The 57,671-nt window shown below is 63.6% G+C and carries 46 protein-coding genes and 1 pseudogene (1 of these 47 running past the window's edge); 28 read left to right on the top strand and 19 right to left on the bottom strand.

The annotated features are described in order from the left end of the window. Positions 1-226: 226 nt before the first annotated feature. On the top strand, positions 227-1,801 hold the full coding sequence (locus AC0L25_RS20925) for an alkaline phosphatase D family protein (RefSeq protein WP_473597261.1): 1,575 nt from the start codon (positions 227-229) through the stop codon (positions 1,799-1,801). Positions 1,802-1,958: 157 nt separating this feature from the next. Here the strand turns inward: AC0L25_RS20925 and AC0L25_RS20930 are convergent, their stop codons facing one another. After that, complete coding sequence (locus AC0L25_RS20930) at positions 1,959-2,240, bottom strand: hypothetical protein (RefSeq protein ID WP_473597262.1); 282 nt, start codon at positions 2,238-2,240, stop codon at positions 1,959-1,961. Positions 2,241-2,440: 200 nt separating this feature from the next. Here AC0L25_RS20930 and typA point away from each other — a divergent pair, with 200 nt between their 5' ends. Next, complete coding sequence (gene typA, locus AC0L25_RS20935) at positions 2,441-4,270, top strand: translational GTPase TypA (RefSeq protein ID WP_473597263.1); 1,830 nt, start codon at positions 2,441-2,443, stop codon at positions 4,268-4,270. 59 nt (positions 4,271-4,329) lie between these two features. Here typA and AC0L25_RS20940 read toward each other — a convergent pair whose 3' ends face one another. Continuing rightward, entirely contained in the window at positions 4,330-4,956 is a 627-nt protein-coding gene (locus AC0L25_RS20940) for a DUF1062 domain-containing protein (RefSeq protein WP_473597264.1), read from the bottom strand. 397 nt (positions 4,957-5,353) lie between these two features. On the opposite strand from AC0L25_RS20940, the gene AC0L25_RS20945 reads away from it, so the two are divergent. Beyond that, positions 5,354-5,968 (top strand): LysE family translocator, encoded by a 615-nt coding sequence (locus AC0L25_RS20945; protein ID WP_473597265.1) that lies wholly within the window; start codon positions 5,354-5,356, stop codon positions 5,966-5,968. Positions 5,969-5,971: 3 nt separating this feature from the next. Here AC0L25_RS20945 and AC0L25_RS20950 read toward each other — a convergent pair whose 3' ends face one another. Both AC0L25_RS20950 and AC0L25_RS20955 read right to left on the bottom strand, forming a co-directional pair. Continuing rightward, complete coding sequence (locus AC0L25_RS20950) at positions 5,972-6,295, bottom strand: YciI family protein (RefSeq protein ID WP_473597266.1); 324 nt, start codon at positions 6,293-6,295, stop codon at positions 5,972-5,974. A 128-nt stretch (positions 6,296-6,423) separates the two neighbouring features. Beyond that, a complete protein-coding gene (locus AC0L25_RS20955) occupies positions 6,424-6,987 on the bottom strand; it encodes a peroxidase-related enzyme (protein ID WP_473597267.1) in 564 nt (187 codons plus the stop codon). A 134-nt stretch (positions 6,988-7,121) separates the two neighbouring features. Here AC0L25_RS20955 and AC0L25_RS20960 point away from each other — a divergent pair, with 134 nt between their 5' ends. Next, positions 7,122-11,930, top strand: coding sequence for an NAD-glutamate dehydrogenase (locus AC0L25_RS20960; RefSeq protein WP_473597268.1), 4,809 nt, complete (start codon positions 7,122-7,124; stop codon positions 11,928-11,930). 91 nt (positions 11,931-12,021) lie between these two features. Next, positions 12,022-13,401 (top strand): MFS transporter, encoded by a 1,380-nt coding sequence (locus tag AC0L25_RS20965; RefSeq protein WP_473597269.1) that lies wholly within the window; start codon positions 12,022-12,024, stop codon positions 13,399-13,401. Positions 13,402-13,558: 157 nt separating this feature from the next. On the opposite strand, the gene purH is transcribed toward AC0L25_RS20965, so the two are convergent. From purH to htpX, 4 genes are all read right to left on the bottom strand, one after another. Then, entirely contained in the window at positions 13,559-15,175 is a 1,617-nt protein-coding gene (gene purH / locus AC0L25_RS20970) for a bifunctional phosphoribosylaminoimidazolecarboxamide formyltransferase/IMP cyclohydrolase (protein ID WP_473597270.1), read from the bottom strand. 66 nt (positions 15,176-15,241) lie between these two features. After that, a complete protein-coding gene (locus AC0L25_RS20975; protein WP_473597271.1) occupies positions 15,242-16,990 on the bottom strand; it encodes a heparinase II/III family protein in 1,749 nt (582 codons plus the stop codon). A 139-nt stretch (positions 16,991-17,129) separates the two neighbouring features. Next, positions 17,130-18,524, bottom strand: a complete 1,395-nt coding sequence (locus AC0L25_RS20980; protein WP_473597272.1) for an RsmB/NOP family class I SAM-dependent RNA methyltransferase — start codon at positions 18,522-18,524, stop codon at positions 17,130-17,132. After that, positions 18,515-19,522: a zinc metalloprotease HtpX gene (htpX, locus tag AC0L25_RS20985; RefSeq protein ID WP_473597273.1), complete on the bottom strand. Its 1,008-nt coding sequence runs from the start codon at positions 19,520-19,522 to the stop codon at positions 18,515-18,517. The genes AC0L25_RS20980 and htpX overlap by 10 nt, the downstream gene beginning before the upstream one ends. 141 nt (positions 19,523-19,663) lie before the next feature. On the opposite strand from htpX, the gene AC0L25_RS20990 reads away from it, so the two are divergent. Continuing rightward, complete coding sequence (locus AC0L25_RS20990; RefSeq protein ID WP_473597274.1) at positions 19,664-19,903, top strand: DUF1674 domain-containing protein; 240 nt, start codon at positions 19,664-19,666, stop codon at positions 19,901-19,903. Positions 19,904-19,924: 21 nt separating this feature from the next. Here AC0L25_RS20990 and AC0L25_RS20995 read toward each other — a convergent pair whose 3' ends face one another. Then, complete coding sequence (locus AC0L25_RS20995) at positions 19,925-20,596, bottom strand: HAD-IA family hydrolase (protein WP_473597275.1); 672 nt, start codon at positions 20,594-20,596, stop codon at positions 19,925-19,927. Between the two features lie 174 nt (positions 20,597-20,770). Here AC0L25_RS20995 and AC0L25_RS21000 point away from each other — a divergent pair, with 174 nt between their 5' ends. The 3 genes from AC0L25_RS21000 to AC0L25_RS21010 all read left to right on the top strand — a co-directional run bounded on the left by AC0L25_RS21000 (position 20,771) and on the right by AC0L25_RS21010 (position 25,059). Then, the gene (locus tag AC0L25_RS21000; protein ID WP_473597276.1) at positions 20,771-21,640 is read left to right on the top strand and encodes a transglutaminase-like domain-containing protein; all 870 of its coding nucleotides are present in this window, start codon (positions 20,771-20,773) and stop codon (positions 21,638-21,640) included. Positions 21,641-21,991: 351 nt separating this feature from the next. Continuing rightward, a complete protein-coding gene (locus AC0L25_RS21005; RefSeq protein WP_473597277.1) occupies positions 21,992-23,353 on the top strand; it encodes a TadE/TadG family type IV pilus assembly protein in 1,362 nt (453 codons plus the stop codon). Between the two features lie 437 nt (positions 23,354-23,790). Then, on the top strand, positions 23,791-25,059 hold the full coding sequence (locus tag AC0L25_RS21010; RefSeq protein ID WP_473597278.1) for a class I SAM-dependent methyltransferase: 1,269 nt from the start codon (positions 23,791-23,793) through the stop codon (positions 25,057-25,059). A gap of 1 nt (position 25,060) precedes the next feature. Here the strand turns inward: AC0L25_RS21010 and AC0L25_RS21015 are convergent. Further along, positions 25,061-25,805, bottom strand: a pseudogene (locus tag AC0L25_RS21015) (MOSC domain-containing protein). Then, positions 25,805-27,760 carry an acetate--CoA ligase gene (gene acs / locus AC0L25_RS21020; protein ID WP_473597279.1) on the bottom strand — a complete coding sequence of 652 codons (1,956 nt, stop codon included), beginning with the start codon at positions 27,758-27,760 and terminating at the stop codon, positions 25,805-25,807. Before acs ends, AC0L25_RS21015 begins: the two are co-directional and overlap by 1 nt. A gap of 305 nt (positions 27,761-28,065) precedes the next feature. Here acs and AC0L25_RS21025 point away from each other — a divergent pair, with 305 nt between their 5' ends. Further along, positions 28,066-28,338: an usg protein gene (locus AC0L25_RS21025; RefSeq protein ID WP_065011174.1), complete on the top strand. Its 273-nt coding sequence runs from the start codon at positions 28,066-28,068 to the stop codon at positions 28,336-28,338. A 248-nt stretch (positions 28,339-28,586) separates the two neighbouring features. Here AC0L25_RS21025 and AC0L25_RS21030 read toward each other — a convergent pair whose 3' ends face one another. Next, the gene (locus tag AC0L25_RS21030) at positions 28,587-29,621 is read right to left on the bottom strand and encodes an aldo/keto reductase (RefSeq protein WP_473597280.1); all 1,035 of its coding nucleotides are present in this window, start codon (positions 29,619-29,621) and stop codon (positions 28,587-28,589) included. 45 nt (positions 29,622-29,666) lie between these two features. Further along, complete coding sequence (locus tag AC0L25_RS21035; RefSeq protein ID WP_473597281.1) at positions 29,667-30,848, bottom strand: MFS transporter; 1,182 nt, start codon at positions 30,846-30,848, stop codon at positions 29,667-29,669. Between the two features lie 136 nt (positions 30,849-30,984). On the opposite strand from AC0L25_RS21035, the gene AC0L25_RS21040 reads away from it, so the two are divergent. Continuing rightward, positions 30,985-31,893, top strand: coding sequence for a LysR family transcriptional regulator (locus AC0L25_RS21040; protein WP_473597282.1), 909 nt, complete (start codon positions 30,985-30,987; stop codon positions 31,891-31,893). A gap of 59 nt (positions 31,894-31,952) precedes the next feature. On the opposite strand, the gene AC0L25_RS21045 is transcribed toward AC0L25_RS21040, so the two are convergent. From AC0L25_RS21045 to AC0L25_RS21055, 3 genes are all read right to left on the bottom strand, one after another. After that, the gene (locus AC0L25_RS21045) at positions 31,953-33,002 is read right to left on the bottom strand and encodes an aldo/keto reductase (RefSeq protein ID WP_473597283.1); all 1,050 of its coding nucleotides are present in this window, start codon (positions 33,000-33,002) and stop codon (positions 31,953-31,955) included. A 107-nt stretch (positions 33,003-33,109) separates the two neighbouring features. Further along, the gene (locus AC0L25_RS21050; RefSeq protein ID WP_473597284.1) at positions 33,110-33,232 is read right to left on the bottom strand and encodes a hypothetical protein; all 123 of its coding nucleotides are present in this window, start codon (positions 33,230-33,232) and stop codon (positions 33,110-33,112) included. Positions 33,233-33,368: 136 nt separating this feature from the next. After that, the gene (locus tag AC0L25_RS21055) at positions 33,369-35,552 is read right to left on the bottom strand and encodes a primosomal protein N' (RefSeq protein WP_473597285.1); all 2,184 of its coding nucleotides are present in this window, start codon (positions 35,550-35,552) and stop codon (positions 33,369-33,371) included. Between the two features lie 190 nt (positions 35,553-35,742). Here AC0L25_RS21055 and fsa point away from each other — a divergent pair, with 190 nt between their 5' ends. Continuing rightward, entirely contained in the window at positions 35,743-36,396 is a 654-nt protein-coding gene (gene fsa, locus AC0L25_RS21060; RefSeq protein ID WP_473597286.1) for a fructose-6-phosphate aldolase, read from the top strand. Positions 36,397-36,504: 108 nt separating this feature from the next. Here the strand turns inward: fsa and lptE are convergent, their stop codons facing one another. Both lptE and leuS read right to left on the bottom strand, forming a co-directional pair. After that, on the bottom strand, positions 36,505-37,092 hold the full coding sequence (gene lptE, locus AC0L25_RS21065) for an LPS assembly lipoprotein LptE (protein WP_473597287.1): 588 nt from the start codon (positions 37,090-37,092) through the stop codon (positions 36,505-36,507). After that, on the bottom strand, positions 37,079-39,703 hold the full coding sequence (gene leuS, locus AC0L25_RS21070) for a leucine--tRNA ligase (RefSeq protein ID WP_473597288.1): 2,625 nt from the start codon (positions 39,701-39,703) through the stop codon (positions 37,079-37,081). The genes lptE and leuS overlap by 14 nt, the downstream gene beginning before the upstream one ends. 145 nt (positions 39,704-39,848) lie before the next feature. Here leuS and AC0L25_RS21075 point away from each other — a divergent pair, with 145 nt between their 5' ends. From AC0L25_RS21075 to AC0L25_RS21105, 7 genes are all read left to right on the top strand, one after another. Further along, the gene (locus AC0L25_RS21075; RefSeq protein ID WP_473597289.1) at positions 39,849-40,511 is read left to right on the top strand and encodes a YggS family pyridoxal phosphate-dependent enzyme; all 663 of its coding nucleotides are present in this window, start codon (positions 39,849-39,851) and stop codon (positions 40,509-40,511) included. A 216-nt stretch (positions 40,512-40,727) separates the two neighbouring features. Continuing rightward, positions 40,728-41,123, top strand: a complete 396-nt coding sequence (locus tag AC0L25_RS21080) for an AGROH133_08824 family phage infection protein (protein WP_473597290.1) — start codon at positions 40,728-40,730, stop codon at positions 41,121-41,123. Between the two features lie 246 nt (positions 41,124-41,369). After that, positions 41,370-41,930 (top strand): F0F1 ATP synthase subunit delta, encoded by a 561-nt coding sequence (locus tag AC0L25_RS21085; protein WP_473597291.1) that lies wholly within the window; start codon positions 41,370-41,372, stop codon positions 41,928-41,930. After that, positions 41,930-43,459 (top strand): F0F1 ATP synthase subunit alpha, encoded by a 1,530-nt coding sequence (gene atpA, locus AC0L25_RS21090; protein ID WP_473597292.1) that lies wholly within the window; start codon positions 41,930-41,932, stop codon positions 43,457-43,459. The genes AC0L25_RS21085 and atpA overlap by 1 nt, the downstream gene beginning before the upstream one ends. 33 nt (positions 43,460-43,492) lie before the next feature. Further along, positions 43,493-44,377 (top strand): F0F1 ATP synthase subunit gamma, encoded by an 885-nt coding sequence (locus AC0L25_RS21095; protein WP_473597293.1) that lies wholly within the window; start codon positions 43,493-43,495, stop codon positions 44,375-44,377. Between the two features lie 72 nt (positions 44,378-44,449). Beyond that, entirely contained in the window at positions 44,450-46,033 is a 1,584-nt protein-coding gene (atpD, locus tag AC0L25_RS21100) for a F0F1 ATP synthase subunit beta (protein ID WP_352953240.1), read from the top strand. 102 nt (positions 46,034-46,135) lie between these two features. Beyond that, positions 46,136-46,543: a F0F1 ATP synthase subunit epsilon gene (locus AC0L25_RS21105; RefSeq protein WP_473597294.1), complete on the top strand. Its 408-nt coding sequence runs from the start codon at positions 46,136-46,138 to the stop codon at positions 46,541-46,543. A gap of 175 nt (positions 46,544-46,718) precedes the next feature. Here the strand turns inward: AC0L25_RS21105 and AC0L25_RS21110 are convergent, their stop codons facing one another. Continuing rightward, on the bottom strand, positions 46,719-48,197 hold the full coding sequence (locus tag AC0L25_RS21110; RefSeq protein ID WP_473597295.1) for a mannitol dehydrogenase family protein: 1,479 nt from the start codon (positions 48,195-48,197) through the stop codon (positions 46,719-46,721). Between the two features lie 175 nt (positions 48,198-48,372). Between AC0L25_RS21110 and uxaC the strand changes: the two genes are divergently transcribed. The 9 genes from uxaC to recQ all read left to right on the top strand — a co-directional run. Further along, complete coding sequence (gene uxaC / locus AC0L25_RS21115; protein ID WP_473597296.1) at positions 48,373-49,782, top strand: glucuronate isomerase; 1,410 nt, start codon at positions 48,373-48,375, stop codon at positions 49,780-49,782. 37 nt (positions 49,783-49,819) lie between these two features. Further along, the gene (locus AC0L25_RS21120; protein ID WP_473597297.1) at positions 49,820-50,797 is read left to right on the top strand and encodes a TRAP transporter substrate-binding protein; all 978 of its coding nucleotides are present in this window, start codon (positions 49,820-49,822) and stop codon (positions 50,795-50,797) included. Between the two features lie 103 nt (positions 50,798-50,900). Beyond that, a complete protein-coding gene (locus AC0L25_RS21125; protein ID WP_029349033.1) occupies positions 50,901-51,428 on the top strand; it encodes a TRAP transporter small permease in 528 nt (175 codons plus the stop codon). A 4-nt stretch (positions 51,429-51,432) separates the two neighbouring features. Then, positions 51,433-52,713 carry a TRAP transporter large permease gene (locus AC0L25_RS21130; protein ID WP_095495456.1) on the top strand — a complete coding sequence of 427 codons (1,281 nt, stop codon included), beginning with the start codon at positions 51,433-51,435 and terminating at the stop codon, positions 52,711-52,713. 9 nt (positions 52,714-52,722) lie between these two features. Then, positions 52,723-53,499, top strand: a complete 777-nt coding sequence (locus tag AC0L25_RS21135) for a FadR/GntR family transcriptional regulator (RefSeq protein ID WP_473597298.1) — start codon at positions 52,723-52,725, stop codon at positions 53,497-53,499. A gap of 27 nt (positions 53,500-53,526) precedes the next feature. Continuing rightward, complete coding sequence (gene kduI / locus AC0L25_RS21140; RefSeq protein ID WP_473597299.1) at positions 53,527-54,384, top strand: 5-dehydro-4-deoxy-D-glucuronate isomerase; 858 nt, start codon at positions 53,527-53,529, stop codon at positions 54,382-54,384. Then, a complete protein-coding gene (gene kduD, locus AC0L25_RS21145; protein WP_473597300.1) occupies positions 54,381-55,148 on the top strand; it encodes a 2-dehydro-3-deoxy-D-gluconate 5-dehydrogenase KduD in 768 nt (255 codons plus the stop codon). Before kduI ends, kduD begins: the two co-directional genes overlap by 4 nt. A gap of 13 nt (positions 55,149-55,161) precedes the next feature. Then, a complete protein-coding gene (locus AC0L25_RS21150; protein WP_473597301.1) occupies positions 55,162-55,500 on the top strand; it encodes a cupin domain-containing protein in 339 nt (112 codons plus the stop codon). A gap of 409 nt (positions 55,501-55,909) precedes the next feature. After that, a protein-coding gene (gene recQ / locus AC0L25_RS21155) for a DNA helicase RecQ (protein ID WP_473597302.1) crosses the window boundary here: on the top strand, positions 55,910-57,671 show its 5' portion. 77 nt of this gene lie beyond the right edge of the window; 1,762 of the gene's 1,839 nt are visible here — the first part of the coding sequence; its start codon is at positions 55,910-55,912; its stop codon lies beyond the right edge, outside the window.

The raw sequence follows: 57,671 nt of genomic DNA on the forward strand, positions 1-57,671 counted from the left end.
AACGGAGTCCTCCCAAGAATCCACAACCCGCCAATTGGCAAGCAATTTCCCATCTACTCAAACGCGATTCCCCTGCCCTCGAGGGGGGAGATCGGCAGCTTCGCCGACTGCGCGACCCAGCCTTCCCTCATGTCGATTGTCAGAAAACCTTCATGGTTTCGAGATGTGCCTGAAACATTGAGGCTGGACCTTGGCGGCGCCGTTCAACGCCATCCAGGAGACAGCCATGAACAAGATTTCGATGACCCGGCGCGCCTTCGTCACGTCCGTCAGCGCCGCCGGCCTCGTCGGCGTATCGGGCCTTGCGCTTCCCTATTATTCGCGCGCCAATCAGCGACCCGCCTTCACCCATGGCATCCAGTCGGGCGATGTCGACGCGACCAGCGGCGTGGTGTGGACTCGCACCGACCGCCCTTCGCGCGTGATGTTCGAAGTGTCGTCGACGGAAAATTTCGCCAACGCCGTCCGTCTTGCGCCGCTCGATACGTCGCCGGCCAGCGATTACACGGTAAAGCGGCTGCTCACCGACCTCGCCTCCGATCAGGATATCTTCTACCGCATGATCGCGGCCGATCTCGCCGACATCAATGCCGTCTCCGAGCCGATCGTCGGCCGCTTCCGCACGGCGCCGGCCTCGAAGCGCGACATTCGCTTCGCCTGGTCGGGCGATACCGCCGGCCAGGGCTGGGGCATCGACGACACCGGCATGAAAACCTATGCCACGATCGGCAAGCATACGCCCGACTTCTTCCTGCACTCCGGCGATACCATCTATGCCGACGGCGCGATGAAGGACGAGGTCGACCTGCCCGGTGGCGGCAAGTGGAAGAACAACGTCCTCATCGACGAAAAGCGCAAGGTTGCCGAGACGCTGGACGAGTACCGGGGTCAGTGGAAATACAATTTGATGGACGGACATGTGCTGGGGCTCAACGCCATCTGCCCGACCTTTTACCAGTGGGACGACCACGAGGTGGTGAACAACTGGTCGGATTCGAAAGACCTGAGCGCCGACGACCGCTACTCGGAAAAAAACATCCATGTGCTGGCGGCACGCGCCGCACGCGCCTTCCACGAGATGACGACGATCCGCTACGAGCCATCGGAACCCGGCCGCGTCTATCGCAAGATCGCCTATGGGCCGTTGCTCGACGTGTTCTTCCTCGACATGCGTTCCTATCGCGGCGCAAATGGCCCTGGCATGCAGGATACGGTGACGCCGCAATCGCGCATCCTCGGCGAACAGCAGATGAAATGGCTGAAGCGCGAACTGGCAAACTCCAACGCGACCTGGAAAATCATCGCCGCCGACATGCCGCTCGGTCTCGTCGTCTGGAACGACGCCACCAAGAAGGCCGGCGCCGAGGCCATCAGCAATGGCGACAATGGTCCGGCCAAAGGCCGCGAGCTGGAAATTGCCGACCTCCTTCGCTATATAAAGAACGCTGGCATCACCAACACCGTCCGGCTGACCGCCGACGTCCACTACACGGCGGCGCACTACTACAATCCTGACAAGGCGCAGTTCCAGGACTTCAATCCGTTCTGGGAATTCGTTTCGGGTCCGCTCCATGCCGGCACTTATGGACCCAATACTTTCGACGTGACCTTCGGCCCGGAGCTGAAATTCATCAAGGCGCCAACCGCCGAGCAGGGGCAGAACCTGCCGCCGTCGGCCGGCCTGCAGTTCTTCGGCCTCGTCGACATCGACGGTGCCACTGAACAGATGACGGTGCGGCTGATGGATCGCGACGACAATGAACTCTACAAGGTGACGCTCGATCCGGTGCATTCGGCGTGACTGGCGCCTGTTTTCCCTCCTCCTTGTGGGGAGGGGCGGCGAGGCGGCTTCGCAAAGCGAAGCTGGCGAGACGGGTGGGGGTGAAGCGCTGACATAGGTGCCACCCCGCTCCGCTTCGCGGATCGACCCTCTCCACAAGGGGGGTAGGCCGCGATCATCAATCTGGATAGCAAACGGTCGGAATATTGGGCCAAACAGCGCTGTCGCAGTTGGCAGCCTTCTGCCTCTGCTTGAAGGCGGCACTTACCGGCCCGGTGACCACCGGGTCAACGCCGTCGGGCGCATCGGCAAACAACTGCTCCGCCGTTCGTGTGTCGGACGGCGGGGCAGGCCGTGTGTCCTTCAACGTCGCGGCCGACTGCGCCGCGCCTGCCGCAAGGAGAACGGCGAGAACACCCCATGCGAGGATTGGCCGGTATTTGATGCCCGTATTGCTCATGAAATCTGAACTGTCCCGACCGCGAAAGGTTCCGCTTTGGTTAATAATTCCATTTCACACCAAGACGCTTAAGATTTGGTGACCATGTATTTGGTGGCCCGCCTCCTCTTTCGCAATTGCGAAAAACCCTGTATGAGCCGCCCAACCGAAAGAGGCAGCGCCTTTTGGCCTGCTGCCTGCAACGCTCCCGAGACCACAACATGAAAATTCGTAATATCGCGATCATCGCGCACGTCGACCATGGAAAAACCACCCTCGTCGACCAGCTCCTGAAACAGTCCGGCTCGTTCCGCGACAACCAGCGCGTCGCCGAACGCGCCATGGATTCGAACGACTTGGAAAAGGAACGCGGCATTACCATCCTGGCCAAGGCGACCTCGGTCGACTGGAAGGACACCCGCATCAACATCGTCGACACTCCCGGCCACGCCGATTTCGGCGGTGAAGTCGAGCGCATCCTGTCGATGGTGGATTCGGCCATCGTGCTGGTCGACGCCGCCGAAGGGCCGATGCCACAGACCAAATTCGTCGTCGGCAAGGCGCTCAAGGTCGGATTGAAGCCGATCGTCGTCATTAACAAGATCGACCGGCCGGACGCCCGCCATGTCGAGGTGGTCAACGAAGTGTTCGACCTGTTTGCAGCGCTTGACGCGACCGACGAGCAGCTCGACTTCCCGATCCTTTACGGTTCAGGCCGCGACGGCTGGGTCTCGGAAAACCCCGAAGGCCCGAAGGACCAGGGCCTGGCGCCGCTGTTCGACCTCGTCATCAAGCACGTGCCGGCGCCGACCGTCCATCCCGGCCCGTTCCGGATGATCGGCACCATCCTGGAGGCCAATCCGTTCCTCGGCCGCATCATCACCGGCCGCATCGAATCCGGCACGCTGAAATCCAACCAGGCGGTCAAGGTGCTGCATCATGACGGGACGCAGGTCGAAACCGGCCGTATCTCGAAGATCCTGGCTTTCCGCGGGCTCGAGCGCCAGCCGATCGACGAGGCGCAGGCGGGCGACATCGTCGCCATTGCCGGCCTGTCGAGGGGCACCGTCGCCGACACGTTCTGCGACCCGTCGGTGACCGAACCGCTGCATGCGCAGCCGATCGATCCGCCGACCGTGACGATGTCGTTCCTCGTCAACGATAGCCCGCTGGCCGGCACCGAGGGTGACAAGGTGACCAGCCGCGTCATCCGCGACCGCCTGCTGCGCGAGGCCGAAGGCAATGTCGCGCTGAAGATCGAGGAATCGCCTGATAAGGATTCGTTCTTCGTCTCCGGCCGCGGCGAATTGCAGCTTGCCGTGCTGATCGAGACGATGCGCCGCGAAGGGTTCGAAATCGCCGTGTCGCGGCCGCGCGTCGTCATGCAGAAGGGCGAGAATGGCGAGTTGCTCGAGCCGGTCGAGGAAGTCGTCATCGACGTCGACGAGGAGCATGCCGGCGTCGTCGTGCAGAAGATGTCGGAGCGCAAGGCCGAGATGGTCGAATTGCGCCCCTCAGGCGGCAACCGCCAGCGCATCGTCTTCCACGCGCCGACGCGCGGCCTGATCGGCTACCAGTCGGAACTGTTGACCGACACGCGCGGCACCGCTGTCATGAACCGGCTGTTCCATGCCTACGAGCCTTACAAGGGCGAGCTGCCGGGCCGCACCAACGGCGTGCTGATCTCCAACGAACAGGGTGAATCGGTGGCCTATGCCATGTGGAATCTGGAAGATCGCGGTCCGATGGTCATCGATCCAGGCGTCAAGGTCTACCAGGGCATGATTATCGGCATCCATTCACGCGATAACGACCTCGAAGTGAACGTGCTGAAGGGCAAGAAGCTGACCAACATCCGCGCCGCCGGCAAGGATGAGGCGGTGAAGCTGACGCCGCCGATCCGCATGACGCTGGAACGCGCGCTGGCCTGGATCCAGGACGACGAGCTGGTCGAGGTGACGCCGAAGACCATCCGCCTGCGCAAGCTCTACCTCGACCCGAACGAGCGCAAGCGCTTTGAGAAGTCGGCGAAAGTGGTCGGCGCGGCGTAAGCCACTTTTTCTCAACGACTATGAGGGAGGGAGCACGCGCGTGTTCCCTCCCTTTTACTTTACCCGCCAGCAGCCGAGATAATGGTTTCGCGATCGGGTTCGCCAAACAGATCGATGCGGATCACCATCCCCGCTCGAGGCGGCTTGCGCAAGGTTTTGGCCCCGTCCGGACCAACGACCAGCGATCGCTTCTCTTGCCAGGCCTGAAGCCGCGATCGCGAGATGCCGAGTTCGCTGGCGAGCAACCGGTCGAGCCGCAGCGCTGTCGGCGTTTCGAACCCGAGCTGGAGTTCGAGAGCGGTGATGTTTTCCGGCCTGTCGCCGAGCACCTCCTTGTGAACGGCGGCTTCAGGAAACTCCTCGACGCGCCCGATCCTGCTTCGCAGCGCCACAACATCGAAAGCATGGCGACGCGACAGGGCCGGGTCGTTGTTTTCGAGTGCCTGCAGCAGCGCCGGCTCGATGTCGCGGCGATTGCACCGCTCCAGAATGCCGAAATTCCAGGAATTGTCGCAATCGATGCATCGGTAGATCAGCCACGCATCGATGCGTTTGCCGTTGGCGTTGACGCGGAATTTCCCGCTGCTGTGGTAAGCCTTGAGGCCGCTGCAGCGGTTGCAGTTGATCAGAGGTCGAGGTGCGGTTTTGGGCGCGATCACCCAGCGGATACGCAGCATCGAAGACATGCCGAAAAGCCCTTCCCGTCGGGAAGTTCGTCAGATCGGCGATGTCGAGATACCCATGCGGGCACGGCGTGGCGAGAGGCTGCGGTGGTCGGAAATCAGATGTCGCGGATGACTGCGCGCGACAGCGGTTCAGCAGTGCCAAACCGGTCTCGAACCGCCACCCTGAGGAACACGTGAAATGAAACAGACGTCTCGAAAAAGCGGCGCCATGCATTGTGTCGGGGGAGTTGACGAGACCGGCGGTTACGTAGGCAAAGTGAAGCTCGAAATTGTGTCGGGGCGGAAGTTCTAGTCGCGAGGTGTCGAGCCGGCAAGCCTCTTCCTTGATCGATGCTACCGCCGGTGGAACACTTGCGCTACAATTGAGCGGTCAACGTCTCAAGCAAAGATCCCGGTCATGCACTTCACCTCGCTTCTGATCTTCGCCGCCGCGCTTTTCGTCGCCGCTGGCTCGCCCGGCCCCTCGATTGCCGCTCTGGTGGCGCGGGTCATCGCAAAGGGCTTTCGCGACGTGTTCCCATTCCTGCTCGCCATGTGGATCGGCGAGGGCATCTGGCTGTCGCTGGCGGTGTTCGGGCTGGCAGTGGTGGCGCAGACCTTCCATCTCGCTTTCGTCGTGCTGAAATGGGTCGGCGTCGCCTATCTCGCCTACCTCGCCTGGAAGATGTGGACGGCCCCGGTCGAGGCGCGCGAGGGCGAGATGCCGCGCGATGAGTCGGCCGTCAAACTGTTCTTTGCCGGCATGGCGGTGACGCTCGGCAATCCCAAGATCATGATGTTCTATCTGGCGCTGCTGCCGACCATCATCGATCTCGCCTCGGTGACGGTCGTCGGCTGGGTCGAGCTGACACTGACGATGGCCGTGGTCCTGGTCGCCATCGATCTGGCCTGGGTGCTGGCGGCAGCGCAGGCGCGAAAACTGCTGAAGAGCAAGCGGGCAATGAAGATCGCCAACCGCGTCAGCGCCGGCACCATGGCCGGCGCCGCGGCGGCGATCGCGGCGCGGTCCTGAGCGTCACATCATTTCGATGATCGGCGCGATCTCGACGCTGAAACCCGGGTCCCTCAGGATAGGACAATCCTTGGCCTTGTCGACGGCGTCGTCGATGTCTCTCGCTTCGATGATAGTGTAACCGGCGGTCGGATTGCTGCCGCCATTGTTCTCGACCTTGCCGCCGGGCAGCACGGTCTTCGACATGCCGACCGGATTGCCACCGTCGACCACGGCCGAGCCAAGCTTGCCATACCAGCCGTTCCAGGCATCCATCGCTGCTTGCCGTTCGGCCTCGTCGGTCGGCATCTTGCCCGAGCCGTGATAGACATAAAGAAATTTCGCCATGTTCTCCTCCGTTGATGAGCGGCGTCGAACCGACATGCGGTCACGCCGCAGGGCGATCATCGGGCCAAACCGGCAAAGACGCAACGAGAATGCGCAAAAGCTAATGTACGGTTCTAGTGACTCGCGCCTCACCGCGCCATCGCGTGGTATTCATCGTTCGGCCGCATGTCGACCGCCGCCGCCACCCGGTTCGACATGTTGAAGAAGGCGGCGGTCGAGGCGATGTCCCAGATGTCGCGATCGGAAAAGCCAGCCTCACGCAGCGCGGCACGGTCGGTCTCGACGATCTTGCCCGGCTGCTCCGTCAGCTTCACCGCGAATTCAAGCATCGCTTTCTGTCTAGCGGAAAGCTCGGCGGCGCGAAAATTCATCACCATCATCTCGCCGAAAGCCGGATCGCCGGAAAGCTGGCGCACCGCCGCGCCATGGGCGGCGAGGCAATAGTAGCAATGGTTGATTGAGGAGACGGCGACTGCGATCATCTCACGCTCCAGCTTGGACAGGCCGGATTGGCCCAACATCAGATCATTGTACATATCGGTGAAGGCGCGCAGCTTCGTCTCGTCGAAAGCGTAGGCCAAAAGCACATTGGGAACGAGGCCGAGCTTCTCCTCGCATTTGGCGAAATAGGCTTTTGTCGCTTCGCTCAGCTCTGCGGGTGCGAGGTCAAGTGCAGTGATTTTTCCGGCCATGGGCTGTTTTTCCTTGTTCGTCGGTGATTTGCCGCCGAATTCCGACATTTCGTCGCAAGCGGTCAAATCTTTGTCGCCAATATCGGTCATCTGCTACCATAGTTATAAAACATATGACGGGAGGGACTAGCGACATGGCCGGCCTGAAATCCGCAAGCCTGTTAAAAAAGATGAGCACGGCCAAGGGCAGCGAGAAACCCGCCAGGCTTGCCGATTACCTGCTCGCCCGAGCGCCGGCCGAAGATGTTGCCGCCTATGAGGTCACCGCTCTCGAACGCGCCGCCGATCTCGCTGGACGCGCCGTCGCCAGGCACAAGAAGGGCGATTGCGTCGTCGCCATAGACGTCGATTCCGGTGTCGTCCGCCAGAGCAGGCCGATGACCGTGATCACCGTTGTCAACGACAACATGCCGTTCCTGTTCGATTCCGTCCTCGGCGAGATCACCGAGAGCGCCGGCGAACCGCTGCTGGTCACCCATCCGGTCATCGTCGTCAGGCACGGCAAGAGCGGCGTCGACGAAATCCTCGGCGATGGCGGCTTTGCCAAGGGCGATCACAGTCATGAGCGGCTGAGCGTCATCCACGTCCATATCGGCCGTCTTTCGGCCGATCAGGCCGACGCATTGGCCGAGCGGTTGAAGAAAATATTAGGCCAGGTGCGCGCCGCTGTCACCGACTGGAAGCCGATGCTGGCCCGCCTCGACCAGGCAATCTCCGAGTTCCGCTACGCTCCGGTGCCGCTCGACAAGGCCCACGTCGCTGAGGCGATCGCCTTCCTCGAATGGCTGCGCGACGACAACTTCACCTTCCTCGGCATGCGCGAGTTCAAATATACCGGCGGCGAGAAGAGCGGCATGCTGGAGCGCACCGAAAAGCCCGGCCTCGGCATCCTCTCCGATCCCGACGTGCTGGTGCTGCGGCGCGGCACCGAAGCGGTGTCGACGACGCCGGAAATCCGCGCCTTCCTGCACGGGCCGGAACCGCTGATCGTCACCAAGGCCAACGCCAAATCGACCGTACATCGCCGCATCTATCTCGATTACATCGGCGTCAAGATCTACACCGCCAAGGGCGTGCTTGCAGGCGAGTTGCGCATCGTCGGCCTGTTCACCTCGACCGCCTACACGCGCTCGGTGATGAAGATCCCTTATCTCAGGTCGAAAGCTGAAACCATCATCGCCAAATCCGGTTTCAACCCTGAAGATCACTCCGGCAAGGCACTGATCAACGTGCTGGAGAGCTATCCGCGCGACGAGCTGTTCCAGGTTCCGGTGCCGATCCTGCGCAAGCACGCTGAAGCCATTCTGGGGCTGATCGAGCGGCCGCGCGTCAGAGCGCTGGTGCGCGCCGATCAGTTCGACCGCTTCGTCTCGGTCCTCGTCTTCGTGCCGCGCGACCGCTACGACAGCGTCGTACGCGAGAAGATCGGCACCTATCTGAAGACGGTGTTCCAAGGCCGGCTGTCGGCCTACTACCCCGCCTTTCCGGAAGGCGGGCTGGCTCGTGTCCATTTCATCATCGGCCGTTCCGGCGGCAGGACGCCGAAGGTCGACCAGGCGACGATCGAGGCCGCGATCCGCGCCATCGTGCGGACCTGGGACGACATTCTGCGCGAGACCGCGGCCGAGACCGTCGCCGATGCGGCGCTCACGGCGATCGCTTCGCGCTTCTCGGGAAGCTATCGCGACAGCTTCTCGCCGGCGGAGGCGTTGGCCGATGCCGGGCGCATCGCCAAGATCAGTGCGGCCAATCCGATCGCCATCGACTACTATCGTCATGCCAACCAGGAACCGCATCAGGCGGCGCTGAAGATCTATCACCATGGCAGCCCGGTGGCGCTGTCGCGGCGGGTGCCGGTGCTGGAGAACATCGGCTTCCGCGTTATCAGCGAGCGCACCTTCGAGGTCGGGGATGAGGCTTCCGGCATGATCAATAGCGATCAGCCGGGCATGGTCTTCATCCACGACATGGAACTCGAAAACAGCTACGGCAAGCCGATCGACCTTGGCGACCGCGGCGCGCTGTTCGAGGACGCGTTCCTTTCCGTCTGGCGCGGCGACATCGACAATGACGGCTATAACGGCCTTGCCCAGACCGCCGGCCTGTGGTCGAGCGAGGTCACCATCCTGCGCGCCTATGGGCGCTATCTGCAGCAGGCCGGGATCCCGCAGAGCCAGGATTTCATTGCCGCCGCACTCAACCGCTATCCGGAGATCGCGCGTGGCCTGCATGAGCTGTTCGTCGCCCGCCTCGGGCCGACGGCGGAGACGGAAGGGGTGGTCGCGGCCAAGCACCTCAAGGCCAAGATCAGGGATGCGTTGGAAGAGGTTCCCAACATCGATGACGACACCATCATCCGTCGTTACCTCAACCTGATCGAAGCCTCGCTGCGCACCAATCATTTCGTCACCGATACGAAGGAGAAGGGCCAGTCGCTTGCGATCAAGCTCGACTCGCAAGCGGTCGACGGCCTGCCGGCGCCGCGGCCGTGGCGGGAGATCTTCGTCTACGGTTCCGAGGTCGAGGGCGTGCATCTGCGCTTCGGCCCGGTCGCCCGCGGCGGCCTGCGCTGGTCGGACCGCGCCCAGGACTACCGCACCGAGGTGCTCGGCTTGGTCAAGGCGCAGCAGGTCAAGAATGCGGTGATCGTGCCGGTCGGCGCCAAGGGCGGCTTCTATCCGAAGAAGCTGCCGATGGGCAGCGGCCGTGACGCCATCTTCGAAGCCGGCGCGTCCGCCTACAAGAATTACGTCTCCAGCCTGCTGTCGATCACCGACAATATTGGCCTGGACGGCGTCATTCCGCCAGCCGGTGTGATCAGGCGTGACCAGGACGATCCCTATTTCGTCGTCGCCGCCGACAAGGGCACGGCGACCTTTTCCGACACGGCCAACGCCATCAGCGAGAAGCATGGCTTCTGGCTCGACGACGCCTTCGCCAGTGGCGGCTCGGCCGGCTACGACCACAAGAAGATGGGCATCACCGCCAAGGGCGCCTGGGAAGCAGTCAAGCGGCATTTCCGCGAGATGAACCGCGACATCCAGACCTCGCCCTTCAGCGTCGTTGGCGTTGGCGACATGTCGGGCGACGTGTTCGGCAACGGCATGCTCCTGTCCGAGCAGACCCGGCTGATCGCCGCCTTCGACCATCGCGACATCTTCATCGATCCCGCTCCCGACATGGTGGCTTCGATGGCCGAGCGCCGGCGCATGTTCGCCCTCGCCCGTTCGAGCTGGCAGGACTATGACAAGACGAAACTGTCCGAAGGCGGCATCATCGTCTCGCGCAGCCAGAAATCGATCACGCTGCCGCCGGCCGCGGCCGCCGCGATCGGCCTCGGCAAGACGACCGCCTCGCCGGTCGAGATCATGAGCGCCATTCTCAAGGCGCCGGTCGACCTTTTATGGTTCGGCGGCATCGGCACATATCTGAGGGCATCGACGGAAACCAACCAGGATGTCGGCGATCGCGCCAATGATGCTATTCGGGTGACCGCGCTCGAAGTGCGCGCCAAGGTCATCGGCGAGGGCGCCAATCTCGGCGCGACGCAGCGGGCCCGCATCGAGTTCGGGCTGAATGGCGGGCGCTGCAATTCCGACGCCATCGACAATTCGGGCGGCGTCAATTGCTCGGACGTCGAGGTCAACATCAAGATCGCGCTGGCTTCCGCCATGCGCAAGGGGGCGCTGACCCGCCCAGCACGCAACAAGCTTCTTGCCGAGATGACCGACGAGGTGAGCGCGCTGGTGCTGTCCAACAATTACGAGCAGACGCTGGCGCTGTCGCTTGCCCGCAAGCGCGGCCTTGCCGACATCGCCCATCAGAGCCGTTTCATGGCAGCGCTCGAGGCGCGCGGCCTGCTCGACCGCAATGTCGAAGCTCTGCCGTCGCCGACAGCCCTTGCCGAGCGCGAGGCGCGCGGAGAGCCGTTGACCAGGGCCGAGCTCGGCGTGCTGTTGGCCTATGCCAAGATCGTGCTGTTTTCCGATATCGTCGCCAGCGACGTGCCGGACGATCCGCATTTCGACCGTGACCTGATGGGCTATTTTCCGGACCGGATGGCGATGAAATACGCGGCCGAGATCCATGGCCATCGCCTGCGCCGAGAAATCATCGCCCGTGTCGTCGCCAACGATCTGGTCAATCGCGGCGGCCCATCCTTCGTCAACAGGCTGCAGGAAGCGACCGGCCGCAGTGCGGCCGACGTGGTCCGGACCTTCGCCGTGGTGCGCGACGGCTTCGGGATGCCGGCGCTCTATCGCCAGATCGACGCTCTCGACAACCAGATCGACGGACAGGTGCAGCTCGACCTCTATCAGTCTGTTAGCCGGCTTATCTATGTGACCAGCGGCTGGTATCTCAAGAACGATACCAGCACCGCACCGCTCGGCCAACGGATCGCCGGGTTGCAGGACGCGCGCAAGGCACTGGAGCCAAAGCTGGTTTCGCTGCTGCCGGCCTTCTCGCGCGAGCGGATCGAGGAGCGGCGGCATGGTCTGGCCAAGGGCGGTGCGCCCGAAAGGCTGGCCGAACAGCTGGCGCTGACCGATGTGGCGGGCGTCGTCCCTGACATCGCGCTGACGGCCCGAACGGCGAACGCCGACATTGTCGTCGCTGCGCAGGCGTTTTTCGCGGTCAGCGATGCGTTCCGCATTCCGCGCGTCGAGGATGCGGCGCGCTCGATCGCGCCGTCCGACTACTATGATCAATTGGCGCTTTCCCGCGCCACCGACATGATCGGCGCGGCCAGGCGCGGCATCGCGGTGGCGGCGCTCACTAGCCATTCCGAGGCGACGGAGCCGGTGGCGGCATGGCTGGAGGCTGGCGGCGAGAGGGTCGGGCGCATCCGCGAGCGGCTGCAGGCGCTGACCGAGGGCGGCGAAATCACCGTGTCGCGGCTGTCGGTGGCGTCGGGGCTGATCAGCGACCTGACGGCGCTGTGATAAGTCTTCCAAATCGCGCGCGATTGCCGGCAAGAACTGCGCTATAGAGCGAACGGCACCCTGGTTCTGGGCGCCGTTCGTGGGAGGGGATATGGCCGAAATAGCAGTGCAGCGGACATCACAACGCGGCATCTGGGGGTGGATGCTGTTCGACTGGGCGGCACAGCCGTTCTTCACGGTCATCACCACTTTCATCTTCGGGCCCTACTTCGTCTCGCGCATGGCGAGTGATCCGGAAACGGGCCAGGCGGCATGGGGTTACGGCATCGCCGCGGCGGGTCTGGCGATCGCCGTGCTGTCACCGATCCTCGGCTCGATCGCCGACCAGACCGGCCCGCGAAAACCGTGGATCGCACTCTTCGCCGCGATCAAGATCACCAGTCTTTCCCTACTGTGGTTCGCTGCTCCCGGTTCGAACCTTTTCCTGGTCGTGCTGTTCTTCTCGCTGGCCTCGGTCGCGGCGGAATTCTCGACCGTCTTCAACGATTCGATGATGCCGCGTCTGGTGCCGAAGAGCGAAATCGGCCGAATCTCGAATATGGCCTGGGGTCTGGGCTATCTCGGCGGCATGATTGCTCTAATCTTCGTCGTCGCCTTCATGGCCAGTTCACCGGAAACCGGCAAGACCATCGTCGGCCTCGACCCGGTCCTCGGGCTCGATCCGAAACTCGGCGAGGACGCACGGGCGACCGGACCCCTGTCAGCGGCCTGGTATTTCCTGTTCATCCTGCCAATGTTCTTTTTCACACCGGATGCCGCGAAGGGCATTCCCCTTCGACCGGCGGTGCGCGAGGGGCTGTCGGAACTGAAATCGACGCTGGGCGAAATACGCAAGCGCAGCGGCATCTTCCGCTTTCTCGTCGCCCGCATGATCTACCAGGATGGCGTCAATGCGTTGCTTGCGCTGGGCGGTGCCTTTGCGGCGGCGATGTTCCACTGGTCGATCACCGAGATCGGCCTGTTCGGCATCATCCTCAACGTCGTCGCCATCGTCGGCTGCCTGGTTGCCGCACGCCTCGACGTGGCGCTTGGCTCCAAGACCATAGTGATGATTTCGCTTGTCCTGCTTAGCATCGCCACGATCGGCATCGTCTCGACCGGGCCGGGCTACACGCTGTTCGGTGCCTGGATGATGCCCGGAGCCGATAGCGGCGGCTTGTTCGGTACACCGGCGGAAAAAGCCTACATCTTTTTCGGTCTGCTGATCGGGCTTGCCTTCGGGCCGGTGCAGGCATCGTCGCGCTCCTACATGGCGCGCAGCGTCACCGCTGCCGAATCAGGCCGCTATTTCGGCATCTATGCATTGGCCGGGAGGGCGACCAGTTTTGCCGCGCCATTCATGGTGGCCACGATCACCTTGGCCAGCGGCTCGTCGCGGCTAGGCATGGCGGCAATCGTGCTGTTCCTCGGCGTCGGCCTGGCGATCCTGGTCCGCACGCCGTATCCAGCGGACAACCGGCTGGCGGAGTGAGAGACGTTCGATAATTCTACTCCGCCGGCCGCCTGACGCGATTTTCTGCGCTTCCGGTGCTCACGGACTCAATGTCCGCTCCGCTCCGGTTCTCGAAAACCACGCCATCCGACTCAGCGGAGCGAATTCTCAGAACGCCTCTACACCGGCATAGCAATCAATGCCGGAAATGCCTGACGCCGGTAAAGACCATGGCGATGCCGTGCTCGTCGGCAGCGGCGATGACATCGTCGTCGCGCATCGAACCGCCCGGCTGGATGACGGCGGTGGCGCCGGCCTCGATCGCAGACAGCAGCCCGTCGGCGAATGGGAAAAAGGCATCCGAGGCGACGACAGAATTTTTGGTCAGCGGTTCGGCCTGGCCGGCAGCTTCGGCGGCGTCAAGCGCCTTGCGCGCGGCGATGCGCGAGGAATCGACCCGGCTCATCTGGCCGGCGCCGATGCCGACGGTGGCACCGTCTTTGACATAGACGATGGCGTTCGACTTGACGTGCTTTGCGACGCGGAAAGCGAATTTGAGATCGGCCATCTCGGCCGGCGTTGGCGCGCGCCTGGTCACCACTTTCAGGTCGAGGTCATCGATCACCGCATTGTCGCGGCCCTGGACGAGCAACCCGCCGGAAACGGATTTCACGATGGAGCCGGCCGAGCGCGGATCGGGCAGGCCGCCGGTGACAAGCAAGCGCAGATTCTTCTTGGCGGCGACGATGCGGATTGCTTCTTCCGAGGCGCCCGGCGCGATGATGACCTCGGTGAAGGTTTTGACGATCTCTTCGGCGGCCTCGGCATCGAGGGTACGGTTCATCGCGACAATGCCGCCAAAGGCCGAGACCGGATCGCAGGCAAGCGCCTTGGCGTAGGCCGCCTTCAGCGAAGCGCCCTCGGCGACGCCGCACGGGTTGGCATGCTTGATGATGGCGACGGTGGCGGAGCGGGCCGGATCGAACTCGCCGACCAGTTCGAAGGCGGCGTCGGTATCGTTGATGTTGTTGTAGGAAAGCTGCTTGCCCTGAAGCTGGCGCGCCGTCGCGACGCCTGGCCGCTTGTCGCCGTCGACGTAGAAGCCGGCGCTCTGGTGCGGATTCTCGCCGTAGCGCATCACCTGGTCCAGCCTGCCGCCGAAGGCGCGCCAGGTGGGATGCTCGATCTCGAGCGCTTCGGCGAACCAGCCGGAGATAGCCGCATCATAGCTGGCGGTGCGGGCGAACGCCTTGGCCGCCAGCTTCTTGCGGAAATCCAGCGAGAGCGAGCCGAAATTCATCTCCAATGCGTTGATCACCGAGGCATAGTCCTCGGGATCGGTGACGATGGCGACATATGCGTAGTTCTTGGCCGAGGCGCGGATCATCGCCGGGCCGCCTATGTCGATGTTCTCAACGATCGAGGCGTAAGCGGCGCCGGAGCGGCGGACATCCTCGAAAGGGTAGAGATTGGAGACGACGAGATCGATCGGCTCGATGCCATGATCGCGCATCGCCGCGGCGTGTTCGGGATCATCGCGCAGGCCGAGCAGCGCCCCGTGCACGGACGGATGCAGCGTCTTGACGCGGCCGTCCATGATCTCGGGAAAGCCGGTAAGGTCGGAGACGTCGCGCACGGCCATGCCTGCCTCGGCGATCGCCTTTGCCGTGCCGCCGGTGGAGACCAGCTCGACGCCGGCCGCGGCCAGCGCCTTGGCGAAATCGATGAGTCCGGTCTTGTCGAAAACGGAAAGCAGTGCGCGGCGAACGGGAACGAGGTCGGGCGCGGGAATGTTCTTGGCGGCGACGGCCATGGGCTGGCGGCCTTTCACGGCTGGTTGGGAAAGTGTCCGCGCGCCGTAGCACATGAGGCCTGGAAATCAAACTGCGAGGCTAGCCGCAGTCTCAGCTTTTTGCCGGAGGACGGCGATCGCCGTTCGCGTCAGTTGCCAATGGACTTCGGAAACCTCCGATGCCTTGAAGGCCAGCACGATCTGCCGGCTGCGGCGCGGGCCGCCAAGACCGGCGAAATAAATCGATTCCTCGACCTCGGGCGTCACCTCGGTGCAGGTGAACACCCATGTGTCGGCCTGATCGGCGGTCAGCACCAGGCGACCGTGCTCGTCCTGGAGCAGGCCTATGTCGGGATGGATGTGGAAGCGTACCGTGACGAAATCTCGGCCGTTGTTGCGGATGGCCGCGCCGCCCGGCCGCAGAATGCGATCCCTGCCGGCGAGCACATTGCCGTTCGTCGACAATTTCAGTTCGCGCTCATGCAGGAAGCCGAAGCGCGCGACATAGCCGTCGTGGCGAGCCAGAAAACCCTGGCTGCCTTGCTGGTCGGTGCGCTTGCAAGGCACATGCTGCGGGCCGCCGATCAACGGCGTGCCGAGCAAATCGTTGACGCGCAGCGAGTGGCTGAAACGCGCCGACGAGGTGTCGTTGATGGTGGCGGTCGAATGGGCCGCCGTGGCGCGGGCAAGCGGCCGGAATTCGGCGGCGCCATAGGTGTCCACGCCGGCGTTGACGACATAGTGCTGGCGGCCGGAAGACAGCTCGAAGGCCAGGCATCCGGCGTGCGCCGCGTTGGAAACATCGATGGGCGGCGGCGGACCGGTATCGGCGATCACGGTGACGCCGCCCATGGAGAGGCGCTCGTAGCCCGAATGCGGTGCGTGCAGCAACGGCGCGCCGGCGGTGTCGTCGTGGCGCAGAATGGTGGCGATGCGGTCGTGGATAGTCGCTCCCATGCCGTTGAAGCGGGCGAGGCTGCCGTTCTGGTGGCGAAAGAAGCGCAGCGCCGGCAGCATACGGTCGATGGCGCCCATCAGCGCCGCCGGCGGCGTTTCGGCTTGATTCGCATAAGTCTGGCGCAGCGGCAGAAGGTCGGCGAGGATTTCAAGCACGGCCATCGGATTGCGGGAAATATGGCCGCCATCCGGCAGAATCTGGCGGTCGAGCTCCTCGGCGAGGTTGCGAGTCGCACCGCGCAGCGCCGATGCCGGCGCCGGCAGTGACAGAGCCGCAAAGGCAAGCGCGATGCGGGCGCGCAGCCTGTCCTTGCCGTCCGGCATCTCGCGTGCCATCGCCCGGAGATAGCGGATCTGCATGGCCAGCGATTTCAGGAAGGCCCGGTAGAAGGGAAATTCAGCACCCTGCAGCACCACCGAGGAATGCTGCAGCCAGGCAATGACGCGCTTGGCCGTCGTGCCGGGCTCCCAGGCGACACCGGAAATGTTGCTGCCGTGCATGACGATCCAGTCGGAGACCAGCGCGCGGGCATTGGCGGCGGCAAGCTCGGTGCCGGCGGCGCGCATATGGCGCAGCCAGCGAAAGCCGTGCAGGGCCTTTTGCCAGCCTGGATTGGCCACGGCGATCTGGAAGGGCGACTTGCCGCCGGTCTCGACCAGATGTCCCGACAGCGGATAGCGACCATAATAGATCTCGAGCGCAATCTGCGGGTCGGCCAGGCGCAGGTCCGGCGGAGCGATCAACACGCGTTCCGGTGTGCGGCCGGAGTAGCGCCAGCGATAGATAGGCCCGGCACGCAGGCGCCGGCGCGTCTTGCGCCAGAACTCCTTCGCGACAAGCGTCCATAGACGCGTCGTGCTGCCGGCAGCGATCGCCAAAAGCCCTCCTGATACCCCTCAACCCGAAGACAAGTTATATGGTTCAAGAACTTATGCGAAGGCGAATTCCATGGAGGCCTTGGCGTTCAGCCTGTTTTTCCGCAGGATTCTTCCTAAAATGGTCTTTAAATTCTCAGCGTTAGCCGGCTCTGCGCATGCGGGCGGCGAAGAAGCCGTCCAGGCCGGACCGTTCCGGTGAGCCGAGCTCGAGATCGGCGGGCGTGGTGCGCAACGTGCCTTGCGGGGTCAGGAAGGGATCGATGCCGGCGATCTCGCCCGGGCGGAGCGGATCGTCGACGATATCAGCTGTTCCGGCGAGGAAGGCGCGGTGAAGCGCCTCGCCTTCGAGCGGGTCGAGCGAACAGTTGGAAAAGACGATGCGGCCGCCGGGCCTGACCAGGGTGACGGCGCGGGCGAGCAGCCTCCGTTGCAGATCGGCGAGTTTTTCGACGTCGGCAGCTGTCTTCGTCCAGGGCACGTCGGGATGCCGTCGAACCGTGCCGGTCGAAGAGCAGGGCGCATCGAGGAGGACGGCGTCGAACAGTTCTGCCGGCTCGTATTTGAGCAGATCGGCCTGGACGATCTCCGCGGACAGACCAAGCCGTTCGAGATTCTGCGACAGCCGCGCCAACCGATTCTTCGATGTATCGACGGCGGTTACATTGGCGCCGCCGAGAATGAGCTGAGCGGTCTTGCCGCCAGGGGCGGCACAGAGATCGGCGACGCGCAAACCCCTGATGTCGCCGAAGAGCCGGGCCGGAAGGCTGGCGGCGGCATCCTGAACCCACCAGGCGCCGTCTTCGAAGCCGGGCAGCTCGGTGACGGAGGCGCTGAGCTTTTCCACCCGCACCGTGCCGGTCGGCAGCACGATGCCGCCGAGCCGCTCGGCCCACAGCGCGGGATCGGACTTGACGGTGAAGTCGACCGGCGCCTCATACCTGTGGGCGGCGAGGATTTGCCTGGCCTTATCGGCGCCATAGGCAGCTTTCAGCCGGTCGGAAAACCATTTCGGCGCTTCGTCGGTGGCAGCAAGCGCCGCAGCCAACTCGGCCTGCTTGGACCGCGCCAGCGTGCGCAGCACGCCGTTGACGAGACCGGAGAAGCGCACTGTGCGCGGATCGGACTTGGCGTGGGTCACGGCAAGGTCGACGGCGGCGCTGTCGGGAATGTCGAGGAACAGGATCTGTGCCGCCGCCACATGCAGAATATGCGAAAGCGCAGTGGCATTGGGCGGCAGCGGCTTTTCCAGGCGACGGGCCAGCAGCCCTGATATGGTCATGCGGAAGCGCAGCGCAGTGACCAGTATGGCGCGCACCAGCGCCCGGTCGCGTAGGTCGAGCGCCTTGTATTGCGGATGGCCGTTCTCGTGGTCGGTCAGCCCGTCGAGCGGCGTCCTCGCATCGATGACGGCGGCAAGCAGCCGTGCCGCGGCCTTGCGCGCGGCGAGGCCGGCGACGGGCTCGCCGGGGCTCGCTGCATTGTTTTCATGATCGCCTGAAATTCGGTGCCGGCGTTTCGCGTCGCTCACGACCACGGGCCTTTGGGTCCGGTCGGATTGCGGCCCCAGGGATTGGATTTCGGCCTAACCGGTTCAGTCGGCTGCTCAGCTGCCTTCTCCCACGGGCCCGACGGGCGCTGCACGTTCGCCTGCCGCGACATCGGGGCCTGCCGCTGAGCGGGGGCGGATGTCATGTCCCGCGCCATCGCCTGCAGGGCCGCGATGCGATTGTCGGTGTTCGGGTGGGTGGAAAACAGGCTGTCCATGCGCTCGCCGGAAAGAGGATTGATGATGAAGAGGTGGGCGGTCGCCGGATTGCGCTCTGCATCCGGGTTGCGGATGCGTTCGGCGCCACGGGCGATCTTGTCAAGGGCCGAGGCAAGCCAAAGCGGCTGTCCACAGATCTCGGCGCCGCGCCGGTCGGCCTCGTATTCGCGGGTGCGGCTGATCGCCATCTGCACGATCATCGCGGCAAACGGCGCCACGATCATCGCCACCAGCACGCCAATAATGCCGAAGGAATTGTTGTTGTCGCGGTTGCCGCCGAAAAAGAACGCAAAATTGCCGAGCATCGAGATCGCGCCGGCAAGCGTGGCGACGATCGTCATGGTCAGTGTGTCGCGGTGCTGCACATGGGCGAGCTCGTGCGCCATGACAGCCGCGACCTCCTCATGCGACAGTTGCTGCAACAGTCCGGTGGTGGCGGCGACCGCGGCGTTCTGCGGGTTGCGACCGGTGGCGAAAGCGTTGGGCTGCGGGTTGTCGATCAGATAGGTTTTCGGCATCGGCAGGCCGGCCTGTCTGGCGAGGCTCTGCACGATGGCGTAATATTCCGGCGCGTTCCTTTCGTCGACCTCGACGGCGCGGTTCATCGACAGCACCATCTTGTCGGCATTCCAATAGCTGAACAGGTTCATAGCGGCGGCAATCAGAAAGGCGATCACCATGCCGCCCGATCCGCCGATCAGATAGCCGACGCCCATGAACAGCGCGGTCATCGCGGCCAAAAGCATGGCGGTGCGAAGTGTGTTCATCGTCTGCTCCCGTTTCTGCCGGCCCTGCGTAAAAGGGGTCGATCGCTATCGGCTCATCGCTATATGATGGGAACCATGCGGCCCTGTTTCAATTGGGGCCGGTTTCAAATGGGGCCAGTTTCAATCCGCCGGGAATATCGGATGATCGACGAAACCAATAAAACAGCTGAAACCAGCAATACAAACGCCGGCCCGGGTCACGACGCGCCGCAAAAGACGCTGACGCCGGCAGCCCGCCGCGCTTTGGCGGAGGCGGAAGCACGGCGCGAACACTATCGCCAGCAGGAAGCCGCGATGCCCCGGGAGATCGGCGGGCGTGGCGGCAAGGAACCCGGCCGCTATGGCGACTGGGAGGTGAAAGGCCTGACCAGCGATTTTTAGGCACGACCGGGTACCGGAGGGTCAGCAGACCTCGGCGGTGCGCTCCGGCTCAATGGCGATCCAGCCGCGGTCGTCAACAGCAATGCCGATCGCGTCATAACCGGCGATCGCAGCATGCGGCGTTTGCAACGGATGCTGGTGCGTGGCGCTGATCACCACGACCGCAGCTCCTGCGGCCTCGGCCGCCGATATGCCGGCGGGCGCATCTTCGAAAACGAGACAGTCGCGCGCATCCACGCCCAACAGCTCGGCCGCGAGCCGGAAGCAATCGGGCGCCGGCTTGCCGCGGGAAACGTCCTCCGCCGCAACAAGGACGGTGGGAAGCGGGATGCCTGCGGCCGCGATGCGCAGGAGAGCCAGCTCGCGCGGCGCGGAAGTGACGATGGCCCAGCGCTCGGGCGGCAGCGACGCCAGAAACGCCGCGGCGCCGGCGATCGGAAGGATGCCCTCGATATCGGCCGCCTCGGCCTGCAGAAGCGCATCGGCCTCGCGCATCGGATCGACGCCTGGAAGCGCCAGCCGAGCGATGGTCTCGATCGCCCGCACGCCGTGGATCGTCGGCAGGAATGCGGCAACGTCGAGACCTTGCCGGCGTGCCCAATCTGCCCAGACCCTTTCTGCGGCGGCAATCGAATTGACCACTGTGCCATCCATGTCGAACAGGAAGGCTGCGAATTTCTTGCCTGCGAACATCTGCTATCCCGGGAGGTTGTTTCGGAGGGACCAAAAGCCTGTCGATCGACCCTAACGTCGTGTCGGCTGCATGGGAAGGCGCGAGATCGCCTTTTAGATAATACCAGGGAACCACGGCGAGCCGCTCGCGTTGACCGAACTGTCTTCCACGATGCTCAAAAAGGGGGAACCGCGATGCTGATTCGGCTCGGCTACGAAATCGCCATCGACTGTGCTGAAGCCACCCCGGTGATTTCGCTGCTCGAGATCCACAGGGACCGCCAGGCCGACATAAAACGGCAGACGCGCGTGCTGACCTCGCCTTCCGTGCCAACCCGGCTCTATCACGATCTCTATGGTAACACCTGCCGCCGCTTCACGGCGCCTTGCGGCGGCTTTCGCATTCTTTACGACGCCGTCGTCGAGGACAGCGGCGAGACCGACGAGGTCAATCCGCTGGCCAGGCAAGTGCCGGTGGCGGAGTTGCCCGACGACGTGCTCTGCTATCTGCTCGGCAGTCGCTATTGCGAGACCGATCATCTCAGCGATCTGGCCTGGCAGGTTTTCGGGCCTGTTCCATCCGGCTGGGCGCGGGTGCAGGCGATCGTCGACTATGTCCACAACCGCCTGTCGTTCGGCTACGGCTATGCGCGCCCAACCCGCACGGCGGCGCAGGCGCATGAAGAGCGCGTCGGGGTGTGCCGCGACTTCGCTCATCTGGCGATCACGCTCTGCCGCTGCATGAACATCCCCGCCCGCTACGTGAACGGTTATCTCGGCGACATCGGCGTCCCGGTCGACCCGGCGCCGATGGATTTTTCGGCGTGGCTGGAAGTGTTCCTCGACGGCAAATGGTACGCGTTCGACCCCCGCCACAACGTGCCGAGGATCGGCCGCGTCGTCATCGCGCGCGGTCGCGACGCGACCGACGTGCCACTGCTGCACAGTTTCGGCCCGCACCGGCTCAGCCTGTTCAAGGTCTGGACCTACGAACAGGAAAGCAACCTGTTCAACCCGCCCCACCGCGGCGTCGACAAGACCGCCAACGCGCGGATGCTGGCATAGAAGCGCAAGCGCGAACGGCGTGCGTCCCATTCTAACCGTCGTCTGAGCTGTGGCCGTCCATTGAGGTCGGATACGCCTGATCCGCTTCGGCACAGCCCGCCTGTGCCGGATCGGGATCGAGTTTTGTGCACCACGGCAGATGGCGGGATCATGGTAAGCGCTTTCGTAAAGGAAACTGCCGCAGCGGCTTCTCGTTTACCGGTTGTTCACCTTGCTCCATTTCGAAACCAAGCAAAAACAATGGTTTGACGACGAGCCGCCGGCTTTTGGTGCGTTGACGACGCCGTCCGGCCGGAATCCTGCAACGCGGCCTTCACACGGCTCGAGTCGTGGCGAATGGAGGTGGGACGCATGCGGCATTTTGGGGGTCTTTTTCACGCGATCGGCAGCTTTGCCGGGGATCGAAGCGGAAATTTCGCGGTTCTGTTCGGCATGGTTGCGTCGGTGCTGGCGCTGGGCGCCGGCTTTGCCGTTAACGTTTCCCAGCTTTATAACGCCAAGTCGAGCTTGCAAGGCGTGGTCGATGCGGCGGTGACCTCGACGGCGCGCGACCTGACGACCGGCGTCATCAAGGAGGCCGACGCCAACAAGTCGGTGCAGGCGTTTCTCGATGCCAACAGCCGAGCGGGCATCCTGCTGGCTGATCGGATCATCCTCGACAAATTGACCATCGACAGGACCGCCAAGACGGTTCAGGCGGACGTACATGTCGATCTCGGCCTTTATTTTCCGCTTTTCAGCATGGGTGAGATGAAGCGCGTTGCCGCATCGACGACAGCGATCTATTCGGACAAGACGATCGAAGTGGCGATGATGCTCGACGTCACAGGGTCGATGGCCGGCCAGAAGATCATCGATCTGAGGACAGCTGCAGCGAACGCGGTCGACAGCTTCCTGGGCGGCCAGGACTCCTCCAACCCTCGGGTGCGTGTCTCTATAGTACCATACGCCAATTCGGTGAATGCCGGCGCGCTTGCTGCCAGCAGCGTCTATGTCGAAACCTCGACCAGCCAGCGCAAGCAGGCGCCAGGCAATGGCGCCGTACAGTATGTCTCCGGCTTAATGCGCCCGGACAATTGCGCCACCGAGCGCAAGGGCACCTATCAATATTCGGATGCAGGTCCCGACATCAGCATGGTCAATCGCGATTACCTGTTGTCGTCCTTTGCCTGGCAGACCGGCACGGCTGGCTGCCCGGCCGCCACGTTGAAGCCGCTGACGGCAGACGCCGCGGCGCTCAAGAACGTCATCAAGAACTTTGTCGCATCGGGCGGCACCGCGGGCCATATCGGCGTGCAGTGGACCTGGTATATGCTTTCGGAAAGCTGGGGCAGCGTGATGAATGCTTCGCAGCGGCCGGCCAAGGCGGATCCGGACAAGGTCGCCAAAATCGCGATCCTGATGACCGACGGCGAGTTCAACCTGTCCTACTTCGATGCCAGCACTGTCGGTGAGGTCTACAATGATGCCGGCAAGGAACCGACCCGCACGGCAGCCAAGACGCTCTGTACCGCCATGCGCGACAAGGGTATCGAAATCTTCACCATCGGTTTCGATCTCAACGAGGAGAATGCCGAGGCGACACTGCAGAATTGCGCGAGCCCGGATACCGCCAAGATCAAGCACTTCTATCAGGCCGCCAACGGGACGGAACTCAACCAGGCTTTCCAGGAGATAGCGCGCAACATCGAAAGCCTGGCATTGACCAAATAGAGGGCATTTACCTGACAGGATCCGGACAAGGAAAAGGCCGCCGCTTCTTTCGAAGCCGGCGGCCTTCCGTGTTTCCGTCCATGGCGCGGCTCATGGCAGCGACGTGTAGACTTTAAGTGCTGGAGCGTCCTTTGCGTGTCCAAAGGACGCGCGGCGCTCCAGGCGTCGCCAGCCGCGCATCTCGCGCCTTAACGGGAAGACTGCTTCCCGAAAGTGCAATCCGCTGAGGCCACGTTCTGGAAAACGAAATCACTCGACATCGGATCACCTCCTTTCGATTTGTTGAAGACGCCACCATGATGGGGTGTCGATCTGCAAATGGCAAGGCGCCATGGTGAAAATGCCGTACACGTTTGCCGCTAACTGCTTGCGGCTCTCCGATCGGACAGGCAAAGTCGCTGCCGCACCGGCAACGTGCTGAGCAGGGGAGGACGGGGATGGAGGCAGCCGACAGAGCCGCACGGATCGTTCGAACGGTCATCGAGACATTGAAGCCAGGTTTCGCGGTCAAGCTGTGGAACGGCGAGCGGATCGGGCCCGCCACCGGCCCCGTGGTCACCATCAACGACCAGGACATCGTCTGGCAGGTGATGCGTCGGCCCAACCTCTCGACGCTGATCGAAATGTGGATTTCCAAGACCATCGACGTGGAAGACGGTTCGCTGTTCGATTTCTACGCCCTGCCCGCGCACGGTAAACTCAGGACGAAGCTCAAGTCGTTGCCCAAGCTCGCGGTCCTGCGCGACCTGCCGGCCGTGCTGTTTTCGAGAAAACAGATGACGGCGCGGACCGACCTTTCCGGGCGCAACCCCTTCGTCAGCGGATCGAACAGGCAAGCGATCCAGCACCACTACGACATTTCGAACGCCTTCTACCGGCTCTTCCTCGACGAACGCATGGTCTATAGCTGCGGCTATTTCACCGATTTCGCCAATGGCATCGACCAGGCGCAGAAAGACAAGCTCGACCATATCTGCCGCAAGCTCCGGCTGAAGCCGGGCGAAAAGCTGCTCGACATCGGCTGCGGCTGGGGAGCCATGCTCATCCATGCCGCGAAAAATTACGGCGTCGTTGGCCACGGCGTCTCGCTGTCGGAAGCCCAGACTGAGCTCGCCCGCGAGCGCATCCGCGCCGAGGGGCTGGAGGATCGCATAACCATCGAGATAAAATCCTATGCCGAGCTGTCCGGCGCCTTCGACAAGATCTCGTCGATCGGCATGTTCGAGCATCTGGGCCTCGCCAACCACGCCGCCTATTTCTCGACCATTCATCGCCTGCTCAAGCCGGGCGGCATCTATCTGCATCATGCCATCACCCGGCGCGACAAGGGCAGCATCAAGAAGACCTTGCGCAAGGGCCCGGAATTCAAGGCGCTGATCAAATACATCTTTCCCGGCGGTGAGCTCGATACGATCGGCATGACGCTCGGTAATCTCGAAGCGCACGGCTTTCTCGTCTACGATGTCGAGAATTTGCGCGAGCACTATGCCCGCACCTGCCGCCTGTGGGCCGAGCGCCTCCACGCACGCTTCGACGAGGCGATCGCCGAGGTCGGCGAAGCCAAGGCACGCCTCTGGCTGCTTTATCTCACCGGCTGTTCGATCACTTTCGAACGAGCCTCGGCGCAAATTTTCCAGACCGTCGTCACCAAGCGCGCGCGCGGCCCAAGCGGCCTGCCGCCGACGCGGGCGGATCTTTATCGGTAGCCTACAGGAGGCGCATCGTCTCGCCGAGTTCAACTCGCGCTGGCCGGTCGACCGTGCAGTAGACGCCGAAATTGTGGGCGTTATGGCGGACCAGATTGCGCAGGATCGCCGCGTCGTGGTCGAAACCATCCTGAGCGATGATGGTGAAGCCGCAGCGGCGGCATGGTTCGGAGATGGTCAACAGCAGATCGCCGATCGCCAGCTTGCGTCCAATCCATTCCGTCTCCGGGAATGATCCCTCGATCGCCGTCATGTCGACGACGATGTTGGGGCGGAAACGGCGCGGGTCGGCGGCGCCTTCCGGATGCAGCGCCTTCAGGCGCGCCAGCGAAGCGGTGGTCAGGAGGTGGATGGGCGCCTTGCGGTAACGCTCGGCGGTCAGAAGGCCGGTGTAGTCCGGCGCATCTTTCTGGTGAAACGGCCGGATCGAGGCCGCGAAGCCGAGAAAGGCAGAAACGGCATAGTCGCTCTCGACGCTCGGCGCCGTCAACCACTTGCCACCGGGAATGGCAATCTCAAGTGCGGTCACCACTCAGCCGGGTCCGAATGAGTGGCACCTTATGCCATTTCCCCTCGCGGTCAGGCCGCGCGATCTCACCGTCAGAGGCGTCTACAAGGCCGAACAGGCGGTCGCCGTCGATGGTCTCAAGTCCGACGGAGATCACATTCCGGCGTTCGCCGGCAAGCGAACTCGCCGGATAGCGCCAGAGCTCGCGGACAGTACCGATCTCCGTCGAGGCGGGCATCAGGCCCTCTTGTTCTGCCGGTTGGCGACGAGGTCGTCGACGACCGCCGGATCGGCCAGCGTCGAGGTATCGCCGAGCGCGGCAAAATCGTCCTCTGCGATCTTGCGCAGGATGCGCCGCATGATCTTGCCCGAACGGGTTTTCGGCAGGCCGGGAGCGAACTGGATCTTGTCGGGCGTGGCGATGGCGCCAATGTCCTTGCGGACATGGGCGACGAGTTCCTTGCGCAGTTCCTCGCTCGGCTTCTCGCCGGCCATCAGCGTGACATAACAGTAGATGCCCTGGCCCTTGATGTCGTGCGGATAGCCGACGACGGCAGCCTCTGAGACTTTCTCGTGCGAAACCAGCGCGGATTCGACCTCGGCCGTGCCCATGCGGTGGCCGGAGACGTTGATGACGTCGTCGACGCGACCGGTGATCCAGTAGTAGCCATCGGCGTCGCGGCGGCAGCCGTCGCCGGTAAAATATTTGCCCTTGTAGGTCGAAAAATAGGTCTGCACGAAGCGCTCGTGGTCGCCATAGACGGTGCGCATCTGGCCTGGCCATGAATCGGCGATGCAGAGATTGCCGCTTGCAACACCGTCCAGCACCTTGCCGTCGCCGTCGAGCAGTTGCGGCTTGACGCCGAAGAACGGCCGCGTCGCGGAACCTGCCTTGAGGTGGGTGGCGCCGGGCAGAGGCGTGATAAGGATGCCGCCGGTCTCGGTCTGCCACCATGTGTCGACGATCGGCACCTTGCCGTTGCCGACGACGTTGAAATACCACTCCCAGGCTTCCGGATTGATCGGCTCGCCGACCGTGCCGAGCACGCGCAGCGATTTGCGCGACGTCCTGGCGACGTGAGCGTCGCCGGCGCCCATCAGCGCCCGCAACGCCGTCGGCGCGGTGTAAAAGATGTTGACCTTGTGCTTGTCGATAACCTCCCAGAAACGGGACTGCGACGGGTAGTTCGGCACGCCTTCGAACATCAGCGTGGTGGCGCCGTTGGCGAGCGGCCCGTAGACGATGTAGCTGTGGCCAGTGACCCAGCCGACATCGGCGGTACACCAGTAGATATCGCCGTCATGATAGTCGAAGACATGTTGGTGGGTCATCGAGACATAGACGAGATAGCCTGCCGTGGTGTGCAGCACGCCCTTCGGCTTGCCGGTCGAACCCGACGTGTAGAGGATGAACAGCGGGTCCTCGGCCTTCATCTTCTCCGGCTTGCACTCCGCCTTAACCGTCGCGACCTCGTCGTGGTACCAGACGTCGCGTCCGGCCACCCAGCCGGTCTTACCGCCGGTGCGGCGCACCACGACGACCTTTTCGACTTTCGTTCCGGCCTTGGCGGCGATCTCAATCGCCTTGTCGGTATTGTCCTTCAACGGGATGGGCTTGCCGCCGCGCAGGCCTTCGTCGGCGGTGATGACGAAGGTTGATTTGCAGTCGTCGATGCGGCCGGCCAGCGCGTCCGGCGAAAAGCCGCCAAAGACCACCGAATGGATGGCGCCGATGCGCGTGCAGGCGAGCATTGCATAGGCGGCTTCCGGGATCATCGGCATGTAAATGGTGACGCGGTCGCCTTTCCTAACGCCGTGCTTCTTCATCACATTGGCGAGCCGGCAGACATGCGCGTGGAGTTCGTTATAGGTAATCTTCCTGTCATCGTAGGGATTGTCGCCTTCCCAGATGATGGCGGTCTGATCGCCGCGCTTTTTCAGATGCCGGTCGATGCAGTTCCAGGAAACATTGGTCTCGCCGTCCTCGAACCATTTGATCGAGACCTTGCCGTCGAAGGAGGTGTTCTTGACCTTGCTGTAGGGCTTGAACCAGTCGATGCGCTTGCCGTGCTTGCCCCAGAACTTATCCGGGTTCTTCACGCTGTCGTTGTACCATTTCAAATAGGTATCATTGTCGATCAGCGCGTTCTTCTTCCACGCCGGCTGGACGCGATGGACATGAACCTCGGACATTTTTCCATTCCCTCCCAAGACCAACTGCCAGCTTGCCCGCCGAGCAGCATCGTGGCGCAGCGGCCGCGAATTCGCGCGCATTATTAACAGTTCCGCGGTGACGGCAACATTAGACGTTGGATTCGCGCGGCGGGATGCCGCAGACGTCGTTTTCGCCGCTATCAGCACTCGACCACGATCGCTGCTAACCGCATGTTTTTGCGTCGTAAATCTGGCCTCTAACTACGAAATATCAATAGACGATTAAGCAAATAGCGCGCACAATTTCAAATTGGGAGGAAAGGAGAATCAACCAGGGGACCGCGATGCGCGACCATTCCGAAATGGACCTGATGCTCAAGGGCTATGGCTTGACCACGGCCAAGATCCTTTATCATTTTCCCGATCATCCGCATCTGCTGCAGAGCTTCATCTGGCAGGACTACGACATCGCTCCGAAATTTCCGGTGCTGATCCGGTTCATCGAGTTCTGGCAGACCAAGCTCGATGGCCCGCTGCATTCGGTGAGCTACACGCACCAGAAGCTGATCGCGCCCAACGAGTGGCACAAGGTCGACGGCGAGTTCGTGCTGCATTAGGCAACGGCGCAGGACGTCAGCTTGCAATCGTGTGGTTGCTGAGGTCGGCGCTCTACGGCGCCCCCCTCTGTCCTGCCGGACATCTCCCCCACAAGGGGGGAGATCGGCAGCTTCGCTGACCGAGCCGTTCTTTCACAACGTTGGAGATCTGGCGAAAGCCGTTGCAACATCCAATCTCCCCCCTCGTGGGGGAGATGTCCGGCAGGACAGAGGGGGCGCTGTCCCGCGGCCTGTCGGCCCGCGCGCAATTAAACCGCAGGCGGGCTCAGCCGGGCAAAACCCTCCTGCCGGCGATAGGGGAAATACGGATAGGGTGCGGTAACGGCGCTTGCGGCGTCGAGCTTCTTCATCTGGTCTGATGTCAATGACCAACCGAGGGCGCCGAGGTTCTGGCGCAGCTGTTCCTCGTTGCGCGCGCCGATAATGACAGAGGCGACGGTCGGCCGCTGCAGCAACCAGTTGACGGCGATCTGCGGCACGGTCTTGCCGGTTTCCTTGGCCACGGCTTCGAGCGCATCGACGACCCGGTAGAGCTGCTCGTCCTCGACAGGTGGCCCGAAGCTTGCGGTGTCATGCAGCCGGCTTTTGTCCGGCAGTGGCTCGCCGCGACGGATCTTGCCGGTCAGGCGGCCCCAGCCGAGCGGGCTCCACACCAGCGCGCCAACACCCTGGTCGAGGCCGAGCGGCATCAGCTCCCATTCATAGTCGCGCCCGACCAGCGAATAGTAGACCTGGTGGGCGACGTAGCGCGGATAGCCGTGCTTGTCCGCTAGGCCGAGCGATTTCATTACTTGCCAGCCGGAAAAGTTGGAGACGCCGACATAGCGCAGCTTGCCGGTGCGCACGAGACTGTCCAGCGTCGACAGCACCTCCTCGATCGGCGTTGCGGCGTCGAAAGCGTGCAGTTGCAGCAAGTCGATGTAATCGGTGCCGAGACGCTTGAGGGCGTCCTCGACGGCCTTGATGAGGCGCGAACGGGAGGAGCCGGCATCGTTAGGTCCGTCGCCCATCGGCAGCGAGGTCTTGGTCGAGATCAGCACGGCATCGCGGCGGCCCTCGATGGCTGCGCCGAGCACCTCTTCGGAGGCGCCGTTCGAATAGACGTCGGCGGTGTCGAACAGGTTGACGCCGGCATCCAGGCAGATGTCGATCAGCCGCCGCGCTTCCGTCGCATCGCTATTGCCCCAGGCGCCGAATAGCGGCCCCGAACCGCCGAAGGTTCCAGCGCCGAACGAGAGCGCCGGGACCTTCAGGCCCGAGGCGCCAAGACGTCGATAATCCATGGTTTTGCTCCTGTATCGAAGGGTGGTTGGATTTGTTTGGGATCGTCACGACCGGGCGGATGCCGGTGCGCCGAGCATCGAGCTGCGGTCGAGGCGCAGCGCTAATCCCGCCACGGCCAGCGCCGAGAGTGGCAGCAGGGCGGCAACCCAGGTGACGGCGTCGAGGCCGGGGCCATGGGCGATCACCATGCCGCCGAGCCAGGCGCCGGCGGCGTTGCCGAGATTGAAGGCGGCGATGTTGAACGACGAGGCCAGGCTCTGACCGGCGCCTTCAGCCTTTTCCAGCACCCACATCTGCAGCGGCGCCACGGTGGCGAAGGCGGCGGCGCCGAGCAGGCCGACATAGATGACGGCCATCGCCGGGCTATGCAGGGCAAAGGTCATCGTGCCCAGCACCAGCGCCAGCACAACGAGACTGCCGAGAACGGAAGGCACCAGCAATCGGTCGGCGAACTTGCCGCCAAGCAGGTTGCCGGCGATGAGGCCGCCGCCGAAGACAAGCAGGATCGGCGACACGGCTGCTTCCTCAAAACCGGTGATCTCGGTCAGCAGGGGGGCGATATAGGTGAAGACAGCGAAGACGCCGGCATAGCCAAGCACGGTCATGGCGAAGCCAAGCAGGACGGGCGCGCGGCCGAGCACGGCGAGATCGCCGCGCAGATCGCTCTTTTCCAGCGCTGCCTGGTTGCGCGGCACCAGCAGGAGAATGATGGCGAAGGCGACGATACCGACCAGGGTTACAGCCCAGAAGGTCGCCCGCCAGCCGAAGGCCTGGCCGAGCCAGGTGCCGAAGGGCACGCCGAGGATGTTGGCGACGGTCAGGCCCGTGAACATCAGGGCGATCGCCGAGGCCTTCTTGTTGGGCGCCACCAGCCCGGTCGCAACGACCGAACCAACGCCGAAGAAGGTGCCGTGGGCAAAGGCGGTGAGCACGCGGGCGCCCATCAGTGTCCAGTAGTCGGGGGCCAGCGCACAGGCGAGGTTGCCCAGCGTGAAGATCGCCATCAGCGCCAGAAGCACGGTCTTCCGCGGCCAGCGGCCGGTGGCGATCGTCAGCAGCGGCGCGCCGACAACGACGCCGAGCGCATAGCCGGAGATCAGCTGGCCGGCGGCCGAGATCGAGACACCGAGATCGGTGCTGACGTCGAGCAGCAGGCCCATGATGACGAATTCGGTGACGCCGATGCCGAAGGCACGGGCGGCGAGAGCATAAAGAGCAAGAGGCATGGCAGTTCCCACTTCGATGACAGCCAGTTTGACGACGGGACGCCGTGTCCTCCACGCCCCGACCCGGAAGATCGTGTCGCGATGTGCTGTGAACCAGCCTTGCGTCAGGCACATTGTCTGTGAAATAGATTCACGAATGGCGAGACCCGACATCAACCGCTCCGGCGAGATCGAAGTGTTCGTCCGCGTCGTTGAGGCGGGCAGCTTTTCGGCTGCGGCGCGGATGCTGCGGATGACGCCGTCGGCGGTGAGCAAGCTGATTGCACGGCTGGAGGCCCGTCTTGGCGCGCGGCTGATCAGCCGTTCGACGCGCAAGCTGCAACTGACACCGGAGGGAGCGGCCTTCTTCGACAGCGGCGTGCGCATCCTGGCCGACATGGCGGCAGCCGAGCGCGAGGCGGCGGCAGGTGCCGCCCCGCGTGGGCGGCTGCGGGTCAACAGCTACGTGCCGTTCGGGCAGCACCGGCTGATCCCGCTCTTGCCGCAATTTCTCGAACACTATCCGGAAATCGCCATCGATCTGGTTTTGACCGACAATGTCATCGACCTGATGGAGGAGCGCTCCGATGTCGCCATCCGCGCCGGGCCGCTCGGCGAATCACGGTTGGTGGCGCGCAAGCTCGGGCAGAGCCGGGTGGTCGTCGTCGCCGCGCCATCCTACCTCAGGACGCATGGCACGCCCCGAACGCCGGCCGATCTCGATTATCACAACCGGATGGGTTTCTGCTTCGTGCGCCATATCGACGGCTGGCCTTTCGTCGGCGCGGGCGGCGAGGCCATTGTCGTCCCGATCACCGGAAATGCGCTGGTCAGTGACGGCGAGGCGATGCGGCTGATGGCGCTCTCGGGGGCGGGCATGGCCCGGCTGGCGCGCTGGCATGTGGAGCCCGACATCGCCGCCGGGCGTCTGACACCGCTGCTGGAGGACTTCAACCCCGGCGACGAGGAGCTTACCCATGCCGTCTATGTCGGGCAGGGCAAGCATTTGCCGGCTCGGGTGCGGGCCTTTCTCGATTTTCTGGTCGAGACGGTCCGGCTGACCTGAACCCAAAAAGATCGGGAGCCCGCCGGCTCCCGCAACATCAAATCGAATATGCGATTGAATTACTTTTTCGGCGCAAAGGGCGCCGGCCGCCGGCCAGCTGCCTGACGCTCGAGCATCCAGCCCGGATATTCGGGTGGCAGCGCGCTGACTTCGTCGAGACGAGCAAGATCGTCGCTGTCGAGCTTCAACTCGGTGGCGGCAAGGTTCTGTTCGAGCTGCTCCATGCGGCTGGCGCCGATGATCACGCTCATCACGAAGGGTTTTGCCAGCACATAGCCCAGCGCGACCGTGGCGACGCTGACGCCATGCTTGCCGGCGATCTCGCGCATGGCGGCAACCGCCGCCCAGGCGCGGTCTTCATTGACCGGCGGGAAATTGAAGCTGGCGCGACGGCCCTCGCCATTGCCGGGCGCGCCGGGTCCGTATTTGCCGGAGAGCAGACCGCCCGCCATCGGCGACCAGACCATCAGCCCAAGCGTCTCCTCGTTGAGCAGCGGCACGATCTCGCGCTCCAGATCGCGGCCGGCGATCGAATAGTAGGACTGGACGGTCTCGAAACGGGCAAAGCCCTTGCGTTCGGCGATGCCGAGCGCCTTGGCGATGCGCCAGGCCGCCCAGTTCGAGACGCCGACATAGCGGACCTTGCCGCTGGCAACCAGATCATCGAGCGCCCGCAGTGTCTCGTCGATCGGCGTCACCGCGTCGGCGCCGTGAAGCTGATAGAGATCGATATGGTCGAGCTGCAGCCGTTCGAGGCTGGCCTCGACCGAGTCCATGATGTGGCCGCGCGAGGAACCGCGCTGGTTGGGGCCGTCGCCCATGGCGCCATGGACTTTGCTGGCGATGATCACATCTTGCCGCTTGACGCCGAGACTCCTCAGCGACTGGCCAAGAAGCCGTTCCGATGCGCCGAAGGAATAGACGTCCGCCGTGTCGAAGAAATTGAGGCCGGCGGCGAGCGAGCGCTGGACGATTCTGTCGACGCCGTCCTGGTCGAGGCTGGCGATCAGGCCCGATTGGGCATTTTCGCCGGCGGCGCCGAAGGTCATGGTGCCCAGGCAAAGTTCGGAGACGAACATCCCCGTGTTTCCAAGTTGGTTATAGCGCATGGTGCGGCTCCGGGAATTTGGTGGTGAGATCTACCAAATAGGAACGGAACGTTTCGTTTCCAGCCCTGGCCTAACGAATTCTCGCCCTGGCAGAAAGGCCGGCGCCGCTACGAACACCAACCGCGTCGCCTCAGCCAGCCAAGCGCGCCACGGATCGCGAAGGCCGTCATGCCGAAGGCGACTGCGGCGAGCGGCAGGAGGAGCTCGACCAGCGGTGTTTTAGCGCTCACGCGAGCTTGCCTCGCAGCCACTGCCCGCTTGAACGGCCTGTCGGTTTTGACGGCCAACACCCGGCATTTTGCGATTCTCGACGTGCCTTACCTGAACCCATTCACCGAACGCGCCTCGGAAGCGTAATTCGACACCTCACAAGAAACTCTGCGGGTCGATGTCGACTTGCACGCGCACCGAGCCCCGTATCTTCGGTCCCTCGGCCAGCATGGTGCGAATGAACCCCTGCATGTCGGCGCGCCGCTCGCCCTGGATCAGCAGGCGAAAGCGATGGCGGCCGCCGATCAGCGACAGCGGCGCCTCGGCCGGGCCGAGCACGAACAGGTCGGCGGCCTGAGGTGCGGCGCGCCGCAAACCCCGCGCATGGCCCTCCGCTTCCGCTCGTGTCGCAGCACTGACGATGACGCCGGCGAGCCGGCCGAAAGGCGGCAGCGCCGCCCGCTCGCGCTCGGCGATCTCGCGCTCGTAAAAAGCCTCGGCGTCGCCGGAGACGATCGCCCGCATCACGGGGTGGTCGGGCTGGAAGGTCTGCAGCAGGCCAAGGCTCTTCTTGCCGGTACGGCCGGCGCGGCCGGTCACCTGGCTGAGCAGCTGGAAGGTGCGCTCGGCGGCGCGCGGATCGCCATTGGCCAGACCAAGATCCGCGTCGACCACGCCGACCAGGGTCATGTTTGGGAAATTGTGGCCCTTGGCGACCAGCTGCGTGCCGATGACGATGTCGGCCTCGCCCTTGGCGATGGCTTCGAGCTCTAACCTCAGCCGCCGCACGCCGCCCATCAGGTCGGACGACAGGACGATGGTTCGGGCGTCGGGGAACTGCGCGACGACCTCTTCGGCGATGCGCTCGACGCCCGGCCCGCAGGCGACCAGATGATCGAGCGTGCCGCATTCCGGGCAGGCCTCGGGCCGCCGCTCATTATGTCCGCAATGGTGGCAGACGAGCTGGCCGCGAAAGCGGTGCTCGACCAGCCAGGCCGAGCAGACCGGGCAGCCGAAGCGATGGCCGCAGACCCGGCACAGCGTCAGCGGCGCATAGCCGCGCCGGTTGAGGAACAGCAGCGACTGTTCCTTTTTCTCCAATGTCTGGCGCATATGGCCAAGCAGCACCGGCGACAGGAAGCCGCCGCGTGCCGGCGGAGCGCGGCGCATGTCGATCGTCTTCAGGTCGGGAAGGGCCGCCTCGGCGAAGCGCGCCGAAAGCACCGCCCTGCTGTAGCGGCCTTGGCTCGCATTGACCCGGCTTTCGACCGACGGCGTCGCCGAGGCGAGCACCACCGGAAAGCCGCCGATATGGCCACGCACCACCGCCATGTCGCGCGCATTGTAGAAGACGCGGTCCTCCTGCTTGTAGGCCGGGTCGTGCTCCTCGTCGACAACGATCAGCCCAAGCTCCCTGAACGGCAGGAACAGCGCCGAACGCGCGCCGGCAACGACGCGCACGCCACCTTCCGCCACTTGCCGCCAGACACGCTCGCGCATCCTTGGCGGCAGGTCCGAATGCCATTCCGCCGGCTTGGCGCCGAACCGCTCCTGGAAGCGCTCGAGGAAGGCGTGGGTCAGCGCGATCTCCGGCAGCAGGATCAGCACCTGCTTGCCGCGGTCGACCGCCGCCGCCACCGCCTCGAAATAGACCTCCGTCTTGCCCGATCCGGTCACCCCGTCGAGCAGCGTGACGCCGAATGCGTCAGCCGCGACATTGGTGCGCAGCATCTCGGCCGCATCGCTCTGGTCCGGCATCAGCGAAGGCTGGGCGTAGCCCGGATCGGGTGCTGCGACCACCGGTCGCGGCGGGATCATGACCGTCTCGAACACGCCTTGCGCTTTCAACCCGTCGATGACGGTCGACGAGACGCCGGCTGCATGCGCCAGCCCAGACCGCGTCCAGGCGAGCCCGCCTTCGGCTGTTTCCAGCACGCGCATCCTCGCACCCGTCATCCGGTCGGGTTTGGCGAAAGTGCGTTGCAGCCCTTCGATCCACGGTTCCGGGTCGAAGGCCTCCGGCGCCCGCAGCAGCATACGCGCCACCATGCCGGGCGGCGACAGCGTGTATTGCGCGATCCAGTCGACCAAGCGGCGCATGGCGCGGTCGATGGGAGGGCAGTCGAAGACCTGCTCGATCGGGCGCAGTTTTTTGGCATCGACCTTTTCGACGGCGCCGTCCCAGACGATGCCGGCGACCTGGCGCGGGCCGAGCGGCACGCGCACGATCGAGCCCGGCACCACGCGCATGCCGGCAGGCACGGCATAGGTGTAGGGCCGCTCGGCGGGCATCGGCACCAGCACTGGCGCGGCCGCGACAAAGGGCGAATCTTCGATCATGAGGCGTGACCTTGCCCCGACTTTGGTCTAGATCAAAGTCCGATCCCAAATGTGCATGACACGCACTAGAGCGACGTGCGTCCATCCGGACGCACAAAGTACGCTCTAGAACTTTAAACCTCGCATCGTGCTTTCCGAAAATCGATTTCGATTTTCGGGCCGATGCGATAAAAATCTTCAGGAGACCGTCATGAAATTTTTTGTCGACACCGCCGAAGTCAAGGAAATCCGTGAGCTGAACGATTTGGGGCTGCTCGACGGCGTCACCACCAATCCCTCGCTGATCCTCAAATCCGGCGGCAAGATCGCCGACGTCACCAGAGAGATCTGCGAGATCGTCAAGGGCCCGGTCTCGGCCGAGGTCGTCGCCACCGAGTACAAGGACATGATGGCTGAGGCCAAGATCCTGGCCAGGATCGCTGACAATGTCTGCATCAAGGTGCCGCTGACGCTCGATGGCCTGAGGGCCTGCAAGGACATCCGGTCGGACGGCCGCATGGTCAATGTCACGCTGTGCTTCTCAGCGACCCAGGCGCTGCTCGCCGCCAAGGCCGGCGCCTCCTTCATCTCGCCCTTCGTCGGCCGCATCGACGACAGCGGCTGGGACGGCATGGAGCTGATTGCCGATATCCGCACCATCTACGACAATTATGATTTCCAGACCGAGATCCTGACCGCTTCGGTGCGCACGGTGAACCACGTCAAGCAGGCTGCACTGATCGGCGCCGACGTCATCACCGCCCCGCCGGCGACGCTGAAGGCGCTGGTCAAGCACCCGCTGACCGACAAGGGCCTTGAGCTGTTCCTCGCCGACTGGGCCAAGACCGGCCAGACAATCGGCTGAGATCAAGACGCGGTGCTCCCATAGAAAAGGCCGAGCAATCGGCCTTTTTTTGCGCCAGCAGTCAGGCCTTGGCGGTAACCGGAACGTCTCGGCCCGGGCCGAAAAATTCTAACCCGCCACCGTCTTGCCGTGCTTTATCAGATTTTGGGCGATCGACAGGCGCAGCAGGTCCGCCAGTTCGCGCGCCGCGCGGTTCTCGGCGTCGATTTGCGCCCGGTAGGAGGCAAATTCCTGACGCGGCCTGTCGAAGGACGACGCTATCGAGCGCCTGCCGGTCGCGATCGTCGTGCCGGTCTTGGCGTCGGTCAGCACATAGTTCGCGGTCAGTGTCACCGTGCCCGCCGTTGGCTCGTCGTCATCGGTCGTGATCTGCACGGTTGCAGCGGATTCAACAAGTTCGGTAACGCCGAGATCGAGCGAATAAGCGGGCGAAGCCGGCTCACCCGCACCCTGGCCGAGCGCGAAGATCAGATTGTTGCGGACCTGCTGGGCATAGCGGGTGTTGACCGGCTTGACCGAGATCGACCCGAGTTCGGCGGCAGCCCCGACTTGCGAGCCCGCCGACAGCGGCGCGCTCGAATAGAGCGGGCGCACCGTGCAGGCCGAAACCAGCGCAACCGAGGCGACTAGGCCATATAGCGTCATACGGCGAAGCAAATGCGTCACTTCTGTCTTCCTCGGATCAGGCAACGACATTGACGATCCTCTGCGGGACGATGATCACCTTGCGCGGGGCCTTACCTTCGAGCGCTTTCTGCACGAAGTCGAGAGCCAGAACCGCTTTTTCGACGGCACCTTGGTCCGCGTCGCGGGCAATTGTCAAATCGCCGCGCTTCTTGCCGTTGACCTGGACCGGCAGCACGATCTCGCTGTCGACGACAAGCGACGGATCATAGACCGGCCAGGGCCGTTCGGCGACCAGATCGGTGCCGCCGAGCGTCTGCCAGCATTCCTCGGCCAGATGCGGCATCACTGGCGCAATCAGATGCACGAGGATGTCGACGGCTTGCCGGCAGGCAGCTTTGAGCGCCGGCTCGGCCTTGCCTTCGGCCGCCTCGTTGAGCGGCGTGGTAAGCGCATTGGCGAGTTCGTAGATGCGGGCGATAGCGCGGTTGAAGGCGAGCTTTTCGATATCCTCGCCGACCGATTTCAACGCCTTGTGCGCGGCCTTGGAAACAGTCCCTGCCTCGCCCTGCTTCGCCGCTGTCGGCTGGACTGCAGCGAGTGATTCGGCAGCCGTCGACACCAAGCGCCAGATACGCTGGATGAAGCGGTGCGCGCCGGCAGCACCCTCGTCGGTCCATTCGACGTCACGCTCGGGTGGCGAGTCCGACAGCATGAACCAGCGCGCGGTATCGGCGCCGTAGCCGTCGGTGATCTCTTCCGGGCTCACCGTGTTCTTCTTCGACTTCGACATTTTTTCGAGCGGGCCGATCACCGCCTCTTCGCCGGTCGCGATTTCGATGGCACGGCGCTTGCCGTCGACATCCTCCAGCCGCACCTCGCTGGGGGCAAGCCAGCGACTGTTCGATCCATTGCCGACCCGATAGGTCTCGTGCACCACCATGCCTTGCGTGAACAGGCCCCTGAACGGCTCGGCGAGATCGACATGGCCGGTCTCGCGCATGGCGCGGGTGAAGAAGCGCGAATAGAGCAGGTGCAAAATGGCGTGCTCGATGCCGCCAATATACTGGTCGACCGGCAGCCATTCGGTAGCCGCCTTGGGGTCGGTCGGGTCGTTCGCCCAGGGCGCAGTGAAGCGCGCGAAATACCACGACGAATCGACGAACGTGTCCATCGTATCGGTTTCGCGGCGTGCATCCTTGTCGCATTGCGGGCATTTGACATGCCGCCATGTCGGATGGCGATCGAGCGGATTGCCCGGCCGGTCGAACTCGACATCGTCCGGCAGCCTGACCGGCAGGTCCGCCTTCGGCATCGGCACCACGTCGCAATCCTCGCAGTGGATCATCGGGATCGGGCAGCCCCAGTATCGCTGGCGCGAAATGCCCCAGTCGCGCAGGCGGAAGTTGACCTTCCGCTCGGCCATCGGCCGATTGCCGATGGTCTTTTGTTCCAGCAGCTTCGCCACCTCGTCGAACGCCTGATCAGGCTTCATGCCGTCGAGGAAGCGCGAATTGATCATCACGCCGTCGCCGACATAGGCTTCGTCGATGATCTGGAAGTTTCCCTGGTTCTCGCCTTCCGGCATCACCACCGGAATGACCGGCAGGCCGTATCTGTTAGCGAAGTCGAGGTCGCGCTGGTCACCGGACGGGCAGCCGAAGATGGCGCCGGTGCCGTACTCCATCAGCACGAAATTGGCGACGTAGACAGGCAGCGTCCACGCCTCGTCGAACGGATGGACGACACGGATCCCGGTATCGAAGCCCTTCTTCTCGGCCGTCTCCAGGGCCGCCACCGAAGTGCCCATGTGATGCACTTCATCGATGAACTTTGCCAGCGCCGGATTGTGCTCGGCGGCCTTTTTGGCCAGCGGGTGGTCGGCGGCGACCGCCATGAAGGAGGCGCCGAAGATGGTATCGGGCCGCGTCGTGTAGACCTCCAGCTCATCTTCGCCATCGATTGCAGTGGCCAGCGGCCAGCGGATCAGCAGGCCTTCCGAACGGCCGATCCAGTTCGCCTGCATCAGCTTCACTTTTTCCGGCCATTCGTCGAGGCCTTCCAGCGAGTCCAGCAGATCCTGTGCATAGTCGGTGATCTTGAAGAACCACTGCGTCAGCTCGCGCTGTTCGACCAGCGCGCCCGAGCGCCAGCCGCGTCCGTCGATGACCTGCTCGTTGGCAAGCACGGTCATGTCCTCCGGATCCCAGTTGACCTTGGAGGATTTGCGCGTCACCAGCCCCTTCTCGACGAAATCGAGGAACAGCATCTGCTGGCGGTGGTAGTAGTCGACGTCGCAGGTGGCGAATTCGCGTGCCCAGTCGAGCGACAGGCCCATGACCTTGAGCTGCTCGCGCATGGCGGCGATGTTCTGATAGGTCCAGTCCTTGGGATGGACCTTGTTCTGCATCGCTGCGTTCTCGGCCGGCATGCCGAAGGCGTCCCAGCCCATCGGGTGCAGCACGTTAAAACCCTTGGCTCGCTTGTAGCGCGCCACCACGTCGCCCATCGTGTAATTGCGGGTATGGCCGATATGAATGCGCCCCGACGGATAAGGAAACATCTCGAGCACGTAGTATTTCGGCCGCGGGTCGTCGTTGTCAGCCTCGAACAGCTTCTTGGCGTCCCAGGCCTTCTGCCATTTGGGCTCTGATGCGCGCGGATTGTATCGTTCGGTTGCCATCGGATGTTTTTCACTTAAAAGCAGGCGCGAACGGCCGGACAATGCCCGGCGGCTCAGGAAATGTCGTCGCGGTGTTCACCATGGATTGCCGGACCCGTCAACTGCGACGATCGGGTGAGGATAGAAACTAAGGGCAGATATTGGCATGGCGAGCGCCGTCGAACAGTTCTTCACGGTCAAGGCTAAGATCGCCGCCGCCGAGCGCGAGGCGGGACGGAAAGCCGGCGCAGTGACGCTGGTCGTGGTCTCAAAGACCTTCGACGCCAATGATATCCGCCCGGTCATCGAGGCCGGCCAGCGCGTCTTCGGCGAAAACCGCGTCCAGGAAGCACAAGCCAAATGGCCGGCGCTGAAAGAGGACTTTCCCGACATCGAGCTGCATCTGATCGGTCCCCTGCAATCGAACAAGGCGAAGGAAGCCGTCGCGCTGTTCGACGTCATCGAAACGGTCGACCGCGAAAAAATCGCCGCCGAACTCGCCAAGGAAATCGCCAGACAAGGTCGGGCACCAAAACTCTACGTTCAGGTCAACACCGGCTCGGAACCGCAAAAGGCCGGCATCGAACCACGCGAGGCCGTCGCCTTCGTCGCCCGCTGCCGCGACGTCCACGGCCTCGCCATCGAAGGTTTGATGTGCATTCCGCCGGCCGACGAAAATCCCGGCCCGCATTTCGCGCTGCTGGAGAAACTCGGGCTTGAGGCCGGGGTCGAAAAGCTCTCCATGGGCATGTCCGGCGATTACGAAACGGCGATCGCCTTCGGCGCGACCAGCGTGAGGGTCGGCTCGGCGATCTTCGGCAGCCGTTAGCGATCGCCCCCCAACCGCCAATCTCCGACATCTGCGATTAGCCGCAGACCACCCCGACTTCGTCATCCTGGGTCTGCGCCGCGTCCGAGGCGACGTTCGTGTTCGCGTTCGCGTTGGACTGATGCGCGCCCGTAAATTGCCGACGCCCATCTGGCGCATGTCTCTTCCTTGGCTAGAATGCCCGAAATTTGGAACAGCCATTTGCGAGGGGACAGTATGGAATTTGCATTTCCGTGGCCGATGAGCCAGGGCGAGTGGCTGGCATGGTCGAGCGCAGTCGTGACCTTGTTGCTAGGCCTGCTGCTGTTCCTGGCCCCGGGGCTGGCCTTTCGGATCCTGCGACTGCAGGTCAAGCCCGAGAAGGCGGCGGCGATCGCCGAAGGGCGCGGCAGGATGTCGGGCTTCTATCTCGGCGTCGGCCTGTGCTGCATTCTGCTGGCGCAACCGCTGCTCTACATGGCGCTTGGCTTTTCCTGGCTGTTCACCGCCTTCGGCCGCCTGCTGTCGATGATGTCGGACGGCGCCAACACACCGTTCAACTGGGCGTCCATCGTGGTGGAACTGGTGCTGGCGGCGCTGCCGCTTGCCTTCGCCTTCGGCTTTGTGCCTTGAATCAAAGGCTAATTCGGGACCGGCGGTCAAACCGCACCGCCGGATGCGACAATAGTGCCTGAAAACCATGCGGGACGACGCATTGCGGTCTTAAAATGCCTGTGCTAGACGGCAATCGACTTTCGGCCGGGGATAGCGGAAGCCGCGCCTCCGTGCTTGGAAAAATGCAGTAAGGTCAAAGATTTAGCTAGAGTTTTCACTCGCGCCAACAATCTGCGGCCTGTCAGACAAGAGAAAAGACGGTCCGTGGCCCAATCGTCATCGCCAATCTCAGGTGTCGCAGAACGCTATGCGGGTTCGCTGTTCGAGCTCGCGCTGCAGGCGAATTCGGTCGCCCAGGTCGAGGCCGACCTCAACAGTTTCGCGGCGATGCTCGAAGGCAGTGCGGATCTGACCCGTTTGATCAATAGCCCGGTGTTCTCCAGCGAGGACCAGGCCAAGGCCATTGCGGCGATCGCCGACAAGGCAGGGATCGCCGGCCTCACCGGCAATTTCCTGCGCGTCGTCGCCCAGAACCGCCGTCTGTTCGCCATCCCGGGCATGATCAAGGCGTTCCGCCAGATCGCCGCCGAGCATCGTGGCGAGACCGCCGCTGAAGTTACCTCGGCGCACGCGCTGACCGACGCCCAGCAAACCGAGCTGAAGGCGGCGCTGAAAAGCGTTGCCGGCAAGGATGTCGCGATCACCGTGACCGTCGATCCGTCGCTGCTCGGCGGGCTGGTGGTCAAGATGGGCTCGCGCCAGATCGATACGTCGCTCAAAACCAAACTCAATTCGCTCAAGCTTGCACTGAAAGAGGTCGGCTGATGGACATCCGCGCCGCGGAAATTTCCGCAATTCTGAAAGACCAGATCAAGAATTTCGGCAAGGAGGCCGAGGTCTCCGAAGTCGGCCAGGTTCTGTCCGTCGGCGACGGCATTGCCCGCGTCTATGGCCTCGACAATGTCCAGGCCGGTGAGATGGTCGAGTTCCCCGGCGGCATCCGCGGCATGGCGCTCAACCTCGAAGCCGACAATGTCGGCGTCGTCATCTTCGGCGCCGACCGCGACATCAAGGAAGGCGACATCGTCAAGCGCACCGGCGCCATCGTCGACACGCCTGTCGGCATGGGCCTGCTCGGCCGCGTTGTCGATGCGCTCGGCAATCCGATCGACGGCAAGGGCCCGATCCAGGCGACCGAGCGCAAGCGTGTCGACGTCAAGGCGCCCGGCATCATTCCCCGCAAATCGGTGAACGAGCCGATGTCGACCGGCCTCAAGGCCATCGACGCGCTGATCCCGGTCGGCCGCGGCCAGCGCGAGCTGGTCATCGGCGACCGCCAGACCGGCAAGACGGCGATCATCCTCGACACGATGCTCAACCAGAAATCGGTGCACGAGCACGGGCCGGAGAAGGAAAAGCTCTACTGCGTCTACGTCGCCGTCGGCCAGAAGCGCTCGACCGTCGCGCAGTTCGTGAAGGTTCTCGAAGAGCGCGGCGCGCTCGACTATTCGATCATCGTCGCCGCCACCGCTTCCGATCCGGCGCCGATGCAGTTCCTGGCGCCGTTCACCGCCTGCACGATGGGCGAGTATTTCCGCGACAACGGCATGCATGCGCTGATCAGCTACGACGATCTGTCGAAGCAGGCCGTCGCCTATCGCCAGATGTCGCTGCTGCTGCGTCGCCCGCCCGGCCGCGAAGCCTATCCGGGCGACGTCTTCTATCTGCATTCGCGCCTTCTGGAGCGGGCCGCCAAGCTCAATGACGACAATGGCGGCGGTTCGCTGACGGCTCTGCCGATCATCGAGACCCAGGCCAACGACGTGTCGGCCTACATCCCGACCAACGTCATCTCGATCACCGACGGCCAGATCTTCCTGGAAACCAATCTGTTCTTCCAGGGCGTCCGCCCGGCAGTCAATGTCGGCCTGTCGGTGTCGCGCGTCGGTTCCTCGGCGCAGATCAAGGCGATGAAGCAGGTCGCCGGCTCGATCAAGGGCGAGCTCGCGCAGTACCGCGAAATGGCGGCCTTCGCCCAGTTCGGCTCCGATCTCGACGCCGCCACGCAGCGCCTGCTCAACCGCGGTGCGCGCCTGACCGAACTCCTGAAGCAGCCGCAGTTCTCGCCGCTCAAGGTCGAGGAACAGGTCGCGGTGATCTTCGCCGGCGTCAACGGCTATCTCGACAAGCTGGCAATCGACCAGGTCAGCAAATTCGAGCATGGCTTGCTCAGCCACATGCGTTCGGCCGGCAAGGAGGTGCTCGACGGCATCCGCAAGGAGAAGGCGCTGTCGGACGATCTGCGTGCCAAGCTGAAGGCGGAGATCGACACCTTCGCCAAGACCTTTGCTTGAACGAAGCCGGACGGACGGGATCAGGTTTGAAGCATGCCTTCACTAAAAGACCTTCGTAACCGTATCGCCTCGGTCAAGGCGACGCAGAAGATCACCAAGGCGATGCAGATGGTCGCCGCGGCGAAGCTGCGCCGCGCACAGGAGGCGGCGGAAGCCGCGCGCCCCTATTCGGAGCGCATGGGCGCGGTTCTGGCCAACATCACCCAGGCGATCGGCGGCGGTGGCGAGGCCCCGGCGCTGATGACCGGCACCGGCAAGGACGACGTGCATCTGCTCGTCGTCTGCACCGCCGAGCGTGGTCTTTGCGGCGGCTTCAATTCGCAGATCGCACGCCTTGCCCGCGACCATATCCGCAAGCTTTTGGCCGACGGCAAGCAGGTCAAGATCATCTGCGTCGGCAAGAAGGGGTTCGACATCCTGCGTCGCGACTACGCGGCGCTGATCATCGAGCGCGTCGACCTGCGCGAAGTGAAGACGCTCGGCTTCGTCAATGCCGATGCCATTGCCAAGAAAGTCATCCAGCTCTTTAACGAGGGTGGCTTCGACATCTGCACGCTGTTCTACTCGCAGTTCAAATCGGTGATCAGCCAGGTCCCGACGGCCCAGCAGATCATCCCGGCAGGCGTGCCTTCAGCTGCCGCCGAGGCGACGGACGGCGGCAACGCCGTTTATGAATACGAGCCTGAGCCGGGCGAAATCCTTTCCGACCTCATCCCACGCAACATCTCCGTTCAGGTTTTTCGCGCGCTGCTCGAAAACGCGGCCGGCGAGATGGGCGCCAAGATGAGCGCAATGGACAATGCGACGCGCAACGCCGGCGACATGATCAACAAATTGTCGATCACCTACAATCGTCAGCGGCAGGCGCAGATCACCAAGGAATTGATCGAAATCATTTCGGGCGCCGAGGCGCTCTAGGCGCGCTCCACGAAGGTCTCCGACCTTCGAGCGGATCGCGTGAGAAACAAAGAGACGAAAAGGGTAAAGACGATGGCGAAAGCAGCGACCCCCCAGAAGGCGGCCCCGAAGACCGCCGCGAAGGCGGCAGCACCAGCAAAGGCCCCGGCAGCGGCAGCGAAGGCCGCTCCGGCCAAGAAAGCGGCGGCACCCGTCAAGGCTGCCGCGGCGAAGGCGCCGACCGTTGCCATCAACAAGACCGGCTTGGCCGGCAAGGTTCGCCAGGTCATCGGCGCCGTCGTCGACGTGCAGTTCGGTGAACATCTGCCGGCCATCCTGAACGCTCTCGAAACGTCCAATGTCGGCAATCGTCTCGTGCTCGAGGTGGCCCAGCATCTTGGCGAGAACACCGTGCGCTGCATCGCCATGGACTCGACCGAAGGTCTGGTTCGCGGCCAGGACGTCTATGACACCGGCGCGCCCATCACCGTGCCGGTCGGCCCCGGCATGCTCGGCCGCATCATCAATGTCATCGGCGAGCCGGTCGACGAGGCAGGCCCGGTCGACGGCATCGAGATGCGCTCCATCCACCAGCCGGCGCCGACCTATGTCGAGCAGTCGACGGAAGCGCAGATCCTGGTCACCGGCATCAAGGTTCTCGACCTGCTTGCGCCTTATGCCCGCGGCGGCAAGATCGGCCTGTTCGGTGGCGCCGGCGTCGGCAAGACGGTGCTGATCCAGGAACTGATCAACAACGTCGCCAAGGCGCATGGCGGCTTTTCGGTGTTCGCCGGGGTCGGTGAGCGCACCCGCGAAGGCAACGATCTCTACCATGAGTTTATCGAGTCCGGCGTCAACAAGAAGGGCGGCGGCGAAGGCTCCAAGGCGGCGCTGGTCTATGGCCAGATGAACGAGCCGCCGGGCGCGCGCGCCCGCGTCGGCCTGACCGGCCTGACGGTCGCCGAATATTTCCGCGACCAGGGCCAGGACGTGCTGTTCTTCGTCGACAACATCTTCCGCTTCACGCAGGCGGGCTCCGAAGTGTCGGCGCTGCTCGGACGTATTCCTTCGGCTGTGGGTTACCAGCCGACGCTGGCCACCGACATGGGTGCGCTGCAGGAGCGCATCACGACGACGACCAAGGGCTCGATCACCTCGGTGCAGGCGATCTACGTGCCGGCCGACGATCTGACCGACCCGGCGCCGGCGACTTCGTTCGCCCACCTCGACGCGACGACCGTGCTTAACCGCGCGATTTCGGAAAAGGGCATCTATCCGGCCGTCGACCCGCTCGATTCGACCTCGCGCATGCTCGACCCGATGGTCGTCGGCGAAGAGCACTACCAGGTTGCCCGCCAGGTGCAGTCGATCCTTCAGCGCTACAAGTCGCTGCAGGACATCATCGCCATTCTGGGCATGGACGAGTTGTCGGAGGAAGACAAGCAGACGGTGGCCCGCGCCCGCAAGATCGAGCGCTTCCTGTCGCAGCCCTTCTTTGTCGCCGAAGTGTTCACCGGCGCGCCGGGCAAATTGGTCGACCTCGCCGATACCATCAAGGGCTTCAAGGGCCTCTGCAATGGCGACTACGATCACCTGCCGGAAGCCGCCTTCTACATGGTCGGCGGCATCGAAGAAGCCGTCGAGAAGGCACAGCGCCTGGCGGCTGAAGCGGCATAAGAAAGGGAGTAGTGAGTAGTGAGTAGGAAGTAGAAGGTTGAGCCGGACCGTTCCGTGTCCGTCACTACTGACTACTCACTATTCCCTGCTCGCTAGAATGAAATGGCTGAAGCTTTCAAATTCGAACTGGTCTCGCCGGAACGTCTGCTGGTTTCCGAGCAGGTCGAATCCGTCGTCATTCCGGGCGCCGAAGGCGAGATGACCGTCATGGCCCATCACGCGCCGGTCATGACCACGATCAAGCCGGGCGTCGTCACGGTGAAGACCGCGGCAGGCCAGGCAGAACGCTACGTCGTGTTCGGCGGCTTCGCCGACATCGTTCCGGCCGGCTGCACGCTGCTAGCAGAATCGGCAGTAGCCGTCGGCGACATCGACCGCGCCGACCTTGCCCGCCGTATCCAGGAAGCCAGGGAAGACGTCGCCGACGCCAAGGACGACCAGACGCGCAGCAAGGCCGAGCAGTTCCTTAGCCAACTCACCACACTCGAAGGCGCCATCCTGCCTGCATAGAGGGCAGGGTATTCCTACCCATTCCAGGCGGAGAGCAGCTCCTGGGATTCATGCCATTGGTCGCGCAGAATGAGCGTTCTGCAGCGATCCTTCGCGCCCCCCTCTGTCCTGCCAACGTCAAAGTTTCTGCATCGCCTTAGCCCTGATCCGGCTTAGTGTCAGGTCCGCCCAACAGTCATTCGCTCGCAATACCCAGCGCCGCGAACGCAGCAGCCACGCCACCCTGCCGTAGGCGTTCGAGATGGGCGGCCGCGAGGTCGATCAGCGTCAGGCGCTCAGCACCGCCCTTGGCGAAGCCGGCCAGGTCGAACACCGCCGCCACCGCTCCGTCAGCCGACAGGCGCCGAGTGTCGAGTGCGGCCAGCGACGTGTCGAGCGGGTCGGTGAAATGGGTTTCCGGCAAGGCTTCGCCGCGCGCCTCGCAAGCCGCGATCCAGGCGGCTACCACCAGCATCAGATAGGCGGGCGGGGCGCCGGCGCTCATCCGCTCCATGGCGGAGGCGACGATGCGCTGCGGCAATTTCTGGCTGCCGTCATTGGCGATCTGTGCCGTCCGATGGGCGAGCGCGGTGTTCGAATAGCGCCTGGCGAGCTGGGCCGTGTAGTCGGCCGTGTCGAGCCCGGCGTCCTTCGGCAGCGTCGTGATGGCTTCGGCCCACAATCCGTCGACGAATTGCCGGAGCGCCGGATCGGCGAAGGCGCGGTCGACCGTCTCAAAGCCACTGAGCAGGCCAAGATAGGCGATCGCCGAATGCGAGCCGTTGAGCAGGCGCAGCTTCATGTCCTCGAACGGCCCGACATCACCGACCATGATGACCCCGAACCTTTCCCAGTCCGGCCTGCCCGCCGGGAAATCGTCTTCGACCACCCATTGGCAGAATGGCTCGGTCATGACAGGCCAGGCGTCCTCGACGCCGAGCTGGCCTGATATCCGTGCCCGGTCGGCATCGGTGGTCGCCGGCACGATGCGGTCGACCATGCTCGACGGAAATGCCACCTCGTCGGCGATATGGCGGGCGAGATCGGTGCCGCGCAAAGCGGCGAATTCGACCAGCAGCCGGTGCAGCGTGGCGCCATTGGCCGGGAGATTGTCGCAGCACAGCACGGTGAATGGCTGGATACCGGCGGCACGGCGGCGCGCAAGCGATTCGGCCAGAAAACCATGCGCCGTTCGCGGCATCTGCGGGTTGGCCAAATCGTGGACGATGTCGGGATGGGCTGCGTCCAGTCCGCCACCCGCCGCCCTGAGATAGGCCTTTTCGGTGATCGTCAGCGTGACGATGGAGATGCGCGGATCAGTCAGCGCGGCCAGCACCGCACCCGGATCTTCCGGGGCCACCAGCATCGACAGGATCGAGCCGACGACGCGCAGGCTTTCGCTCTCGCTGCTCCTGACCGCCAGCGTGTAAAGCCCGTCCTGAGGCGCCAGCGCGTCGCGTGTATCGGCGCTGCGCAGCGAGACGCCGACAATGCCCCAATCCGTCTCTCCCGCCGCCAGGCAGTCATTGACATAGGCTGCCTGATGGGCGCGGTGGAATGCGCCGACGCCGAGATGGACGATGCCGGGCACGACACTGTTGCGGTCGTATCCAGGGACCGCGACCGAGGCCGGCAGTGCCTGCCGCGTGCTGTTGGAAAGACGTCTGTCTGTCATCGTGCGATGGATCTGATCGAGCTCATGCCGGGCGTGGCCGGAATGCGGCGTAACATCGGTTTCTTTCCCGCACAATGGGCTGACTCGCGTAAAAGTCATCATACAACAATCTATTTTTTGTATGTTGACATTATTTGTTCCCGATCCTACCGATGGCCGGGTTGGGAGGAACGCCGTGGCCGCATTGACCAATCCGGATTTGCTGTTTCCGTCCGAGGCGCGTCCACTTTCGCTGGCCCGCGATCTTTACGCAGCTGTCAAGGGTCTGCCAATCGTCAGCCCCCACGGTCACACCGATCCGCGCTGGTATGCCCTCAACGAGGCGTTCCCCGATCCGGCGCAATTGCTTGTTGTGCCGGACCATTACATCTTCCGCATTCTGTTCAGCCAGGGCGTCCGCCTCGAGGACCTCGGCGTGCCAACGCTCGATGGCTCACCGGTGGAGACCGACGGCAGGACGATCTGGCGGCGCTTCGCCGAGCACTATTATCTGTTCCGCGGCACACCGACGCGGCTGTGGTTCGACCATGTGCTTGCCCATCTGTTCGGCATCGAAGAGCCGCTGACGGCCGCAACTGCCGACCGCCATTACGACACGATCTCGACCTTGCTGCAGTGGGAGAATTTTCGCCCGCGAGCGCTGTTCGAGCGCTTCAACATTGAGGTCATCGCGACGACCGAAGGCGCGCTCGACGATCTCAGATGGCACCAGATGATCCGCGACAGCGGCTGGGAGGGCCGCGTCGTCACCGCCTATCGGCCGGACGCCGTCGTCGATCCCGATTTCGAAGGCTTTTCGGCCAATCTCGATCGGCTCGGCGACATCACCGGCTGCGACACCGGCACCTGGGCCGGCTATCTCGATGCGCATCGCCAGAGAAGGGTCTTCTTCAAGAATTTCGGCGCGACCGCGTCGGATCACGGCCATCCGACGGCGGAGACCGCCAATCTGTCGGATGCCGCCGCGCAGGAGCTGTTCAACCGCATCCGCCGGCGCTCGGACGACGAGCGCGAGCGAAAGCTGTTTCGCGCCCAGATGCTGACCGAAATGGCCAAGATGAGCCGCGACGATGGGCTGGTCCTGCAAATCCATCCCGGCTCCTGGCGCAACCATTCGCCTGCTGTCTTCCAGAGGTTCGGTAGGGACAAGGGCTTCGATATCCCGACCAGAACCGACTATGTGACGGCGCTGAAGCCGCTGCTCGACTGCGTCGGGCTGGAGCGCGACCTTACCATCATCCTCTTCACGCTCGACGAGAGCAGCTACGCGCGCGAACTGGCGCCGCTCGCCGGCGTTTATCCGGCGCTGAAACTCGGGCCGGCCTGGTGGTTCCACGACAGCCCGGAGGGCATGCGCCGGTTCCGCGAGATGACCACCGAGACGGCCGGATTCTACAACACCGTCGGCTTCAACGACGACACCCGCGCCTTTCCATCCATCCCGGCTCGCCACGATGTGGCGCGTCGGGTCGATTGTGCCTTTCTTGCGCGTCTCGTCGCCGAGCACCGGCTCCGCGAGGACGAGGCGCACGAGCTGGCGCAGGATCTGGCCTATACGCTCGCGAAAAAGGCGTACCGGCTTTAACGGCGCTTGCCGCCATCGTTTCAACGGGAGGAAACCAATGCTGCATTTTTCTAGACTGGCGGGAGCTACGCTACTTGCCGCCGCACTGATGGCCGGAACGGCAAGCGCCCAGACGGTTCTGCGCTCGTCCGACACGCACCCGGACGGCTATCCGACGGTCGAAGCGGTCAAATATTTTGGCGAGCTTGTGAAGGAGCGCACGGCCGGCCGCTATTCGGTCGATGTCTATCATTCCGCGCAGCTCGGCGAGGAAAAGGACACGATCGAGCAGGTGCGTTCCGGCGTGATCGACCTCAACCGCGTCTCGATGGCGCCGTTCAACGGACTCATCCCCGAAACCACCGTGCCCTCGCTGCCCTACATCTTCCGCTCGGAAGACCATATGCACAAGGTCATGGACGGGCCAGTCGGCGACCAGATCGCGGCGGCGTTCGAACAGGTCGGGCTGGTGCTGCTCGCCTTTTACGACGGCGGCGCCCGCTCCTTCTACAATTCGAAGAAGCCGATCAACTCTGTAGCCGATATGGCCGGCATGAAATTCCGCGTCATCCAGTCCGACATCTTCGTCGACATGGTGGCGGCACTCGGCGCCAACGCAACGCCTATGCCGTATGGCGAGGTGTATTCTGCGATCGAGACCGGGGTCATCGACGGCGCGGAGAACAATTTTCCGAGCTACGACACCGCCAAGCACGCGGAAGTCGCCAAGTTCTATTCGCTCGACGAGCACACGATGGTGCCGGAAGCCTTCGTCATGGCGAAGTCGAGCTGGGACAAGCTGACGCCGGAAGACCAGGCGATATTCAAGGCCGCTGCCAAGGAAAGCGTCGCCAAGCAGCGTGAGCTGTGGGCAGCCAAGGTCAAGGAATCGCGTGCCAAGGTCGAGGCGGCCGGTTCGCAGATCACGACGCCGGACAAACAGCCCTTCATCGACGCTATGGGCCCGGTCTACGAAAAGCACGTCAAGGACGACAAGCTGAAGGCGATGGTCGAGGCCATTAGGGCCGTGAAGTGATCAAGCGGCGGCGCGGGCATTCCGCGCCGCCATCCTCTTGCGGAGAGAACCGGTGACCTCCAGCTCAGAACAGAGACCGCCCCTGTCCGGCATCGCGCGGGTGATGTCGCGCGTCAGCACGGCGGCGCTGTGGATCGCCGGCGTCGGGCTGGTGCTGATGACCGCCTTCGTCGCCTGGCAGGTGTTCGGCCGTTATGTTCTGAACCGCTCGCCGAGCTGGACCGAGCAGGGCTCGGTGATGCTGATGAGCTGGTTCATTTTCCTCGGCGCCGCCGTCGGGGTGCGCGAGAACTATCACCTCGGCTTCGACGTCCTGCTCTACGTGCTGCCGAAAGGCGGCAAGCGTTGGCTGAGGATGATCTCGGACCTCGTCGCGCTCGCCTTCGGCATCGGCATGATCTGGTATGGCAGCCAGCTGGTCGCATTGACCTGGGGCGCCACCTTGCCGTCGCTCGGCATATCAGGGGGGTGGGACTACGTCCCGCTTGTCGCGGGAGGCGCGCTCATCGTGCTCTTCACGCTGGAGCGCATCGTGCTTCGCCTTTCCGGTGCGCCGATCGACGATGCGCTCGATGAACTGCCGCCGGCGGAAGTCGCAGCCGAACTCGACACAGCGAACGTGAAGGTCTGACGCCATGGAACTCTGGATACTCTTTGGTGTCTTCACCGTTCTGATGCTTATCGGCACGCCGATCGCCTTCTGCCTCGGCGTCGCAAGCTTTGCCACCGTCCTCTACATGGGCCTGCCGCCGCTCATCGTGTTCCAGCGCCTGAATTCCGGCATGAGCGTCTTTTCGCTGCTGGCCATTCCGTTTTTCATCTACGCCGGCGACTTGATGGTGCGCGGCGGCATCGCCAGCAAGATCGTTGCCTTCGCCGGCTCGCTTGTCGGCCACATGCGCGGCGGCCTCGGGCAGGTCAACATCGCCACCGCCACACTGTTCGGCGGCATTTCAGGCTCCGCGGTGGCGGAGGCAGCGGCTGTCGGCGGCTTGATGATCCCGCAGATGAAGGCGCGTGGCTATGGAGCGGATTACGCCGTCAACGTCACCTCGATGGCGGCGCTGATCGCGCTGCTCCTGCCGCCGTCGCACAACATGATCATCTACTCGATTTCGGCAGGCGGAAAGATATCCATCGCCGACCTGTTCACGGCCGGCATCATCCCGGGCCTGCTATTGGCTCTGGCATTGATGATCACCGCCTACTTCGTGGCGCGCTCCCGCGGTTATCCGACCGAGCCGTTTCCGGGCTTCGCCGCGGTCGCGCATCTCTTCGCTGTCGCGGTGCCCGGCCTGCTGCTGATCGCGATCATCTTCGGCGGCGTGCGATCGGGGGTTTTCACGGCCACCGAGAGTTCCTGCATCGCCGTCATCTATGCGTTGCTCGTGACTGTCCTGGTTTACCGGCAGATGACCTGGGAAGGTTTCGTTCATGCCACCCATGGTGCCGTGCGAACCACGGCCATGGTGCTGCTCATCATCGGCATGGCGGCGGCGTTCTCGTGGTTGATGGCTTTCCTGAAAGTGCCGGCAGCGCTGATAGCCTCGATGAACGCGATCTCGGAAGATCCGCTGGTCGTGCTTCTCCTGCTCAACCTCTTGATGCTGTTCCTCGGCACGTTCATGGACATGGGGCCGACGATCATCATCTGCACGCCGATCTTCCTGCCCGTGGCACAGGCCTACGGCGTCGATCCGGTGCATTTCGGCGTCATCATGATCCTCAACTTCGGCATCGGGCTGAACACGCCGCCAGTGGGCGCAGTGCAGTTCGTGGCGTGCGCAGTGGGCAAGATATCCGTCTGGGAAGCGATGCGCTCGATCTGGCCGTTCTATGGGGCCGGCCTCCTGGTGCTTGGGCTCGTCACGTATATCCCGGCCATCTCGCTGTGGTTGCCGAGCGTCTTCAAATAGGGGTTGGCAATGGCATCGGATATGGCGATCAGCCTGAAGGTCGAACGCAAGCCCAAGCTGTCGGAGACCGTGGTCGCGGCGATCCGCAAGCAGTTGCAGGCGGGCGGGATCCAGCCGGGCCAAAAGCTGCCGACCGAGGGCCAGCTGACCGAAACCTTCGGGGTCAGCCGCACCGTCATCCGCGAAGCGCTGGCCAAGCTTGCCGCCGACGGCCTGGTCGAGCCGCGCCAGGGCGCCGGGGTCTTCGTCACCGAGCATATCTCGACGATGTTCGGCACGCTGGCCGCGGATATGGGCAGCAAGGATTCGATCGCCCTGAATGTGCTCGAGGTGCGCCTGGCGATCGAGATCGAGTCCGCCGGGCTCGCCGCTATCCGTCGCAACGCCGCGCAGGAAGCCGCGATCCAGGAGGCGTTCTTCGAGTTCGAGCGGCTGCTCTTGAACAGCGAGCCGACGGGTCCGGCCGACCTTGCCTTCCACCGGGCGATCGCCAGCGCCACCAACAATCCGTTCTATGTCGAGATGCTGGACGTGCTCGGCCGGCGCGCCATTCCTTGCGACGTGACGTCGCCATGGTCCACCGAGCTGGCCCAGTCCGACGTCTACCAGCGTGGGCTGCAAGGCGAGCATCTGGTGATCCTGAACGCCATTACATCAGGCGATGCCGAAGCCGCTCGAGAAGCCATGCGCGCCCATCTCACCGCCAGCCAGCAGCGCTATCGCGAGCGCCTGCACGCACGTCAGATTTTTTATGCCGATTCGGTCAAGGCCGCGGCAACCGAATGATCAATGAGGCAGCCCAATGGGACAGCAATGAATCACACCGATAGTCACACGGATTTCACTTCGCGCTTCGCCATCGACCCTGTTACCGCCGCGGCGATGGGGACGGACGAGCTTCGTCATAATTTCCTGATCGAAGGCCTGTTCCAGTTCGGCCGCATCGGCCTGACCTACACTCACTACGACCGCATGATCGTCGGCGGCGCCATGCCTGCCGGGACACCGCTTCCGCTGCAGGCGATCAAGCCGACCGGGACAAAGAACTTTCTCGATCGCCGCGAAATGATCGCCGTCAATATCGGTGGCGCCGGCATCGTGAAGGCCAGCGGCCAGTCTTACGAGTTGCAGCCGCGTGACATGCTGTATCTCGGCATGGGCGCCAACGAGGTGTCGTTCGCCTCAGTCAATCCGGCCGAGCCGGCCAAGTTATATCTGCTCAGCGCGCCGGCGCATCAGAGCCATCCAAGCCAGCTGATCCGCATCGGCGATGCCAAGCGGCTCGATCTGGGCAGCCAGGCGACCTGCAACGAGCGCTCGATCTTCCAGTTCATCCATGCCGAAGGCGTCAAAACCTGCCAGCTGGTCGTCGGCATGACCCAGCTTGCGTCAGGCTCGGTCTGGAACACCATGCCGTGCCACGTGCATGACCGGCGCATGGAGGCCTACCTCTATTTCGACCTGCCGGAGACGGCGCGTGTGTTCCATTTCATGGGCGAGCCGGATGAGACACGCCATCTCGTCATGCGCAATGAAGAAGCGGTGCTGTCGCCGGGATGGTCGATTCATTCGGGCGCCGGCACCTCCAACTACGCCTTCATCTGGGCGATGGCCGGCGACAATGTCGACTACACCGATGTCGATCCCGTAGCGATGGAAGAGCTGCGGTGAGCGACCTCTCGGCTTTCAGCCTGACCGGCAAACGCATCCTCGTCACCGGCGCCAACACCGGGATCGGCCAAGGCATCGCCCTGTCGATCGCGCGCGCCGGTGGTGCGGTGGTCGGCGTCGGCCGTTCTGCAATGGATGAGACTGCGGAAAAGATCACTGCTGCGGGCGGACGCTTCGAGGCGGTGCGCTGCGATCTTGCCGACCACGCAGCCGCCCAGGCGATGCTCGATCGCGTCTGGGACGAAACCGGGCCGCTCGACGGGCTGGTCAACAATGCCGGCATCATCCGGCGCGCCGACGCCGTCGACTTTGCGCAAGCCGATTGGGACGACGTCATGGACGTCAACTTGAAGACGGTCTTTTTTCTCAGCCAGAGCTTTGCCCGGCGCGTGCTTGCCGATGCCGGACGGCGCGGCAAGGTCGTTAACATCGCCTCGGTGCTGAGCTTCCAAGGCGGCATCCGCGTCGCCTCCTACACCGCCTCCAAACACGGCGTGCTCGGCATCACCCGGTTGCTCGCCTGCGAATGGGCGTCGAAAGGCATCAACGTCAACAGCATAGCGCCCGGCTATATCGAAACCAACAACACCGAGGCGCTGCGTGCCGATCCGGACCGCAGCGCCGCCATTCTGGCGCGCATTCCAGCCGGGCGCTGGGGCGGGCCGGAAGACATCGGTGACGCGGCCGTCTTCCTGCTGGCGCCGGCGTCCAACTATATGCATGGCGCAGTGGTGCCGGTGGACGGCGGCTGGCTGGCGCGATGAGGAGGATTTGGCGATGACCGGAACGAAGATCTTCTCGCACGCCGGCGGGGGCGCGTGGACGCCGACCCCGGATGGCAATCGCAGGCGTGTGCTGCTGCACACGGACGAACTGATGATGGTCGAATTCGGTTTCGACAAGGGCGGTATCGGCGCGCTGCATTCGCACCCGCATGTCCAGGCGAGCTACGTCGCCGAAGGCCGCTTCGAGGTCACCATCGACGGCAGGACCGAGATCCTGGAAACGGGAAGCAGCTTCATCGTCCCTTCCAATCTGGTCCATGGCGTGAAGGCGCTCGAGGCCGGCCGCCTCGTCGACAGTTTTACGCCGCACCGCGCCGATTTCCTTACCTGACGTTACGAGAACGAACGCAGGTCACTGCGTAGCGGCAGCAATCGTCGCAAACGAAAGCCCGCGCCTCCGGAGAGACGCGGGCGTGTTGCCTGGGCGCTTGTGGCGCCGCGGTACTCAAAACATCACCGCAGAACCTGAACCTGCCGAATCATAGTGAAGATAGGATTAACCGGCGCCCAGGCCGACGCGTTATTCACAGCCAAAGCGAATAGGGGCTGGAATCGGGATGCCATATCCGCCAATGAAGGAGATATTCTTTCAGACTACGCCGACGGAGACGGGATTTGAGGGATGATCGAATATTCGAATCCGAGGTCAAGGCAGTCACCTGGCGATTCGCCAGGGAGATGTCGTCGCAGTCCCTGAGCCCGCTCTCTTTTTGGGCGGCGCCGACCATAGTAATTCCCTGATGCAGGTATCGGCGGCGAGCGTCCCGACGGAGGATCCAAAGCGGCGCGTCCTGAAGGACGTGTTCGGCTTCGACGATTTTCGCCCCGGCCAGGACGCGGTGACGGAGGCGCTGCTGACCGGGCGTCATGTGCTGGCCGTCATGCCGACCGGCGCTGGCAAATCGCTCTGCTATCAGGTCCCGGCGCTGGTCCTGGGCGGGCTCACCATTGTCGTTTCGCCGCTGGTGGCGTTGATGCAGGACCAGGTCGCCGCATTGCGCCTTGCCGGCGTGGCCGCCGATACGATCAACTCCTCACTCGACCGCGAGGCCAATGTCGCCGCATGGCGCCGCGTTGCGGCCGGCCAAACCCGCCTGCTTTACCTGGCGCCGGAGCGGCTCATGACCGCGCGGATGCTCGAAGCGCTGGCGAGGCTCGACATCCGGCTGATCGCTGTCGACGAGGCGCATTGCATCTCCCAATGGGGCCCGGCGTTCAGGCGCGAATACGAAGAGCTGTCGCGGCTGCGCGACATTTTCCCCGAAGTGCCGATCATTGCGCTGACGGCGACAGCGGACGAGGCGACGCGCACCGATATCGCCGCACAGCTGTTCGCCGGGAAAGTCGAAACCCTGGTGCTGGGTTTCGACCGGCCGAACATCAAGCTTGGCATCGAGGCCAAGCAGGACAGCAAGCGCCAATTGCTGAGCTTTGTTCAGCGCCACGCCGGCCGCAGCGGGATCGTCTATTGCCTGTCGCGCAAGAAGACGGAGGAGACGGCGGCATTCCTCGAGAAGAACGGCGTGCGCTCGCTCGCCTATCATGCCGGCATGAGCAAGGACGCGCGTGAAGCGAATCAAAACGCATTCATGACCTTGTCTGGTGTCGTCATGGTGGCGACCATCGCCTTCGGCATGGGGATCGACAAGCCTGATGTCGCCTATGTCTTCCACACCGACCTGCCGGGCAGCCTCGAAGCCTATTATCAGGAAATCGGGCGCGCCGGCCGCGACGGGCGGGCTGCCGAGGCACACATGCTCTTCGGTCTCGGCGATATCCGCATGCGGCGGCTTTTCATCGACGACGAGGACGCGCCGGCGGAGCATAAAAGGCGCGCGCATGGCCGGCTCGATACGCTGATCGGTTATTGCGAAACCGCCCAGTGCCGCCGCCAGATCCTGCTTGGCTACTTCGGCGAAACAGCAATGCCTTGCGGCAATTGCGACAACTGCCTTGACCAGACGCCGCATGCGGACGGCGAGGCGGAGGCGCGGATCATCCTCGCGGCCATCGCGCAGACCGGCGAGCGCTTCGGTGCGGCCCATATCGTCGATGTCCTGCTCGGCCATGAAACCGAGAAGGTCCTGGCCAGGAGCCACCACAGGCTTGCGAGCTTCGGGACCGGTGTGGCGCACAAGAAGGATGTCTGGCTGTCGCTGATCCGCCAGCTCGTAGCGGGAGGGTTTCTGACATTGGACTCAGGCGGCCATGGCGGCCTCGCCATCGCCGAAAAGGGCCGAGAACTGGCCCGTGGCGAGGTCCCGTTCCGGTATCGCGTAGAGATGCGGCACCGCGCATCGCGCGGCAAGACACGTCCCGATGCTGCCGCGGGCACGGAAGACCTGGATACCGCGCTCTTGGCCTCGCTCAAGGCGGTACGGCTGCGGCTTGCCCGGGAGCGCCAGGTGCCGGCCTTCGTGATCTTCTCCGATCGTACGCTGATCGATATGGCCGAACGCTGCCCGCGCGACCTGGACGCCTTCGCCGCAGTCAACGGCGTCG

Source organism: Mesorhizobium sp. WSM4813 (genome assembly GCF_055811555.1).

Excerpts from the sequence above, each read along its gene's own strand:
- AC0L25_RS21105 (WP_473597294.1), top strand. The coding sequence starts at position 46,136 with ATGGCTGAAGCTTTCAAATTCGAACTGGTCTCGCCGGAACGTCTGCTG.
- AC0L25_RS21110 (WP_473597295.1), bottom strand. The coding sequence starts at position 48,197 with ATGACAGACAGACGTCTTTCCAACAGCACGCGGCAGGCACTGCCGGCC.
- purH (WP_473597270.1), bottom strand. The coding sequence starts at position 15,175 with ATGGCCGTCGCCGCCAAGAACATTCCCGCGCCCGACCTCGTTCCCGTT.
- AC0L25_RS20925 (WP_473597261.1), top strand. The coding sequence starts at position 227 with ATGAACAAGATTTCGATGACCCGGCGCGCCTTCGTCACGTCCGTCAGC.
- AC0L25_RS21000 (WP_473597276.1), top strand. The coding sequence starts at position 20,771 with ATGCTGATTCGGCTCGGCTACGAAATCGCCATCGACTGTGCTGAAGCC.
- AC0L25_RS21150 (WP_473597301.1), top strand. The coding sequence starts at position 55,162 with ATGACCGGAACGAAGATCTTCTCGCACGCCGGCGGGGGCGCGTGGACG.
- AC0L25_RS20995 (WP_473597275.1), bottom strand. The coding sequence starts at position 20,596 with ATGTTCGCAGGCAAGAAATTCGCAGCCTTCCTGTTCGACATGGATGGC.
- fsa (WP_473597286.1), top strand. The coding sequence starts at position 35,743 with ATGAAATTTTTTGTCGACACCGCCGAAGTCAAGGAAATCCGTGAGCTG.
- AC0L25_RS21120 (WP_473597297.1), top strand. The coding sequence starts at position 49,820 with ATGCTGCATTTTTCTAGACTGGCGGGAGCTACGCTACTTGCCGCCGCA.
- AC0L25_RS21055 (WP_473597285.1), bottom strand. The coding sequence starts at position 35,552 with ATGATCGAAGATTCGCCCTTTGTCGCGGCCGCGCCAGTGCTGGTGCCG.
- AC0L25_RS20930 (WP_473597262.1), bottom strand. The coding sequence starts at position 2,240 with ATGAGCAATACGGGCATCAAATACCGGCCAATCCTCGCATGGGGTGTT.
- AC0L25_RS21025 (WP_065011174.1), top strand. The coding sequence starts at position 28,066 with ATGCGCGACCATTCCGAAATGGACCTGATGCTCAAGGGCTATGGCTTG.
- AC0L25_RS21095 (WP_473597293.1), top strand. The coding sequence starts at position 43,493 with ATGCCTTCACTAAAAGACCTTCGTAACCGTATCGCCTCGGTCAAGGCG.
- atpA (WP_473597292.1), top strand. The coding sequence starts at position 41,930 with ATGGACATCCGCGCCGCGGAAATTTCCGCAATTCTGAAAGACCAGATC.
- AC0L25_RS21080 (WP_473597290.1), top strand. The coding sequence starts at position 40,728 with ATGGAATTTGCATTTCCGTGGCCGATGAGCCAGGGCGAGTGGCTGGCA.
- AC0L25_RS21005 (WP_473597277.1), top strand. The coding sequence starts at position 21,992 with ATGCGGCATTTTGGGGGTCTTTTTCACGCGATCGGCAGCTTTGCCGGG.
- AC0L25_RS20960 (WP_473597268.1), top strand. The coding sequence starts at position 7,122 with ATGGCCGGCCTGAAATCCGCAAGCCTGTTAAAAAAGATGAGCACGGCC.
- AC0L25_RS21125 (WP_029349033.1), top strand. The coding sequence starts at position 50,901 with ATGTCGCGCGTCAGCACGGCGGCGCTGTGGATCGCCGGCGTCGGGCTG.
- AC0L25_RS21030 (WP_473597280.1), bottom strand. The coding sequence starts at position 29,621 with ATGGATTATCGACGTCTTGGCGCCTCGGGCCTGAAGGTCCCGGCGCTC.
- typA (WP_473597263.1), top strand. The coding sequence starts at position 2,441 with ATGAAAATTCGTAATATCGCGATCATCGCGCACGTCGACCATGGAAAA.
- AC0L25_RS21075 (WP_473597289.1), top strand. The coding sequence starts at position 39,849 with ATGGCGAGCGCCGTCGAACAGTTCTTCACGGTCAAGGCTAAGATCGCC.
- htpX (WP_473597273.1), bottom strand. The coding sequence starts at position 19,522 with ATGAACACACTTCGCACCGCCATGCTTTTGGCCGCGATGACCGCGCTG.
- AC0L25_RS21010 (WP_473597278.1), top strand. The coding sequence starts at position 23,791 with ATGGAGGCAGCCGACAGAGCCGCACGGATCGTTCGAACGGTCATCGAG.
- AC0L25_RS20945 (WP_473597265.1), top strand. The coding sequence starts at position 5,354 with ATGCACTTCACCTCGCTTCTGATCTTCGCCGCCGCGCTTTTCGTCGCC.
- AC0L25_RS21045 (WP_473597283.1), bottom strand. The coding sequence starts at position 33,002 with ATGCGCTATAACCAACTTGGAAACACGGGGATGTTCGTCTCCGAACTT.
- AC0L25_RS20955 (WP_473597267.1), bottom strand. The coding sequence starts at position 6,987 with ATGGCCGGAAAAATCACTGCACTTGACCTCGCACCCGCAGAGCTGAGC.
- AC0L25_RS20990 (WP_473597274.1), top strand. The coding sequence starts at position 19,664 with ATGATCGACGAAACCAATAAAACAGCTGAAACCAGCAATACAAACGCC.
- kduI (WP_473597299.1), top strand. The coding sequence starts at position 53,527 with ATGAATCACACCGATAGTCACACGGATTTCACTTCGCGCTTCGCCATC.
- AC0L25_RS20950 (WP_473597266.1), bottom strand. The coding sequence starts at position 6,295 with ATGGCGAAATTTCTTTATGTCTATCACGGCTCGGGCAAGATGCCGACC.
- AC0L25_RS21130 (WP_095495456.1), top strand. The coding sequence starts at position 51,433 with ATGGAACTCTGGATACTCTTTGGTGTCTTCACCGTTCTGATGCTTATC.
- AC0L25_RS21040 (WP_473597282.1), top strand. The coding sequence starts at position 30,985 with ATGGCGAGACCCGACATCAACCGCTCCGGCGAGATCGAAGTGTTCGTC.
- AC0L25_RS21135 (WP_473597298.1), top strand. The coding sequence starts at position 52,723 with ATGGCATCGGATATGGCGATCAGCCTGAAGGTCGAACGCAAGCCCAAG.
- leuS (WP_473597288.1), bottom strand. The coding sequence starts at position 39,703 with ATGGCAACCGAACGATACAATCCGCGCGCATCAGAGCCCAAATGGCAG.
- lptE (WP_473597287.1), bottom strand. The coding sequence starts at position 37,092 with ATGTCGTTGCCTGATCCGAGGAAGACAGAAGTGACGCATTTGCTTCGC.
- AC0L25_RS21035 (WP_473597281.1), bottom strand. The coding sequence starts at position 30,848 with ATGCCTCTTGCTCTTTATGCTCTCGCCGCCCGTGCCTTCGGCATCGGC.
- atpD (WP_352953240.1), top strand. The coding sequence starts at position 44,450 with ATGGCGAAAGCAGCGACCCCCCAGAAGGCGGCCCCGAAGACCGCCGCG.
- acs (WP_473597279.1), bottom strand. The coding sequence starts at position 27,760 with ATGTCCGAGGTTCATGTCCATCGCGTCCAGCCGGCGTGGAAGAAGAAC.
- AC0L25_RS20940 (WP_473597264.1), bottom strand. The coding sequence starts at position 4,956 with ATGTCTTCGATGCTGCGTATCCGCTGGGTGATCGCGCCCAAAACCGCA.
- AC0L25_RS20965 (WP_473597269.1), top strand. The coding sequence starts at position 12,022 with ATGGCCGAAATAGCAGTGCAGCGGACATCACAACGCGGCATCTGGGGG.